The organism is Kosakonia radicincitans DSM 16656 (genome assembly GCF_000280495.2).
GTDB lineage: Bacteria > Pseudomonadota > Gammaproteobacteria > Enterobacterales > Enterobacteriaceae > Kosakonia > Kosakonia radicincitans.
In genome coordinates this window covers 5,401,459-5,459,129 of the sequence record NZ_CP018016.1, presented here as the reverse complement: position 1 = coordinate 5,459,129, position 57,671 = coordinate 5,401,459, and the positions used below count along the sequence as shown (strand labels likewise).

Annotated in this window: 51 protein-coding genes (2 of these 51 only partly in view); 35 read left to right on the top strand and 16 right to left on the bottom strand. The window is 55.3% G+C overall.

Going from position 1 to position 57,671, the window contains the following annotated elements; genetic code table 11:
• From malG to malE, 3 genes are all read right to left on the bottom strand, one after another.
• A protein-coding gene (gene malG, locus Y71_RS26225) for a maltose ABC transporter permease MalG (RefSeq protein WP_007372414.1) crosses the window boundary here: on the bottom strand, positions 1-537 show its 5' portion. The gene continues 354 nt to the left of window position 1, outside the view; the window shows 537 of its 891 coding nt (coding positions 1-537); the start codon lies at positions 535-537; its stop codon lies off the left edge, out of view.
• Between the two features lie 13 nt (positions 538-550).
• Positions 551-2,095, bottom strand: coding sequence for a maltose ABC transporter permease MalF (gene malF, locus Y71_RS26220; protein WP_007372415.1), 1,545 nt, complete (start codon positions 2,093-2,095; stop codon positions 551-553).
• A gap of 189 nt (positions 2,096-2,284) precedes the next feature.
• Positions 2,285-3,475 carry a maltose/maltodextrin ABC transporter substrate-binding protein MalE gene (gene malE, locus Y71_RS26215; RefSeq protein WP_007372416.1) on the bottom strand — a complete coding sequence of 397 codons (1,191 nt, stop codon included), beginning with the start codon at positions 3,473-3,475 and terminating at the stop codon, positions 2,285-2,287.
• Between the two features lie 371 nt (positions 3,476-3,846).
• Here malE and malK point away from each other — a divergent pair, with 371 nt between their 5' ends.
• From malK to ubiA, 5 genes are all read left to right on the top strand, one after another.
• On the top strand, positions 3,847-4,956 hold the full coding sequence (gene malK, locus Y71_RS26210) for a maltose/maltodextrin ABC transporter ATP-binding protein MalK (RefSeq protein WP_007372417.1): 1,110 nt from the start codon (positions 3,847-3,849) through the stop codon (positions 4,954-4,956).
• Between the two features lie 76 nt (positions 4,957-5,032).
• Positions 5,033-6,361, top strand: a complete 1,329-nt coding sequence (locus Y71_RS26205; protein WP_007372418.1) for a maltoporin — start codon at positions 5,033-5,035, stop codon at positions 6,359-6,361.
• Positions 6,362-6,472: 111 nt separating this feature from the next.
• Positions 6,473-7,420 (top strand): maltose operon protein MalM, encoded by a 948-nt coding sequence (gene malM / locus Y71_RS26200; RefSeq protein WP_007372419.1) that lies wholly within the window; start codon positions 6,473-6,475, stop codon positions 7,418-7,420.
• 181 nt (positions 7,421-7,601) lie between these two features.
• Complete coding sequence (gene ubiC / locus Y71_RS26195) at positions 7,602-8,099, top strand: chorismate lyase (protein WP_007372420.1); 498 nt, start codon at positions 7,602-7,604, stop codon at positions 8,097-8,099.
• A gap of 12 nt (positions 8,100-8,111) precedes the next feature.
• A complete protein-coding gene (gene ubiA, locus Y71_RS26190; RefSeq protein ID WP_035889711.1) occupies positions 8,112-8,981 on the top strand; it encodes a 4-hydroxybenzoate octaprenyltransferase in 870 nt (289 codons plus the stop codon).
• 103 nt (positions 8,982-9,084) lie between these two features.
• Here the strand turns inward: ubiA and plsB are convergent, their stop codons facing one another.
• The gene (plsB, locus tag Y71_RS26185) at positions 9,085-11,508 is read right to left on the bottom strand and encodes a glycerol-3-phosphate 1-O-acyltransferase PlsB (protein ID WP_007372422.1); all 2,424 of its coding nucleotides are present in this window, start codon (positions 11,506-11,508) and stop codon (positions 9,085-9,087) included.
• Positions 11,509-11,640: 132 nt separating this feature from the next.
• Between plsB and Y71_RS26180 the strand changes: the two genes are divergently transcribed.
• The 4 genes from Y71_RS26180 to Y71_RS26165 all read left to right on the top strand — a co-directional run bounded on the left by Y71_RS26180 (position 11,641) and on the right by Y71_RS26165 (position 14,518).
• On the top strand, positions 11,641-12,009 hold the full coding sequence (locus Y71_RS26180; protein WP_007372424.1) for a diacylglycerol kinase: 369 nt from the start codon (positions 11,641-11,643) through the stop codon (positions 12,007-12,009).
• A 108-nt stretch (positions 12,010-12,117) separates the two neighbouring features.
• Complete coding sequence (gene lexA / locus Y71_RS26175; RefSeq protein WP_007372425.1) at positions 12,118-12,732, top strand: transcriptional repressor LexA; 615 nt, start codon at positions 12,118-12,120, stop codon at positions 12,730-12,732.
• Between the two features lie 77 nt (positions 12,733-12,809).
• Positions 12,810-14,144 (top strand): MATE family efflux transporter DinF, encoded by a 1,335-nt coding sequence (dinF, locus tag Y71_RS26170; protein ID WP_007372426.1) that lies wholly within the window; start codon positions 12,810-12,812, stop codon positions 14,142-14,144.
• 164 nt (positions 14,145-14,308) lie between these two features.
• A complete protein-coding gene (locus Y71_RS26165; RefSeq protein ID WP_007372427.1) occupies positions 14,309-14,518 on the top strand; it encodes a CsbD family protein in 210 nt (69 codons plus the stop codon).
• A gap of 104 nt (positions 14,519-14,622) precedes the next feature.
• Here the strand turns inward: Y71_RS26165 and zur are convergent, their stop codons facing one another.
• Positions 14,623-15,138, bottom strand: a complete 516-nt coding sequence (gene zur, locus Y71_RS26160; RefSeq protein ID WP_007372428.1) for a zinc uptake transcriptional repressor Zur — start codon at positions 15,136-15,138, stop codon at positions 14,623-14,625.
• Positions 15,139-15,420: 282 nt separating this feature from the next.
• Here zur and Y71_RS26155 point away from each other — a divergent pair, with 282 nt between their 5' ends.
• A complete protein-coding gene (locus Y71_RS26155) occupies positions 15,421-16,737 on the top strand; it encodes a conjugal transfer protein TraF (RefSeq protein WP_007372429.1) in 1,317 nt (438 codons plus the stop codon).
• Between the two features lie 40 nt (positions 16,738-16,777).
• Here Y71_RS26155 and ycaC read toward each other — a convergent pair whose 3' ends face one another.
• Entirely contained in the window at positions 16,778-17,401 is a 624-nt protein-coding gene (gene ycaC / locus Y71_RS26150; protein WP_007372430.1) for an isochorismate family cysteine hydrolase YcaC, read from the bottom strand.
• A 235-nt stretch (positions 17,402-17,636) separates the two neighbouring features.
• On the opposite strand from ycaC, the gene dusA reads away from it, so the two are divergent.
• Together dusA and pspG are read left to right on the top strand one after the other, a co-directional pair.
• Positions 17,637-18,656, top strand: coding sequence for a tRNA dihydrouridine(20/20a) synthase DusA (gene dusA / locus Y71_RS26145; RefSeq protein WP_007372431.1), 1,020 nt, complete (start codon positions 17,637-17,639; stop codon positions 18,654-18,656).
• A 133-nt stretch (positions 18,657-18,789) separates the two neighbouring features.
• Positions 18,790-19,032 (top strand): envelope stress response protein PspG, encoded by a 243-nt coding sequence (gene pspG, locus Y71_RS26140; RefSeq protein ID WP_007372432.1) that lies wholly within the window; start codon positions 18,790-18,792, stop codon positions 19,030-19,032.
• Positions 19,033-19,221: 189 nt separating this feature from the next.
• Here pspG and Y71_RS26135 read toward each other — a convergent pair whose 3' ends face one another.
• Positions 19,222-20,205, bottom strand: a complete 984-nt coding sequence (locus Y71_RS26135; RefSeq protein WP_007372433.1) for a quinone oxidoreductase — start codon at positions 20,203-20,205, stop codon at positions 19,222-19,224.
• A gap of 59 nt (positions 20,206-20,264) precedes the next feature.
• On the opposite strand from Y71_RS26135, the gene dnaB reads away from it, so the two are divergent.
• From dnaB to Y71_RS26105, 6 genes are all read left to right on the top strand, one after another.
• Positions 20,265-21,671 (top strand): replicative DNA helicase, encoded by a 1,407-nt coding sequence (dnaB, locus tag Y71_RS26130; protein ID WP_007372434.1) that lies wholly within the window; start codon positions 20,265-20,267, stop codon positions 21,669-21,671.
• A gap of 142 nt (positions 21,672-21,813) precedes the next feature.
• Complete coding sequence (gene alr, locus Y71_RS26125; protein ID WP_007372436.1) at positions 21,814-22,893, top strand: alanine racemase; 1,080 nt, start codon at positions 21,814-21,816, stop codon at positions 22,891-22,893.
• Positions 22,894-22,998: 105 nt separating this feature from the next.
• Positions 22,999-24,192, top strand: a complete 1,194-nt coding sequence (tyrB, locus tag Y71_RS26120) for an aromatic amino acid transaminase (protein WP_007372437.1) — start codon at positions 22,999-23,001, stop codon at positions 24,190-24,192.
• 194 nt (positions 24,193-24,386) lie between these two features.
• Positions 24,387-25,097 (top strand): acid phosphatase AphA, encoded by a 711-nt coding sequence (gene aphA, locus Y71_RS26115; RefSeq protein ID WP_007372438.1) that lies wholly within the window; start codon positions 24,387-24,389, stop codon positions 25,095-25,097.
• A gap of 69 nt (positions 25,098-25,166) precedes the next feature.
• Positions 25,167-25,583: a secondary thiamine-phosphate synthase enzyme YjbQ gene (locus tag Y71_RS26110; RefSeq protein ID WP_007372439.1), complete on the top strand. Its 417-nt coding sequence runs from the start codon at positions 25,167-25,169 to the stop codon at positions 25,581-25,583.
• Positions 25,584-25,585: 2 nt separating this feature from the next.
• The gene (locus Y71_RS26105; protein ID WP_007372440.1) at positions 25,586-25,954 is read left to right on the top strand and encodes an MmcQ/YjbR family DNA-binding protein; all 369 of its coding nucleotides are present in this window, start codon (positions 25,586-25,588) and stop codon (positions 25,952-25,954) included.
• Between the two features lie 3 nt (positions 25,955-25,957).
• Here Y71_RS26105 and uvrA read toward each other — a convergent pair whose 3' ends face one another.
• Entirely contained in the window at positions 25,958-28,783 is a 2,826-nt protein-coding gene (uvrA, locus tag Y71_RS26100; protein ID WP_007372441.1) for an excinuclease ABC subunit UvrA, read from the bottom strand.
• Between the two features lie 264 nt (positions 28,784-29,047).
• Here uvrA and ssb1 point away from each other — a divergent pair, with 264 nt between their 5' ends.
• Positions 29,048-29,581: a single-stranded DNA-binding protein SSB1 gene (gene ssb1, locus Y71_RS26095; protein ID WP_007372442.1), complete on the top strand. Its 534-nt coding sequence runs from the start codon at positions 29,048-29,050 to the stop codon at positions 29,579-29,581.
• Between the two features lie 60 nt (positions 29,582-29,641).
• On the opposite strand, the gene Y71_RS26090 is transcribed toward ssb1, so the two are convergent.
• The 4 genes from Y71_RS26090 to Y71_RS26075 all read right to left on the bottom strand — a co-directional run bounded on the left by Y71_RS26090 (position 29,642) and on the right by Y71_RS26075 (position 32,573).
• Entirely contained in the window at positions 29,642-30,178 is a 537-nt protein-coding gene (locus tag Y71_RS26090; protein WP_035943476.1) for a chorismate mutase, read from the bottom strand.
• Positions 30,179-30,334: 156 nt separating this feature from the next.
• Entirely contained in the window at positions 30,335-31,108 is a 774-nt protein-coding gene (locus Y71_RS26085; RefSeq protein ID WP_007372444.1) for an amino acid ABC transporter substrate-binding protein, read from the bottom strand.
• A gap of 24 nt (positions 31,109-31,132) precedes the next feature.
• Complete coding sequence (locus tag Y71_RS26080) at positions 31,133-31,900, bottom strand: amino acid ABC transporter ATP-binding protein (protein ID WP_007372445.1); 768 nt, start codon at positions 31,898-31,900, stop codon at positions 31,133-31,135.
• Positions 31,878-32,573 carry an amino acid ABC transporter permease gene (locus Y71_RS26075; protein ID WP_007372446.1) on the bottom strand — a complete coding sequence of 232 codons (696 nt, stop codon included), beginning with the start codon at positions 32,571-32,573 and terminating at the stop codon, positions 31,878-31,880. The genes Y71_RS26080 and Y71_RS26075 overlap by 23 nt, the downstream gene beginning before the upstream one ends.
• Positions 32,574-32,949: 376 nt before the next feature.
• Here Y71_RS26075 and Y71_RS26070 point away from each other — a divergent pair, with 376 nt between their 5' ends.
• From Y71_RS26070 to Y71_RS26025, 11 genes are all read left to right on the top strand, one after another.
• Positions 32,950-33,714, top strand: a complete 765-nt coding sequence (locus tag Y71_RS26070; RefSeq protein ID WP_007372447.1) for an IclR family transcriptional regulator — start codon at positions 32,950-32,952, stop codon at positions 33,712-33,714.
• A gap of 61 nt (positions 33,715-33,775) precedes the next feature.
• Positions 33,776-35,368: an OPT/YSL family transporter gene (locus Y71_RS26065; RefSeq protein WP_035943477.1), complete on the top strand. Its 1,593-nt coding sequence runs from the start codon at positions 33,776-33,778 to the stop codon at positions 35,366-35,368.
• Positions 35,369-35,392: 24 nt separating this feature from the next.
• Positions 35,393-36,331: a DUF1177 domain-containing protein gene (locus tag Y71_RS26060; RefSeq protein WP_007372449.1), complete on the top strand. Its 939-nt coding sequence runs from the start codon at positions 35,393-35,395 to the stop codon at positions 36,329-36,331.
• Position 36,332: 1 nt separating this feature from the next.
• Positions 36,333-37,013, top strand: a complete 681-nt coding sequence (locus tag Y71_RS26055; RefSeq protein ID WP_007372450.1) for an AroM family protein — start codon at positions 36,333-36,335, stop codon at positions 37,011-37,013.
• Between the two features lie 12 nt (positions 37,014-37,025).
• Positions 37,026-37,718, top strand: a complete 693-nt coding sequence (gene pepE, locus Y71_RS26050; RefSeq protein ID WP_007372451.1) for a dipeptidase PepE — start codon at positions 37,026-37,028, stop codon at positions 37,716-37,718.
• A 425-nt stretch (positions 37,719-38,143) separates the two neighbouring features.
• Entirely contained in the window at positions 38,144-40,360 is a 2,217-nt protein-coding gene (locus tag Y71_RS26045; RefSeq protein WP_007372452.1) for a type VI secretion system Vgr family protein, read from the top strand.
• 10 nt (positions 40,361-40,370) lie between these two features.
• Positions 40,371-41,921: a hypothetical protein gene (locus tag Y71_RS26040; protein WP_007372453.1), complete on the top strand. Its 1,551-nt coding sequence runs from the start codon at positions 40,371-40,373 to the stop codon at positions 41,919-41,921.
• The gene (locus Y71_RS30930; RefSeq protein WP_007372454.1) at positions 41,918-42,046 is read left to right on the top strand and encodes a hypothetical protein; all 129 of its coding nucleotides are present in this window, start codon (positions 41,918-41,920) and stop codon (positions 42,044-42,046) included. Before Y71_RS26040 ends, Y71_RS30930 begins: the two co-directional genes overlap by 4 nt.
• Before the next feature lie 9 nt (positions 42,047-42,055).
• A complete protein-coding gene (locus tag Y71_RS26035) occupies positions 42,056-46,117 on the top strand; it encodes an RHS repeat-associated core domain-containing protein (RefSeq protein ID WP_007372455.1) in 4,062 nt (1,353 codons plus the stop codon).
• Between the two features lie 2 nt (positions 46,118-46,119).
• Positions 46,120-46,551, top strand: a complete 432-nt coding sequence (locus Y71_RS30855) for a hypothetical protein (protein WP_007372456.1) — start codon at positions 46,120-46,122, stop codon at positions 46,549-46,551.
• A 260-nt stretch (positions 46,552-46,811) separates the two neighbouring features.
• Positions 46,812-48,674, top strand: coding sequence for a fibronectin type III domain-containing protein (locus Y71_RS26025; protein ID WP_007372457.1), 1,863 nt, complete (start codon positions 46,812-46,814; stop codon positions 48,672-48,674).
• Positions 48,675-48,711: 37 nt separating this feature from the next.
• Here Y71_RS26025 and Y71_RS26020 read toward each other — a convergent pair whose 3' ends face one another.
• From Y71_RS26020 to Y71_RS26010, 3 genes are read right to left on the bottom strand one after another with little or no spacing between them, the layout of a single operon-like run.
• Positions 48,712-49,479: an inositol monophosphatase family protein gene (locus tag Y71_RS26020; protein ID WP_007372458.1), complete on the bottom strand. Its 768-nt coding sequence runs from the start codon at positions 49,477-49,479 to the stop codon at positions 48,712-48,714.
• Between the two features lie 10 nt (positions 49,480-49,489).
• On the bottom strand, positions 49,490-50,512 hold the full coding sequence (locus Y71_RS26015) for a LacI family DNA-binding transcriptional regulator (RefSeq protein ID WP_007372459.1): 1,023 nt from the start codon (positions 50,510-50,512) through the stop codon (positions 49,490-49,492).
• Positions 50,509-51,267 (bottom strand): MBL fold metallo-hydrolase, encoded by a 759-nt coding sequence (locus Y71_RS26010; protein WP_007372460.1) that lies wholly within the window; start codon positions 51,265-51,267, stop codon positions 50,509-50,511. Before Y71_RS26010 ends, Y71_RS26015 begins: the two co-directional genes overlap by 4 nt.
• Before the next feature lie 153 nt (positions 51,268-51,420).
• On the opposite strand from Y71_RS26010, the gene Y71_RS26005 reads away from it, so the two are divergent.
• The 4 genes from Y71_RS26005 (at position 51,421) to Y71_RS25990 (ending at position 55,304) form a co-directional block, all read left to right on the top strand.
• Complete coding sequence (locus Y71_RS26005) at positions 51,421-52,407, top strand: ABC transporter ATP-binding protein (RefSeq protein WP_007372461.1); 987 nt, start codon at positions 51,421-51,423, stop codon at positions 52,405-52,407.
• Between the two features lie 34 nt (positions 52,408-52,441).
• A complete protein-coding gene (locus Y71_RS26000) occupies positions 52,442-53,587 on the top strand; it encodes an ABC transporter substrate-binding protein (RefSeq protein WP_035886891.1) in 1,146 nt (381 codons plus the stop codon).
• 65 nt (positions 53,588-53,652) lie between these two features.
• Complete coding sequence (locus Y71_RS25995) at positions 53,653-54,486, top strand: ABC transporter permease (protein WP_035942758.1); 834 nt, start codon at positions 53,653-53,655, stop codon at positions 54,484-54,486.
• The gene (locus tag Y71_RS25990) at positions 54,483-55,304 is read left to right on the top strand and encodes an ABC transporter permease (RefSeq protein WP_007372464.1); all 822 of its coding nucleotides are present in this window, start codon (positions 54,483-54,485) and stop codon (positions 55,302-55,304) included. Before Y71_RS25995 ends, Y71_RS25990 begins: the two co-directional genes overlap by 4 nt.
• A gap of 342 nt (positions 55,305-55,646) precedes the next feature.
• Here Y71_RS25990 and Y71_RS25985 read toward each other — a convergent pair whose 3' ends face one another.
• A complete protein-coding gene (locus tag Y71_RS25985; RefSeq protein ID WP_007372465.1) occupies positions 55,647-55,928 on the bottom strand; it encodes a YjcB family protein in 282 nt (93 codons plus the stop codon).
• Positions 55,929-56,456: 528 nt separating this feature from the next.
• On the opposite strand from Y71_RS25985, the gene Y71_RS25980 reads away from it, so the two are divergent.
• Positions 56,457-57,671, top strand: partial view of a GGDEF domain-containing protein gene (locus tag Y71_RS25980; protein WP_035887087.1) — the 5' portion only. The gene runs 192 nt beyond the window's last position; the window shows 1,215 of its 1,407 coding nt (coding positions 1-1,215); its start codon is at positions 56,457-56,459; its stop codon lies beyond the right edge, outside the window.

Below are 57,671 nucleotides of genomic sequence, written 5' to 3'. Positions count from 1 at the left end.
GCCCTTAATCGTCCACACATGCAGTGCAATCCCGCCAAGATAAGCAAAGATCACCCCACCGTGCGTATTCAGGCCGATAAACGGCACGTACTGTCCCAGACGATCAAACAACGCATACAGCGCCACCAGCGATAACACCGCCGGGAACATCTGGAAAATCAGCATCCCTTTCAGCAGCGTCGCTTTGCCGGGAAAACGCATACGGGCGAACGCGTATGCGCAGGTAGTGGAGAGCGCGACAATGCCCACGGCAGTAATGGCGGCGATTTTCACCGAGTTCCACAGCCACAGCAGCACCGGGAACGGCGGCGGAGTGACACGCCCGTCGGCATGCTCGACGCTAAAACCCAGCGCCAGTCGCCAGTGCTCCCAGGAGATGTTATCCGGGATCAGGCTGCCGGTAGCGAAGTTACCTTCACGCAGCGAAATGGCGACCACCATCAGCAGCGGGAACATGATGGCGGCAATAAACACCAGCAGTAACGCATGGGTGATAAACAGCCGCAGCTTCTGCGATTTTGCCTGCACCATAGCCATAATGTCGTCCTCCTTAATCGAATTTCATGCGCGTGGCTTTCAGGTTGACGATAGCCAGCGCGCCTACCAGCAGGAAAATCAGCGTGGCGATAGCGGCTGCAAGCCCAAAGTCCTGACCGCCGCCGCCTTCAAAGGCGATGCGGTAGGTGTAGCTCACCAGCAGGTCGGTATAACCCGCCGGAGTGGTGGTGCCGATGCGGTCCGGCCCGCCGTTGGTCAGCAACTGGATCAGCACGAAGTTGTTAAAGTTAAAGGCAAAACTGGCGATCATCAGCGGCGTCAGTGGCTTGATCAACAGCGGGAAAGTGATGCGGAAAAAGTTCTGCAACGGCCCGGCGCCATCCATTGCCGAGGCTTCATACAGATCGTCCGGGATCGCTTTCAGCAGCCCCATGCAAAGGATCATCATGTAGGGATAGCCAAGCCAGGTGTTAACGATCACGATCATCGCGCGGGCAGTGGTCGGATCGCTGAACCAGGCCGGTTTAATGCCGAACAGCGCGCTCAGCATCATGTTGATCTCACCGAAGCTCTGGTTAAACAGCCCTTTAAAGATCAGGATCGAGATAAACGACGGCACCGCGTAAGGCAGAATCAGCAGCACGCGGTAAATCGCTTTGCCTTTCAGCGACTCCCACTGCACAACGCAGGCCAGCACCATGCCGACGGCGACGGTCAGCACCACCGTGAGAATGGAGAAGATCACCGTCCAGATAAAGATCTCGATAAACGGTTTCTGGATACCTTCATCGGTAAAGACGCGGGTGAAGTTATCCCAGCCGATGGTCACCGTATAGCCAGGGCTGAGTTTTTCGCTGCCCCAGCTACCGTCAGCATTAATCGCCTGGTAGAAACCGATGTCGTTATTTGGCCGGTATTTGGCGCCGCTCTGGTTGTTGGTCAGCGTACCGTCCTGCGCGAGCTGGTAGAGCGGGCGAGTGCCGGAAAACTGGCGCAGCGAGCTCATTATCACTTTGCTCTCATCCGGCAGGATGGCGGTAAGCTGGTTCAGCGCCTGACGATTTTGCGTAATGACACGCAAATTAGCGCGTTCACCGGTCGGCAACGCTGGCACCTCTTTCAGAGCCAGTTGCTGTTCACCGCCAGGTTTAAAGGCGTCGGAGAGGTAATTTTTGCCGCTGTCGCCATCGGTGAGCGCCAGCCGCCATTCATCCCCTTCCGGATAAAGACCAAAGTTGTAGGCTTTTCCCGCCTGGAAGGAGCGATCGAGCAGCACCTGCTGCGCGCGTTCCTGCGTTAACTGGTTGGTACTGCTGTAGTTGGTAAAGGCGATGGCGATCGTACAAATCAGCGGGAACAGGACGAACAGCCCCATCCCGGCCATGCCCGGATAAACATAGCGCCAGGCGTAGGTTTTACGGTTGGCGAAAATATACAGGCCCGCCGAACTGAGCACGAGCGTGGTAATGGCGAAAAGGTATTCCCCCTGGGCATACATCATAACGACAAGGTATGCCACCAGCAGCCCGATCAGGGTAATGACGGTCCAGGCAAGCTGTGGGCTTTGCCACCAATGGCGCTTCTTTACAACATCCATGGGGATTTCCTCTCTACGCGGCACTCTTCACGCGGCCTCTTTGTTGGCTACGGTTGGGCACCCCAGTCACTTACTTTTGTAAGCGCCCGGGGATACACAACCTTGCCGCCGCGATGTCGCGCGAATCATGCCGTGTATACAACTGTCCAGGTTGCCTTATCCTTTTCCGGGGATAAGGCATTCACATTTTTACTTGGTAATACGACCCTGCGCGTCTTTCAGTGCAGCATCAACGGTCTGACGATCGCTCACGGCATTGATAACGGCAGTGCGGGTGGCATACCAGAAGGCGGCCATCTGCGGGATGTTCGGCATAATTTCACCGGTTTTTGCGTTAGCCATGGTGGCAGCAATGCGCGGATCTTTCGCTAACTCTTCCTGGTACGATTTCAGCGCTACGGCGCCCAGCGGTTTGTCCTTGTTGACATCCGCCAGACCGGCATCGGTCAGCAGGTAGTTTTCCAGGAACTCTTTTGCCAGTTCTTTGTTCGGGCTGGCGGCGTTAATGCCTGCGCTCAGCACGCCGACGAACGGTTTGGATGGTTTACCGTGGAAGGTTGGCAGCGGTGCGACGCCGTAATTGATCTTGCTCTTATCAATGTTGGCCCATGCCCACGGACCATTGATGGTCAGCGCGGTTTCGCCTTTGTTGAACGCCGCTTCAGCGATGGAGTAATCCGTGTCGGCATTCATGTGTTTATCTTTGATCAGCTTGACGAGGAAGCCGAGGCCCGCTTTCGCGCCTGCATTGTCAACGCCGACATCTTTCACATCGTATTTGCCGTTTTCATACTTGAACGCGTAACCGCCGTCGGCAGCGATCAGCGGCCAGGTGAAGTACGGTTCTTGCAGGTTAAACATCAGCGCGCTCTTACCTTTCGCTTTCAGCTGTTTATCCAGCGCCGGGATCTCTTCCCAGGTTTTTGGCGGGTTCGGTACGAGGTCTTTGTTATAAATCAGCGACAGCGATTCGACAGCAATCGGGTAAGCGATTAATTTGCCGTTGTAGCGCACGGCGTCCCAGGTGAAGGGGAACAGCTTGTCCTGGAAGGCTTTGTCCGGCGTGACTTCTGCCAGCAGGCCAGATTGCGCGTAGCCGCCAAAGCGGTCGTGCGCCCAGAAGATAATGTCCGGGCCATCGCCGGTCGCGGCAACCTGCGGGAATTTCTCTTCCAGCTTGTCCGGATGTTCAACCGTCACTTTGATGCCGGTGTCTTTCTCGAATTTCTTACCCACTTCGGCAAGGCCGTTATAGCCTTTATCGCCATTGATCCAGATAACCAGCTTACCTTCTTCGATTTTGGCGAGGGCAGAGGCGGAGAACATCATCGTCGCCAGTGCGGACAATGCGAGGATGCGTGCGCCTGTTTTGATTTTCATATATCCCGTCCTATTTGGTGATGTGCTCGTGGATACGTGCAAGGTGGTCTGACGGGATTAGTCTCCTTTTTTGACAAGTACTTCTCATCCTCCTTATCCCTACGCCCCTGGGGCGATTTGTGTGATCTGTGTTACATAGATTTTCATTATGTGTGTCAGAGCACATAAAAAAGAGCCGATTTTTGCAGGTTGCGTCACGAAAATGCCTGTCACCCGGCGATACGGGGTGCAGAGCAAACCTTCTCATCCTCCCGCCTCCTCCCCCATAAAAAACCGCAGGGGTGGAGGATTCGCCCGCTGTACTGATGCCCCATAGTCAGCCAACGTTGAATGTTTCTGTTGGTGACAGGTTGTAACGAAGGGAGAAGGGCATGGCGAGCGTACAGCTTCGTAACGTAACGAAAGCCTGGGGCGATGTAGTGGTCTCAAAAGAGATCAATCTCGACATTCACGAAGGTGAATTTGTGGTGTTTGTCGGCCCGTCAGGCTGTGGTAAATCGACGCTGCTGCGCATGATTGCCGGGCTGGAAACCATTACCAGCGGGGAGTTGTTTATCGGCGATACCCGCATGAATGATGTTCCCCCCGCCGAACGCGGCGTCGGGATGGTATTTCAGTCCTACGCGCTTTATCCGCACCTGTCGGTAGCGGAAAACATGTCTTTCGGCCTGAAGTTAGCGGGTGCGAAAAAAGAGATCATTAAATCGCGCGTCACTCAGGTGGCGGAGGTGTTGCAACTGGCGCACTTGCTGGAACGCAAACCGAAAGCGCTCTCTGGCGGCCAGCGCCAGCGCGTGGCGATTGGTCGTACGCTGGTGGCTGAACCCAGCGTCTTCTTACTTGATGAACCCCTTTCCAACCTTGATGCCGCGCTGCGCGTGCAGATGCGTATTGAGATCTCCCGTCTGCATAAACGCCTTGGCCGCACGATGATTTACGTCACCCACGATCAGGTCGAAGCCATGACGCTGGCCGACAAGATTGTGGTGCTGGACGCCGGTCGTGTGGCGCAGGTCGGGAAACCGCTGGAACTCTATCACTACCCGGCTGACCGCTTTGTTGCGGGCTTTATTGGCTCGCCGAAGATGAATTTCCTGCCGGTAAAAGTGACGGCCACCGCCATTGAACAGGTGCAGGTTGAGCTGCCTAACCGCCAGCAGGTTTGGCTGCCGGTGGACAGCGCCAATGTGCAGGTCGGCGCGAATATGTCTTTGGGCATTCGCCCGGAGCATCTACTTCCAAGCGACATCGCTGATGTCACGCTGGAAGGGGAAGTGCAGGTCGTAGAACAGCTTGGTCACGAAACACAAATTCATATCCAGATCCCCGCAATACGCCAGAACCTGGTCTACCGCCAGACTGACGTCGTGCTGGTAGAAGAGGGTGCCACATTCGCTATCGGCTTACCGCCGGAGCGCTGCCATCTGTTCCGTGAAGATGGCACCGCCTGCCGCCGGTTACACAAAGAGCCGGGTGTTTGAGCGTACCCCAAAAAAACTTACACCAACCCTTCCAGGGCCAAGTGTAAACAGAAAAGCAATGATCTCAGGAGATAGAATGATGATTACTCTGCGCAAACTACCCCTGGCTCTCGCCATTACCGCAGGCATTTTGTCTGCGCAGGCGGGCGCCGTCGACTTCAAAGGTTACGCGCGTTCCGGCATCGGCTGGACCGGCAGCGGCGGCGAGCAGCAATGCTTCCAGGCGACCGGTGCAGGTGCTAAATACCGTCTCGGTAACGAATGTGAAACCTACGCAGAATTAAAACTCGGCCAGGAAGTGTGGAAAGAGGGCGATAAGAGCTTCTACTTCGACACGAACGTGGCCTACTCCGTGTCACAGCAAAATGACTGGGAAGCCACCAGCCCGGCTTTCCGTGAAGCGAACGTACAGGGTAAAAACCTGATCGATGCGCTGCCAGGTGCCACCATCTGGGCCGGTAAACGCTTCTACCAGCGTCATGATGTGCACATGATCGACTTCTACTACTGGGATATCTCAGGCCCGGGCGCAGGTCTGGAAAACGTCGATCTTGGCTTCGGTAAACTCTCTCTGGCGGCAACCCGTTCTTCTGAATCTGGCGGCTCTGTTACCTTCAGTAGCCCGGGCGTGTATGACGTGGTTAAAGATACCGCCAACGACGTCTTCGATGTGCGTTTAGCCGGTCTTCAGACCAACCCGGACGGCATGCTGGAACTGGGCTTTGATTACGGTCGTGCAAACAAAACCGACAATTACCGCTATGTGAACGACAACGATTCGAAAGATGGCTGGATGTTCACTGCTGAACATACCCAGAGCATGCTGAAAGGCTACAACAAGTTTGTTCTGCAGTACGCAACCGACGCCATGACCACGCAGGGTAAAGGTATTCCGCAAGGGACTTACCAATCCGGCGACTATGACGATTTCGTCGGTGGTAACAACGACGGTAAGCTGTGGCGCGTGCTGGATCACGGTGCAATCACGCTGAGTGAGAAATGGGACCTGATGTATGTCGGTATGTATCAGAAGCAGGATCTCGATTCTAAACTCGGCACCGACTGGTGGACCGTGGGCGTTCGTCCAATGTACAAATGGACGCCAATCATGAGCACCCTGCTGGAAGTGGGCTACGACAACGTGAAATCCCAGCAGACCGGCGACAGAAACAGCCAGTACAAAATCACCCTTGCACAGCAATGGCAGGCAGGCGACAGCATCTGGTCTCGTCCGGCAATTCGTATTTTCGCTACCTATGCGAAATGGGATGAGAAATGGGGCTACATCAAAAACGGTGATTCTGTAACGCGCTTCGCTGCGGCGAACGACTCTGGTTTCACCACCACCAGCCGTGGCGACAACGATGAGTGGAGCTTCGGCGCACAGATGGAAATCTGGTGGTAATCCACGCTTAACCTGACGTAATGACCAAAAGAGGGGCGCAAGCCCCTCAACCCTTGGGTCAGCGCGCTATTGCCTGGCGTTCGCTGTTCCCGTGCAGAAAAGGTGATAACAATGAAAATGAAAAAAAATCTCGTCGCCCTGTGCCTGACCGCCGGTTTACTGGCGGGCGCTCCCGGGGTTAGCTTCGCTGATGTCAATTTTGTCCCGCAAAACACCACTGCCGCGCCGTCAATTCCGGCATCGGCATTACAGCAACTGACCTGGACGCCGGTCGATCAATCGAAAACTCAATCCACGCAGCTGGCAACCGGCGGTCAACGCCTCGATGTGCCGGGTATTAGCGGCCCGGTTGCGGCGTGGAGCGTACCGGCGAACATCGGCGAACTGACGCTGACGTTAACCAGCGAAGTGGATAAGCAAACCAGCGTATTTGCGCCGAACGTGCTGATTCTTGATCAAAACATGACGCCTTCAGCCTATTTCCCCAGCGAGTACTTTACCTATCAGGAACCCGGTGTGATGAGCGCCGATCGCCTGGAAGGGGTGATGCGCCTGACGCCTGCGTTGGGACAACAAAAAATCTATGTACTTGTTTTTACTACAAACAACGACTTACAGCGCACCACGAAATTAATCGATCCGGCAAAAGCCTATGCCAAAGGCACCGGCAATGCGGTGCCGGATATTCCTGATCCTATTGCGAAGCACGGCACTGACGGGAAACTGACGCTGAAAGTGAAAAACAGCAGCGGTTCCAGCGTGCTGGTCGGCCCGCTGTTTGGCTCTTCTGGCCCAGGCCCGGTCACCGTGGGTAACACTGCGGCGCCGGTCTACAGCGCACAACCTGCGCCGGTAGCGGCTCCGGCTGTTGCTCCTGCGCCAGCCGCGAAAAGCGAGCCAATGCTGAATGATACGGAGAGTTATTTCAATCAGGCCATCAAACAGGCCGCTGCCAAAGGCGATATTGATAAAGCGCTGAAATTGTTGAATGAAGCTGAACGCCTCGGGTCGAAAACCGCCCGTGCCACTTTTATCAGCAGTGTAAAAGGCAAGGGGTAACCCATCCCCGCACTGCCGATATTTTGCAGTAACTGGTGCGTCGCCTGGCGCACCCTTTTTCCGGCGCAGATGCGCGCTGTTGCGCATCTGTTGCGCTGATGAAAACCGTTTGAAGTTTCCCCGCACGAGCCTGCCTGTTCTGCGATACACTATTGCTACGTTATGTACCGGAGAGTAAGGCATGTCACACCCTGCGCTTACGCAATTGCGTGCGCTGCGCTATGTAGACGCAATACCCGAACTGGAACCGCAATTGCTGGACTGGCTGTTGCTGGAAGATTCCATGACCAAACGTTTTGAGCAGCAAGGTAAAAAAGTCAGCGTCACATTGATTCAGGAAGGCTTTGTCACGGTGGACGAGATTGCGCCCGAACGCGCACATTTACCGGAAGAGGCACGTTACTGGTTACGGGAGATTATCCTTTGCGCAGATGGTGAACCCTGGCTTGCCGGGCGCACCGTTGTGCCGGAATCGACCCTGAGCGGCCCGGAAATGGCGCTGCAACGGCTGGGCAATACGCCGCTTGGGCGATATCTCTTTACCTCTTCAACGCTTACGCGTGATTTTATTGATATTGGCCGTTATGAGCAGCTGTGGGGACGGCGTTCCCGCCTGCGTCTGGGGGGGAAACCCTTGATGCTTACAGAACTGTTTTTGCCTGCGTCGCCGCTGTACTAAGAGGAAAATAGAATGGAGTGGAGTCTCACGCAGACTAAGTTGTTAGCCTTTCACAGGCTTATGCGTACGGACAAACCGATTGGCGCGTTGTTGCTGTTGTGGCCAACGCTGTGGGCGTTATGGGTGGCAACGCCTGGCGTGCCGCCGCTGTGGATCTTACTGGTGTTTGTTGCGGGCGTCTGGCTGATGCGCGCGGCGGGCTGCGTGGTGAATGATTACGCGGATCGCAAATTCGACGGGCATGTTAAACGCACGGCGAACCGACCGCTGCCCAGCGGCGCGGTCACGGAAAATGAAGCGCGGGTGTTGTTTGTTGTTCTGGTGCTGCTGGCCTTTGCGCTGGTGCTGACGCTGAATATGATGACCATCCTGCTGTCGGTGGCGGCGCTGGCGCTGGCGTGGGTTTATCCGTTTATGAAGCGCTACACGCATCTGCCGCAGGTGGTGCTCGGCGCGGCATTTGGCTGGTCAATTCCGATGGCGTTTGCAGCTGTAAGCGAATCTGTACCGCTAAGCTGCTGGACCATGTTTTTCGCCAATATTCTGTGGGCGGTGGCCTACGATACCCAGTACGCTATGGTTGATCGCGATGATGATGTGAAGATTGGCATCAAGTCGACGGCGATTTTGTTTGGTCGCTACGACAAGCTAATTATTGGTATTTTGCAGGTTGCCGTGCTGGCGCTGATGGCGTCCATTGGCTGGCTGAACGGGCTGGGCTGGGCGTATTACGCTGCGGTACTGGTGGCGGGCGTGCTGTTTGTTTATCAACAGATATTGATTGCGGGGCGCGAACGCGACGCCTGTTTTAAAGCTTTTATGAATAACAACTACGTGGGGCTGGTGCTGTTTTTAGGGCTGGCTTTTAGTTACCTGCACTGAATCTAAAAACTGCCGGACGCGGCTGCATGTTATCCGGCCTGCGGGGTTCTCTCATCCCACAGGCCGGATAAGCGCAAGCGACATCCGGCGGATACGTCCCGGCTTACACTTCCGCTTGCGTCGCGCTTTCAATCGTCAGACGCACATCCGACGTTATCAAGTCTGCCAGCATCTGGTAAACGCCCAGCGTTCGCGTCGGGTCTGCATCGCCGCTGTCGCTGATATACCCTTCATCACGCAGCGTTAACACCAGCGTGGAGAATACCGCTTTGTCGAAGAATTCCGGCGCGTTGATACCATGCAGCACAGACAGACGTTGCGCCAGCGTGCGGCTCTCTTTTTCCAGCGTGCTGCGGTTCATTGACGGCGTGTTGCCAAGCAGCCAGAAGGTGATGGCATAGCGCTGTAACGTCTCGCGCGCACCGGCGGCCAGCAGTTGCAGCGTCCGCGAATGGGCCGGGTTGATGCTCAGGAGATCGTCTTTGACAGTAATTAAGCCCTGGCGCAGCAGCTCTTGCGTCAGGTTTTCCAGCACTTCCGCCAGCTCGGCTTTTTCCCAGCGCAGGAACAGCTCGGCTTTCAGCAGCGGATAGAGCAGCTCAACGTGGCGCAGAATATCGCTACGGGAGATGGCGCGATGCTGGGTCACGATCGCCGCCATCAGCGACGGCAGCATCAGCATGTGGGCAATGTTGTTGCGGTAATAGGTCATCAATACTGCCTGTTCGCGCGGCAGAATAATGATATCGCCGATGGTGTCTTTCTCGACTTCGAACTTATTCATCTGCAACGCGTGGTCGATAAGCGCGTCCGCGCTGGCGGCAGGCGTTGTTGAATCCGGCGAGTAAGGCACATTGCGCATCAGTTCGAGGTAGCAACTGAGTTGTTCGGTTAACTGCTCGCGCGTCAATGAACGCTGGCGCGATGCCAGCAGCGCCGTACAGCACAGGTTCATGGCGTTGGCCGCACCGGCATTGTTAATGCGAACCATCAAATCGGCGGCAATGTTATTTACCGTCGGCGTCAGCCATGCCGGGCGAATCGCTTCGATGGGATCGATAGATTCGCGCCACTCCGGAACATGGTGATTCAGGTAGTTCATCAGCGGAATGGGTTCACCGAAGTTCACATAACCTTGCCCCAGATTGCGCAGCTTGCTCAGCCCGCGCACCATCTGCACCAGGCTCTCTTTCTCTTTGGTTGCGCCGCGCAGCTCTTTCGCATAGGTGCCCACCTCCATCACATGCTCATAACCGATATAAATCGGTACCAGCGTGATTGGGCGCGTACCGCCGCGCAGCATCGCCTGGATGGTCATCGACAGCGTACCGGTTTTCGGGTCCAGCAAACGGCCGGTACGTGAACGACCACCCTCGACGAAATACTCAACCGAATAACCGCGGCTGAACAGTTCGCCCAGATATTCGCGGAACACAGTGGAGTAGAGTTTGTTGCCTTTAAAGGTACGGCGAATAAAGAAGGCGCCCAGGCGGCGGAAAATCGGCCCGGCGGGCCAGAAGTTCAGGTTGATGCCTGCGGCAATGTGCGGCGGCACCAGCCCCTGGTGATAGAGCACATATGAGAGCAGCAGATAGTCCATATGGCTGCGATGGCAGGGCACATAGACAATCTCATGGCCGTCGTGCGCAAGCTGGCGCACGCGTTCGGCGTTGTGCACGTTGATCCCCTGATAGAGACGGTTCCAGGTAAAGCCGAGGATACGGTCGGTCAGACGGATCATTTCGTACGAGAAGTTGGCGGCAATCTCTTCCATCAGCGCGATAGCGTTTTGCTGCGCTTTGTCGTGAGAGATTTTTTTGCTGCGCGCTTCGTCTTCGACCGCACGGGCAATCGCTTTAGAAGAGAGCAGCTTATTGAACAGATCCTGACGCGCCGGCAGACGCGGCCCAACGGCGGCCAGACGCTGTCGCGCGAAATGCATACGCGCCACACGCGCCAGTTTCTGCGCGATAATTTTATCGGTGCCGTGCTCGGTCGCCATGCGGCGCAGGGAGACGGGCGGCGAGAAGCGCACAAAGCTATCGCGGCCAAGCCAGGAGATCGCGAAGAATTTCTGGATGCCGTTCAGCATGCGCAGCGGCGGATTAATCTCGCCTTTTTCACGCCCCGGAGAGCGGCCAAACATCACCGATACCGGCACCATTTGCACATCCAGATCCGGATGGCTGCGGTGTAAATCCAGGTAGTCGTGGAACAGTTTGATGGACTCTTCTTTTGGCGTGTAATAGGTAAACACGCGCGGCCCGCCATGAATAAACACGAAACGCGGCAGTAATACGCCGTCGATTTCCAGGGGTTCCAGGGGATCGGGCAGTTCGTGCGCCAGACACTGAGCACGCAACGTCATCAAATCTGCCTTAGAGTTATAAGGCAGCACGTACATAATAGGACGTGAAGTATCGAGACCCAGTTCCTGTGCAGGTTCTGCAGGTATCGATTTACTTTTTACCAGTACACTTAATGGTAAATTCAGTAATTTGTAGTAAATTCGTGGCCAACCGGACATAAAAGATGAAAAGCCTCTGGTTAATAATAGTGCCATTGCGCCGCAAGAATATCAGAAAGCGCACGTAATTTCTGTTGTACCTCAGTACGCTGATGTAGACATTGACGTTTATTACATAAAAAGGTTCTTTTCATGGCCAATAATACCACCGGAATTACCCGAATCATTAAAGCAGCAGGTTACTCATGGAAGGGCGTTCGCGCTGCATGGATCAATGAAGCCGCCTTCCGTCAGGAGCTGGTAGCCGTTGTTTTAGCTATCATTATTGCTTGCTGGCTGGACATTGACACGGTCACACGGGTATTGCTGATTAGCTCGGTGTCGCTAGTAATGATTGTTGAAATCCTAAATAGTGCAATTGAAGCTGTCGTAGACCGAATTGGTTCTGAATTTCACGAACTTTCCGGTCGGGCGAAGGATATGGGATCGGCGGCAGTGCTGATGTCGATCCTGCTGGCGCTGTTTACCTGGATCTCGCTTCTTTGGTCGCATTTTCGATAACGCTTCCAGAAATCAATAACTCCCTGGTTTTTTGCTTAAATTTGGTTCCAAAATCGCCTTTGACTGTATATACTCACAGCATAACTGTATATACACCCAGGGGGCGGGATGAAAGCATTAACGGCCAGGCAGCAAGAGGTGTTCGATCTCATCCGCGATCGCATCACCCAAACCGGTATGCCACCAACGCGTGCGGAAATCGCACAGCAATTGGGGTTCCGTTCCCCAAATGCGGCTGAAGAACACCTGAAAGCGCTTGCGCGCAAAGGGGTTATCGAAATCGTCTCCGGCGCATCGCGTGGTTTGCGTCTGCTGCTGGAAGAAGAAGAGGATATCGGTTTACCGCTGATTGGCCGCGTTGCTGCGGGTGAACCGCTGCTGGCGCAACAGCATATCGAGGGTCACTATCAGGTCGATCCCGATCTCTTCAAGCCTCACGCGGATTTCCTGCTGCGCGTCAGCGGTATGTCGATGAAAGACATCGGTATTATGGACGGCGACCTGCTCGCAGTGCATAAAACGCAGGACGTGCGTAACGGCCAGGTGGTCGTCGCACGTATTGATGATGAAGTTACCGTGAAACGTCTGAAAAAACAGGGTAACACCGTCGAACTGCTGCCGGAAAACAGCGAGTTTTCCCCGATCGTCGTCGATCTGCGCGATCAAAACTTCACCATTGAAGGGCTGGCGGTTGGCGTCATCCGTAATGGTACATGGCTCTAACGCCTGTTCTTTTCGCAGCGACACAGAATACCGTGGCGCTGCGTAATACACTTTTCCCCCATTGATTCGACACTGCCATGCCGTTGCTGAATGCATCTGACAGAGCACTGTGGCGGCTTGCGCTGCCCATGATCTTCTCCAATATCACTGTTCCGTTACTGGGACTGGTGGATACCGCCGTGGTCGGGCACCTGGATAGCCCTGTTTACCTCGGCGGCGTGGCGATTGGCGCAACGGCTACCAGCTTTTTGTTTATGCTGCTGCTGTTTTTGCGGATGAGCACAACCGGTCTTACGGCACAGGCGTTTGGCGCGAAAAACGCACCTGCGCTGGCGCGCGCGCTGGTACAACCGCTGCTACTGGCGCTGTTGGCTGGCGGGGGAATTATGTTGCTGCGTACGCCGCTCATCGATCTAGCGCTGCACATCACCGGTGGGAGCGAAGCCGTGCTGGAACAAGCGCGGCGCTTTCTTAATATCCGCTGGCTGAGTGCGCCAGCGTCGTTGGGAAATCTGGTATTACTCGGCTGGTTGCTGGGCGTGCAGTATGCCCGTGCTCCGGTGATCCTGCTGGTGGTAGGGAACCTCCTCAACATTGTTCTCGACCTGTGGCTGGTGATGGGTCTGCACATGAATGTGCAGGGGGCAGCGCTCGCCACCGTTGTGGCTGAGTATGCGACTTTCGCCATCGGTCTGCTGATGGTGCACCGCGTGTTGGTGATGCGCGGCATCACCCTGCCAGCGCTGAAAAATGCCTGGCGCGGCGGTATGCGGCGCTTATTAGCGCTTAACCGCGATATCATGCTGCGCTCGCTGCTCTTGCAGCTCTGCTTTGGCTCAATCACCGTACTGGGCGCGCGTCTTGGTGGCGAGACAGTCGCCGCTAACGCGGTGCTGATGATGTTTCTCACCTTTACAGCGTATGCGCTGGATGGTTTTGCCTACGCGGTCGAAGCGCATTCCGGGCAGGCCTACGGCGCGCGCGACGGCAGTCAATTGATGGAAGTCTGGCGAGCGGCGTGCCGCCAGGCCGGGCTGGTGGCGCTGTTCTTTGCGGCGATTTATGCGCTGGCAGGCGACAACATTATTGCCTTGCTGACTTCGCTTCCTGCCTTGCAGACGCTCGCCGGGCATTACCTATTCTGGCAAGTGATTCTGCCGCTGGTGGGCGTGTGGTGTTACTTGCTGGATGGCATGTTTGTTGGCGCCACGCGCGCAGCGGAGATGCGTAACAGTATGGCGATTGCCGCTGCCGGGTTTGCTGTCACGCTGCTGACGGTTCCGGTGTTGGGGAATCACGGTTTATGGCTATCGCTGACCGTCTTTCTCGCCCTGCGCGGGCTTACGCTTGCCTGGCTGTGGCGTCGCCACTGGCGTAATGGCAGCTGGTTTTCCGACGCGAATCCTTCCTGATATTGCCAGGCTTTTGCCTGTTCCCTCGTCTCGCTTATGCTGTTTTTAATCATCTCGACGGTTAAAGATTCCGAATAAAAATCGATTGCCGGAATCCTTAACTACAATAATCAGTACGTTCAGCAGAACGAATACATATTTAACCGAACGATAAGGAGTCAACGATGAATAAAGACGAAGTCGGCGGTAACTGGAAACAGTTCAAAGGCACTGTTAAAGAAAAATGGGGCAAACTGACCGATGATGATATGACCATCATCGAAGGTAAACGTGACCAGCTGGTAGGTAAAATCCAGGAGCGTTACGGTTATGCCAAAGACCAGGCGGAGAAAGAAGTTACAGATTGGGAAACGCGTAACGACTACCGCTGGTAGCCTGCACATCTCCTCATTGTGCTAACCCTCTAAGGCTACCCTGCCCGAAGGTACAAGGATGTACCACCCCTCCAGCTGTTTTATCTATCGTCCCGCTCAAAAGATTAACGTGGCTTTTTCTTCACCTGCACGGTGTGGTCGTGGTGGCAATGGTCGTGATGACGGCAGGACTCCACTTCGACACAGTCTGCACATAAGCCGTGAGCTTCAATGACATTATGTCGCAGAGCAAAGCCCATCTTTGCCGCCAGCGCATGCATAATATCTTCCACGCCTTCCGCCTGCTCTTCTTTTACCGAACCACAGCGATCGCAGATAAACATCGCGGATGTGTGCGTCGGCTGGTCAAAAAGGTGGCACAGCACGTAGCTGTTTGTTGATTCGACTTTATGTACGAACCCTTGTTCCAGCAGGAAATCAAGAGCGCGATACACCGTCGGCGGCTTGGCCTGCGGTTCGCTTTCACGCAGCAGATCGAGCAGATCGTACGCGCTGATGGCACTTTGTTGCAGGCTGAGTAATCTCAACACTTCAAGACGCTGGGGAGTCAGGCGCACGTTGCGCTGCACGCACAGCTTTTCAGCCTGCGCTAACATCTCTTGCGAAGTGGTCTTATCCATAGGCGCTCTCCGGTTGGGGAAATACAAGCCATACACTTTACCATGTCCTGTCGAAAACGCCGAGATCGTGGCCAGCAATCTCCATTTCTCTGGATCGCTTCCCGAAATGGATTCCGTCATCTATAAATAGTGATGGTCATCACTTAAAACAATAATCTCCGGGTACTTACGGGTATTCCGGCAATTTAGCTTCATTTTCTTACGTTATTCACAGCAATAGTGCATTCCTGTTTGTGCGAATACTTACAGGCTTAAAACTCATCTGGCTACGAGACGCATACTGTGGAAAAAAAACGTAAACTTTCGCTGGTCGCGATCGCTGTCTCCTTTTTTGTGGCAAATCAGGCAGGGGCAGCCAATACCTGGGCAGAAGCACGTAATGATGCAATGGGGGGAACGGGCGTTGCATCTGCGAATTATGGCAGCGGGCCATTAATCAACCCGGCACTGTTAGCAAAAGCAAAACCCGATGATGATATTACCGTCATCCTGCCGAGCGTACAGGCGCAAATTAGCGACAAAGATAATCTGCGCGACGAGATCGACGATATCAATGACAAAATCGATGGCTACAAAGATGTGGTCGATAACCTCACCGCTGCGGAAATTATTGCTAATCCGCTCGGTACGGTAAGGCAATTTCAGAGCGCCGCGGGCGATTTGGCGAATGAGCTGGAGTTTCTGAGAGGGAAAACAGCGCAGGCCAAAGCCGCCGCCGGTATCGCGGTAAGTATCCCCAATGATGTCCTTTCCGTGGCATTTGTGACGAAAGCTTATGCCCATGCGCGCGTCACGTCGTCAATCGATCAGCAGGACATTGACTACCTGCGCAGTATTGAGAACAGCACCGCCGTCGCCGCCGGTGAAGCGCTGAATGCGGTGATATCGCCGAATGGCAGCGAAGAAATCACCAAAAACCTCAACTCAACCGCTTCAGGCCGCGCGGCTATCGTCTCGGATTACGGCATTGCGATGGCTCGCCAGTTTGATGTCGGCGGCGTACCGTTATCCGTTGGCGTGACGCCAAAATTACAGAAAACCTGGGTCTACAACTATACGGCGTCGATTTATGACTACAAAAGTAGTGACTGGAACAGCAGCCGCTACCGTACCGATGATACCGGCTTCAACGTGGATGTCGGCCTGGCCGCGGATTTCGGCGAGAATGTGACGGTCGGTTTGACCGGTACAAACCTGATCTCCCGTGACATTGATACCAAAGACATTCGTATTCGCAACGGCAGAACGGGCGATGTGGTGAGCTATAAAGATACTTACCAGATTAGCCCGGTCGTGACGGCAGGCGCGGCATGGCATAACGACCTGCTGACACTGAGCGCCGACGGTGATTTAACCGAGACTAAAGGCTTTAAGAGCGAGAAAAATTCCCAGTATGTCGGCGTGGGTGCGGAAGTTCGCCCGTTGAGCTGGCTGGCGGTGCGTGCCGGTTACCGCGCGGATGTCAAAGGGGATGATAAAAACGTCTTTACCGGCGGTGTCGGATTTGCGCCGTTTAATCGCGTGCATATCGATCTGATGGGTCTGGTGGGTGAAGATCAAACCTGGGGGGCCGGAGCACAGCTTAGCGTGACTTTCTGATGAGTAACCGGAGGCATTGCGCCTCCGGTTTTATTGGCGCTTATTTACCGGTGAGCTTGTCGTAGCTGGTCATCAGATTACGGTAATCAGGAATATGGTTGGAAAACAGCGTTGCCAGACCTTCAATATCATTACGCCAGTCGCGGTGTAATTCGCAGGCGGCACCAAACCATGTCATCAACTGCACGCCAGCCTGGGACATACGATCCCATGCGGAATGACGTGTAATTTCATTGAATGTTCCTGAAGCGTCGGTAATAACAAACACTTCATAGCCCTCTTCAATGGCGGATAACGCCGGGAAAGCAACGCACACTTCCGTCACCACGCCAGCAATAATCAACTGCTTCTTGCCGGTTGCTTTGACGGCCTTAACGAAATCTTCGTTATCCCAGGCATTGATGTTACCCGGGCGGGCAATATAAGGCGCATCCGGGAACTGCGCTTTAAGTTCCGGTACCAGCGGGCCATTCGGTCCGGTTTCAAAACTCGTGGTCAAAATCGTGGGCAATTTGAAATATTTGGCGAGATCGCTTAACGCCAGAACATTATTTTTGAACTTGTCCGGCTCGATATCTCTTACCAGAGATAACAAACCCGTTTGATGATCAACTAACAGAACGGCTGCATCATTTTTATCAAGACGAACATACGGTTTAGACATAATAACTCCCTGTTTCAGTTGACAATAGCTTTCTGCTATTGGGTTAAGACTCCTTGTGCGTTAGAAAAAATATAGAAAGGGAACCGTGTCTCAACAAGGTGAAAAAATGCCTTCTCCAGTGACTTACAGCGAATGTGATACAATAGAAAATCTTATTGTCTATTGCTTTCGCTCACCGGCGGAATAGCGGTGAGAGCACCTCTTTTTCTGGAAATCAAAGCACGGTAATTCTGAAATGACTAACGCCAGCCAAACCAGCGTAATGCCTGTAAATTCTGACAATCACTGGTATGGGCGATTCAGCGTCGCTCCGATGCTCGACTGGACGGACAGACATTGCCGCTACTTCCTGCGTTTACTGTCGCGCCAGACGCTGCTCTATACCGAAATGGTGACGACGGGCGCCATTATTCATGGCAAAGGTGATTATCTGGCGTACAGCGAGGAAGAGCACCCGGTGGCGCTGCAACTGGGCGGCAGCGATCCGGCACAGCTTGCGCACTGTGCGAAGCTTGCGCAAGCGCGCGGTTACGATGAGATCAACCTTAACGTCGGTTGTCCGTCCGATCGCGTACAGAACGGGCGTTTTGGCGCCTGCCTGATGGGCGAAGCGCAACTGGTGGCGGACTGCGTGAAAGCGATGCGCGACGTGGTTTCTATTCCGGTGACGGTGAAAACCCGTATTGGCATCGACGATCAGGATAGCTACGAATTCCTCTGCGATTTTATTGGTACCGTTGCTGGTAAAGGCGAGTGTGAAAGCTTCACCATTCATGCCCGTAAAGCCTGGCTCTCTGGTCTGAGTCCAAAAGAGAACCGCGAGATCCCGCCGCTGGATTACCCGCGCGTCTATCAACTTAAACGCGATTTCCCGCACCTGAAGATGGCGATCAATGGCGGTATAAAATCGCTGGAAGAGGCCAAAGCCCATTTGCAGCATATGGATGGGGTCATGGTCGGGCGCGAAGCCTATCAGAATCCGGGAATTCTGGCCGCTGTCGATCGGGAGATTTACGGTGCCGATGTTGTGGATGCCGATCCTGTCGCCGTGGTTCGCGCAATGTATCCCTACATTGAACGCGAACTGAGCCAGGGCGCTTATCTTGGTCATATCACGCGTCATATGCTCGGGTTATTCCAGGGCGTGCCGGGCGCGCGTCAGTGGCGTCGTTATCTGAGCGAAAATGCGCACAAAGCAGGCGCTGATATCGCGGTAGTGGAGCACGCGCTAAACCTGGTGGCATCGAAGCGTTAAAATTTCACTAAAAGATGGTCAAATTCACTAAGCCCTGCACTGCGTTGCAGGGTTTTTTATTTTAAAATCAAAAGGTTATTTTTGGCATGCTTCTTGTAATGTAAAAGGCATTACCGATTCTCTGGAGAAGATCATGCTGGAACTACTGTTTATTATTGGCTTTTTTGTCATGTTGCTGGTGACCGGCGTTTCACTGCTCGGCATTATCGCCGCGCTGCTGGTTGCCGCCGCAGTGATGTTTTTGGGCGGACTTTTTGCTTTGATGATCAAACTGTTGCCCTGGCTGCTGCTGGCCGTGGCGGTAGTCTGGGTGATTCGTACTATCAAAGAGCCGAAGGTTCCACGTTATCAACGCAATAACCGCTGGCGTTACTAAAGTATTGAGTGGTTCGTCACAACCCTGAGACATTTCCAGCAGCATTGCTTAGAACCGAATAGGATTTAGATATCAAATCTGTCACTATCGCGGCGTTAACGAATTCATCGCGCTGTACCCTACAATGCAGCCGAACTAAAAAAAGAAAGGGCTTCCTGCGGGAAGCCCTAATTCTTTCTGAGACTTATCTCACGGGATCAGCAGGCTTGAGCCTTGCGTGGCCCGGCTCTCCAGCGCTTCATGCGCCCGTTGCGCATCCTTCAGCGCGAACTTCTGGTTGTCGGCCACATCCACTTTAATTACCCCGCTGGCGATCAGCGAGAACAGCTCATTGCTGGCTTCCTGTAACTCTTCGCGGGTGGTGATATAGCCGTTCAGGGAAGGGCGGGTGGCATAAAGAGAGCCCTTCTGGTTGAGAATGCCCAGGTTCACGCCAGTAACTGGCCCGGAGGAGTTGCCAAAACTGACCATCAGCCCACGGCGATGCAGGCAGTCGAGGGAAATTTCCCAGGTATCTTTACCCACCGAGTCATACACCACGCTGACCTTTTTACCGTCGGTCAGCGCCTTAACGCGTTCAACCACATTCTCTTCGCTGTAGTTGATCACCTGCCAGGCGCCGGCCTGTAATGCACGCTGCGCTTTTTGCGCCGAACCTACGGTGCCGATAAGCTTCGCGCCCAGCGCTTTCGCCCACTGGCAGGCAATCAGCCCGACGCCGCCCGCCGCTGCGTGGAATAAAAAGATCTCATTGGGTTTGATGTCGTAGGTTTTGCGCAGCAGATAGAACACCGTCAGCCCCTTCAGGAACGAGGCGGCGGCTTGTTCAAAGGAGATGGCGTTTGGCAGGACGGCCACTTTGTCTGCCAGAACGTTATGCACCGAACTGTACGCGCCAAGCCCGGATTGCGCATATACCACGCGATCGCCGACCTTAATATGCGTGACGTTACTGCCGACTTTACTCACCACGCCAGCGGCTTCGGTTCCCAGCCCGCTTGGCAGCGCGGGAGGCGGGTATAAGCCGCTGCGAATGTAGGTGTCGATGTAGTTGATGCCAACGGCTTTATTTTCCACCTGCACCTCGTTTTCTGCCGGAGCGGCGGGGGTAAATTCCACCGCGCTGAGCACGTCGGGGCCGCCATGCTTGTGAAATTCTATTCGTGTCGCCATGCTTCCTCCTGATGTGATAATCTTTCGAACCATTCATAACCCGGATAGCTCCATTCACTATGGCAGGAAATAAACCCTTCAACAAACAGACTGAAACCCCTGACAGACAGGTCGAGGGAATGAAAGTGCCTCCACATTCCATCGAAGCGGAGCAGTCGGTGTTGGGCGGTTTAATGCTGGATAATGAGCGCTGGGACGACGTCGCCGAGCGCGTCGTGGCCGAAGACTTTTATACCCGTCCGCACCGTCATATTTTTACCGAGATGCATCGCTTGCAGGAGATGGGGAAACCTATCGACCTGATCACCCTGGCTGAATCGCTGGAACTGCAAGGGCAACTGGATATTGTCGGCGGCTTTGCCTATCTGGCTGAGTTATCAAAAAACACGCCAAGTGCGGCGAATATCAGCGCTTATGCCGATATCGTGCGTGAACGTGCCGTGGTTCGCGAGATGATCGCGGTAGCCAATGAAATCGCTAACGCCGGTTTCGATCCGCAGGGGCGCACCAGCGAAGATCTGCTCGATCTGGCGGAATCGCGGGTGTTTAAGATCGCCGAAAGCCGCGCCAATAAAGACGAAGGTCCGAAAAATATCGCCGATGTGCTTGAGGCAACTGTCTCGCGCATCGAACAGCTTTTCCAGCAGCCGCATGATGGTGTCACGGGCGTGAACACCGGCTATGAAGATCTCAATAAAAAGACGGCAGGTTTGCAGCCGTCAGATCTGATTATTGTTGCTGCCCGTCCGTCGATGGGTAAAACAACATTTGCCATGAATCTCGTCGAAAATGCGGCAATGTTGCAGGATAAACCGGTTCTTATCTTCAGTCTTGAGATGCCATCAGAACAGATTATGATGCGTTCTCTGGCGTCGCTGTCGCGCGTGGACCAGACGCGCATCCGTACCGGCCAGCTTGACGATGAAGACTGGGCGCGCATCTCCGGCACCATGGGGATCCTGCTGGAAAAACGCAATATCTACATTGATGACTCCTCCGGCCTGACGCCGACAGAAGTGCGTTCGCGCGCGCGGCGTATTGCCCGCGAGCACGGCGGGATTGGCCTGATTATGATCGACTACCTTCAGTTGATGCGTGTACCGTCGCTTTCCGACAACCGTACGCTGGAGATAGCCGAAATCTCCCGCTCGCTGAAAGCGCTGGCAAAAGAGTTGCAGGTGCCGGTGGTGGCGCTGTCGCAGCTTAACCGTTCCCTGGAGCAGCGCGCCGATAAACGCCCGGTCAACTCCGACCTGCGTGAATCCGGTTCTATCGAGCAGGACGCCGACTTAATCATGTTTATCTATCGTGACGAGGTTTATCACGAAAACAGCGATTTAAAAGGCATTGCAGAAATCATTATTGGTAAGCAGCGTAACGGGCCGATCGGTACGGTACGTCTGACCTTTAACGGGCAGTGGTCACGTTTTGATAATTATGCAGGGCCACAATACGACGATGAATAAATTTTCGTCATCCTTCGCGCCGCAGGTGCGTTGACGGCGCCCGCCCACCCCGGTCACTTAGTTTACTAAGCCCCGGGGATTCCCGGGTTTGTCGCCTTCCTGCAACACGAATGATGCAGAAAATTGTTTTTTGAGGAAAAACATGCAAGCGGCAACCGTAGTAGTTAACCGCCGCGCTCTGCGACACAATCTGCAACGTCTGCGCGAGCTGGCTCCTGCCAGCCGACTGGTTGCAGTCGTGAAAGCGAACGCCTATGGACACGGTCTCGTGGAGACCGCGCGAACGCTCCCCGATGCCGACGCTTTTGGCGTTGCCCGTCTCGAAGAAGCCCTGCAACTGCGCGCAGGGAGAATCACACAACCGATTCTGTTGCTGGAAGGTTTTTTCGCCGCCAGCGATCTGCCCGTACTGGCAGAGCACCAGCTTGAAACGGTGATCCATAGCCCCTGGCAACTGGATGAGCTGGAAACGGCCACGCTGCCCGCGCCGGTAACGGTGTGGATGAAACTGGATACCGGCATGCACCGTCTTGGCGTGCATCCTCATGAAGCTGAGGCGTTTTACGCGCGTCTTTCCGGCTGCAAAAATGTACGTCAACCAGTGAATTTTGCCAGCCACTTTGCCCGCGCCGATGAGCCGGAGTGCGGCGTAACAGAACGCCAGCTGGATATTTTCACCACTTTTACTGAAGGCAAACCGGGCCTGCGTTCGATAGCCGCTTCTGGCGGCACCTTGCTGTGGCCGCAGTCGCACTTTGACGCTGTGCGCCCCGGCATCATTCTCTATGGCGTTTCGCCGCTGGAGAACAGACCGTGGGGCGCGGATTTCGGCTTTCAGCCGGTGATGACGCTGACTTCCACGCTGATTGCCGTGCGCGACCACAAATCAGGAGACGCAGTCGGTTATGGCGGAACCTGGGAAAGCACTCGCGACACCCGCTTAGGCGTAGTGGCGATGGGATATGGCGACGGTTATCCGCGTGCTGCGCCTTCCGGAACGCCCGTGCTGGTCAACGGACGCGAAGTGCCGATCGTTGGCCGCGTGGCAATGGACATGATTTGTGTCGATCTCGGCCCGGATGCGCGTGAGCGCGTCGGTGATAGCGTGGTGCTGTGGGGTGAGGGTTTGCCCGTCGAGCGTATTGCCGCTATCACAAAAGTGAGTGCTTACGAACTTATTACGCGCCTGACCGCCAGGGCGTCGCTGCAGTACCTCGACTAAACGTTTTGCGCTTTCCTGCACGGGAAAGCGCTGCCCCTCTCGATCTTCCCCGGCTTCCGGTTTATTGTGTTGTTCTTGCCGACTGTAAACCTGGAGAATACACGCGTGTTTCAAAAAGTTGACGCCTATGCTGGCGACCCGATTCTCTCGCTCATGGAGCGTTTTAAAGAAGATGCGAGAAGCGACAAAGTTAACCTCAGCATCGGGTTGTATTACAACGAAGATGGCATCATTCCGCGCCTGCAGGCGGTGGCTGAAGCCGAAACGCGCCTGAATGCGCAACCGCACGGTGCATCGCTCTATCTGCCGATGGAAGGGCTGAACAGCTACCGTCACTCCATTGCGCCGCTGCTGTTTGGCGCCGACCACCCGGTGCTGGCGCAAAACCGCGTGGCAACTATCCAGACGCTGGGCGGCTCCGGCGCGCTGAAAGTCGGCGCGGATTTCCTGAAACGCTACTTCCCCAACTCCGGCGTCTGGGTCAGCGATCCAACCTGGGAAAACCACATCGCCATTTTTGAAGGCGCTGGATTCGAAGTAAGCACTTACCCCTGGTATGACGATGAAACCAACGGTGTACGTTTCCCGGCACTGCTGGAAAAACTGAATACCCTGCCGGAACAAAGCATCGTGTTACTGCATCCGTGCTGCCATAACCCGACCGGTGCGGATCTGACTAACGCCCAGTGGGACGAGGTGGTCGGCGTGCTGAAAGCGCGCAATTTGATTCCGTTCCTCGACATCGCTTACCAGGGCTTTGGCGCAGGTATGGAAGAAGACGCTTACGCTATTCGCGCGATTGCCAGCGCCGGGATGCCTGCGCTGGTCAGCAACTCGTTCTCCAAAATTTTCTCCCTGTATGGCGAGCGTGTCGGCGGCCTTTCCGTGGTCTGTGAAGACAGCGAAGCCGCAGGCCGAGTGCTGGGACAACTGAAGGCCACCGTCCGTCGCAACTACTCCAGCCCGCCAAGTTTTGGCGCGCAGCTGGTGGCGACCGTGCTCGGTGACGCGGCGTTACGGGCGCTCTGGCTGAAGGAAGTGGAAACGATGCGCACGCGCATTCAGGCAATGCGCCAGCAACTGGTGCAGGTGCTGCGCGAAGCCGTACCGGGCGGGAATTTCGACTACCTGCTTAAACAGCGCGGCATGTTCAGCTACACCGGCCTGAGCGCGGCGCAGGTCGATCGTCTGCGCGAGGAGTTTGGCGTTTACCTGATTGCCAGCGGTCGTATGTGTGTTGCGGGTCTGAACAGCCGCAACGTGCAACGCGTGGCGCAAGCATTCGCCGCAGTAATGTAAGCACTCGCTCACTTTTTAGTTTTCCCCGACCTTCTGCCAACGGGCGGAAGGTCATTATCCCCCCGTGTTCTCTCATTATCGGCGTAATTAGCAGAAAATCCTTTGTTTCATCTGCCGCTGGGGTTAAGGTCGGATAACATTTCGACCATTCGCACCATTTATGAATATAACGAACTGATAATTTAGGGATAAAGATGCGAACGATCACTCGTCTTTTCGGCGCCGCCTGTTTATGGCTGGCGTCCGGTAGCCTTGCGGTTTACGCCTCTGCGCCTTCTCCGGTTGCGGATGGCACCAACATCATCAAGCTGGCAGAACAGGCGCCTGTTCACTGGGTTTCCGTGGCGCAAATTGAAAGCTCGCTGGTGGAGCGTCCGCCAATGGCGGTCGGGTTTGATATCGACGATACGGTACTCTTCTCCAGCCCCGGTTTCTGGCGCGGTAAGAAAACCTGGTCTCCGGAGAGTGATGATTACCTGCACAACCCGGCGTTCTGGGAAAAAATGAATAACGGCTGGGATGCATTCAGCATTCCCAAAGAGGTGGCGCGTCAGTTAATTGCCATGCATGTGAAACGCGGCGACAGCATTTTTTTTATTACCGGCCGCAGCCAGACAAAAACGGAAACCGTGACGAAAACGTTGCAGGAGGATTTTCTGATCCCGGCAGCGAATATGAATCCGGTGATTTTTGCCGGCGACCAGCCAGGGCAGAACACCAAAATTCAGTGGCTGAAGGAGAAGCAGATCCGCATTTTCTACGGCGACTCGGACAGCGATATCGCCGCCGCGCGTGCGAGCGAAGCCCGGCCAATCCGCATTCTGCGCGCCGCGAATTCCACCTATAAGCCATTGCCGCAAGCAGGTGCTATGGGCGAAGAGGTGATTGTCGACTCGGAGTTTTAAGCGCCGGATTTGCCCTTTTGCCGATTTGCAGCACACTTAAAAACGGCCTCTTTGCAGAAGGAACAGTCGATGTGGTATCAACAGACGCTCACGCTTGGCGCGAAATCGCGCGGGTTTCACCTGGTCACTGATGAAGTGCTGGATCAAATTCGCGAACTTTCCCGTGTGCAGGTGGGTTTATTGCATCTGTTGCTGATGCACACGTCAGCTTCCCTTACCCTGAATGAAAATTGTGACTCCACGGTGCGCGACGATATGGAGCGCCACTTTTTAAATGCAGTGCCGGACAACGCACCGTATAAGCACGACTACGAGGGGCCGGATGATATGCCCTCGCATATCAAATCCTCAACACTGGGTGTTTCACTGCTGCTACCGGTCAGGAATGGGCGCGTGCAGTTAGGAACGTGGCAGGGGATCTGGCTGGGAGAGCATCGTATCCACGGCGGGTCGCGCACGATTATCGCGACACTACAAGGGGAATAAAGATGACAATTTCGGAGTTGCTGCAATATTGCATGTCCAGGCCTGGCGCGGAACAGAGTGTGCACAGCGACTGGAAAGCCACGCAAATCAAGGTCTCAGATGTGCTGTTTGCGATGGTGAAAGAGGTGGACGGTCGCCCGGCGGCGTCGCTGAAAACCAGCCCGGAACTGGCGGAGCTGCTGCGTCAGCAGCATGAAGATGTGCGCCCAAGCCGACATCTGAATAAAGCGCACTGGAGCACGGTATATCTCGACGGTTCGCTGCCGGATTCGCAGATTTACTATCTGGTGGATGCTTCGTATCAGCAGGCGATGGAGCTGGTACCGGAAAATATCCGGCACCAGCTTTATGAAGGATCAACCCGCTCGTAGCCGCTATTTCAGCATCGGTTTAAGGAATCGCGCCGTGTGCGAGGCTTCGCATTCGGCGACGGTTTCCGGCGTACCGGCAACGAGGATTTCACCGCCGCCGCTGCCGCCTTCCGGGCCGAGATCGACAATCCAGTCCGCCGTTTTAATCACGTCCAGGTTGTGCTCAATCACCACGATGGTATTACCCTGATCGCGCAACTGATGCAGCACGTCCAGCAACTGCTGGATATCGGCAAAGTGCAGGCCGGTCGTCGGTTCATCAAGAATATAGAGCGTTTGCCCGGTGCCGCGTTTCGACAGCTCACGCGCCAGCTTCACGCGCTGCGCCTCGCCGCCGGAGAGCGTGGTGGCCGACTGTCCCAGACGAATATAGGTCAGCCCGACATCCATCAGCGTTTGTAACTTGCGGGCCAGCGCCGGAACGGCATCAAAGAATTCACGGGCTTCTTCGATGGTCATATCCAGCACTTCGTGGATGGTTTTGCCCTTATATTTGATCTCCAGCGTTTCGCGGTTATAGCGTTTGCCTTTGCACTGATCGCACGGCACATAAATATCCGGCAGGAAGTGCATCTCCACCTTGATAACGCCGTCGCCCTGACAGGCTTCGCAGCGGCCGCCGCGCACGTTAAAGCTGAAGCGTCCTGGCGTGTAACCGCGCGAGCGTGATTCCGGCACCCCGGCGAACAGCTCGCGCACTGGCGTAAAGACGCCCGTGTACGTTGCCGGGTTGGAGCGCGGCGTACGGCCAATCGGGCTCTGGTCGATGTCGATCACCTTATCGAAATGTTCCAGCCCCTGAATATCGCGGTACGGCGCGGGTTCCGCGATAGTGGCGCCGTTGAGCTGGCGCTGGGCGATCGGGAACAGCGTATCGTTGATCAGCGTCGATTTCCCTGAACCGGAAACGCCGGTGATACAGGTGAACAGGCCCACCGGCAGCGTCAGGGTGACGTTTTTCAGGTTGTTGCCGCGTGCGCCGGTCAGCTTGAGCATTTTTTCCGGATCGGCGTTCACGCGCTGTTTCGGCAGCTCAATTTTACGCTTGCCGCTCATATACTGGCCGGTCAGTGATTCCGGCACCGCCATAATATCCTTGAGCGTCCCTTCCGCGACGACCTGCCCGCCGTGCACGCCCGCGCCAGGACCGATATCAATCACGTGGTCGGCCGCGCGGATGGCATCCTCGTCGTGTTCGACGACAATCACCGTGTTCCCCAGATTACGCAGGTGGATCAGCGTACCGAGCAGGCGCTCGTTGTCGCGCTGGTGCAGACCGATGGACGGCTCATCCAGCACGTACATAACGCCCACCAGACCGGCACCAATCTGGCTCGCCAGACGAATACGCTGCGCTTCGCCGCCGGAGAGGGTTTCCGCCGAGCGGGAAAGCGTCAGGTAGTTCAGGCCGACGTTAACGAGAAACTTCAGACGGTCGCCAATCTCTTTCAGCACTTTTTCGGCAATTTTCGCCCGCTGACCGGAAAGCTTCAGGTTATTGAAGAAGTCCATCGCATGGCCAATGCTCATGTCGGAGATGGTCGGCAACGGCGTATTTTCAACGAACACATGACGCGCTTCGCGGCGCAGACGCGTCCCTTCACAGGAGGCGCAGGGGCGGTTGCTGATGAATTTCGCCAGCTCTTCGCGTACCGCGCTGGATTCCGTCTCTTTGTAGCGGCGCTCCATATTATGCAGCACGCCTTCGAACGGATGACGACGCACGGAGGTGTCGCCGCGATCGTTCATATATTTGAATTCAATTGACTCTTTACCGGAACCGAACAGCACCACTTTTCGCACGCTGTCGCTCAGGCTTTCCCACGGCGCTTCCACATCGAATTTGTAGTGATCCGCCAGCGATTTCAGCATCTGGAAATAATAGAAGTTACGGCGATCCCAGCCGCGGATTGCGCCGCCAGCCAGCGACAGTTCCGGGTTCTGGATCACGCGGTCCGGGTCAAAATATTGCTGTACGCCGAGGCCGTCGCAGGTCGGGCATGCGCCCGCCGGGTTATTAAACGAGAACAGGCGTGGTTCCAGTTCGCGCATGCTGTAGCCGCAAATCGGGCAGGCAAAGTTGGCGGAGAACAGGAGCTCTTCCGCGTTGGTATCGTCCATGTCGGCGACCACTGCGGTGCCGCCGGAGAGTTCCAGCGCGGTTTCAAACGATTCCGCCAGGCGCTGCGCCAGATCGCTGCGTACTTTAAAGCGGTCAATCACCACTTCAATGGTGTGTTTCTTTTGCAGTTCCAGCTTCGGTGGATCGGAAAGATCGCATACTTCGCCGTCGATACGCGCGCGGATATAGCCCTGGCTTGCCAGATTCTCCAGCGTTTTGGTGTGCTCGCCTTTACGCTCTTTAATCACCGGTGCCAGCAGCATCAGGCGCTTGCCTTCCGGCTGCGACAGCACGTTATCCACCATCTGGCTGACGGTTTGCGCCGCCAGCGGTACATCGTGATCCGGACAGCGCGGCTCGCCAACGCGGGCGTAAAGCAGACGCAAATAGTCGTGGATCTCGGTAATTGTCCCGACGGTGGAACGCGGGTTGTGCGAGGTTGATTTCTGCTCAATCGAGATCGCCGGCGACAGACCTTCAATATGGTCAACGTCCGGTTTTTCCATCAGCGATAAAAACTGACGGGCATAGGCGGAAAGCGATTCAACGTAGCGGCGCTGTCCTTCGGCGTAAAGCGTGTCGAAAGCCAGTGAGGACTTACCAGAACCCGACAGCCCGGTGACGACAATCAGTTTGTCGCGCGGGATGACGAGGTTGATGTTTTTGAGATTATGGGTGCGGGCGCCCCGTACTTCTATCTTATCCAATCCATTCACCTTTTACCCGGAGGAACACGTTTTGCCCGGTGTGTTTGAAGGACAACCGGCGATCACAAACGGCTAATTATGACACAATTTAACCTGTTTGAATATACAGTATTGGAATGCAAATCATGATTCGATGTGCAACAATGCGCCGTGAGTGCGATATCTCCGGAACATGCTTCGCAGCTATCAAATTGCTACATGGAAATGGTACACTTGCGCGTTTACACTACTAAGAAACGTATTAACGTATCAGGAGACTCGAACATGGCCAGCAGAGGCGTAAACAAGGTGATTCTCGTCGGTAATCTGGGCCAGGACCCGGAAGTACGCTATATGCCGAGTGGTGGCGCAGTTGCCAACATTACGCTGGCTACTTCCGAATCCTGGCGTGACAAGCAGACCGGCGAAATGAAAGAGCAGACAGAATGGCACCGCGTTGTGCTGTTCGGCAAGCTGGCGGAAGTGGCCGGTGAGTATCTGCGTAAAGGCTCTCAGGTTTATATCGAAGGCCAGCTGCGTACCCGCAAATGGACCGATCAGTCCGGTCAGGAAAAATACACCACGGAAGTGGTGGTGAACGTGGGCGGCACCATGCAGATGCTGGGCGGCCGTCAGGGCGGCGGCGCACCGGCAGGCGGGGCAGGCGGTGGCCAGCAGCAGGGCGGTTGGGGTCAGCCTCAGCAGCCGCAGGGCGGCAACCAGTTCAGCGGCGGCGCGCAGTCTCGTCCGCAGCAGTCTTCCGCTCCGGCACCGTCTAACGAACCGCCGATGGATTTCGACGACGATATCCCGTTCTGAGTTCGCTTTTCAAAGCAAGTTAATCAGAACGAAAAGCCCTGCTTCGGCAGGGCTTTTTACTTAATCTTTCAACGAAATCCTTTTCATTGTTTCCCAGATCCTCTGCTTATCCTGCTCGTGTAAATTCTTCTGCTGCAATACGTGCATAAATGCCTTCCGGTCCTGTTCCGTCAGGGGTTGCCCGGACTTTAATCGTGCTGCCACACTTTGCAGAATACGGGCGCTAAGTTGGCCGATTTGCGTCCGGACGTCCTGAAGCGGGCGAGGCTGCCAGTCAGTTTCCGGCGCGGCCAGCCAGTCGGCGCGATAGCGGTACTGAATCGCCTTGGCGGCGTCCATCTGCGCCTGAATAAATGGCCTTACGCTCTCGCCTTTTAATCCCAGCGAATCAGCATCAGCAAGGGTACTCTCCAGCACCTTCTCCTCTTGCTGTAGATCTTCAATCGCCTGGTGATGCTGTGCTTTATAACCGGCAACATCTTTCATCCAGGACAAACGTTCATTGATCAAATTGCCAATCGAAGGCGCTGAAGCGGCTGTAGCAGAGAACGTTGCGGCAGCGAGAAGCAACACGGCTGTATAGAGCTTGTACGGCATCATAAATCTCCGACATCGATAAACAGGAAGCCTCTGGCGGCGTTGAAGAAACGTTTCGCAGAAAGCGTAACTGGCGCATTTTACAGCCATGTGATGATAAAAAAACCGTAAACCCGAGCCGGGCTTACGGTTCTCTTTTACAGCAGGGGTAAAAAATTACTTCGACACGTCCGCACCGAAGTATTTCTGGGAAATACGTTCGTAGGTGCCGTCGGCCTTGATCTCTTCCAGCGCTTTATCAATCGCCGCTTTCAACTGCGGGTTGTTTTTGCGCAGCAGCACGCCGGATTTCTCTGCATTCTCTTCTGTGGCGATGATTTTCACCGGCGCAGACGGTTTATGTTTTTTGAAGTCGAGGAACGACAGGTTGTCGTTGATGGTGGCATCGGCACGGCCCTGCACCACCAGATCGATAGACTGGTTAAAGCCGTCGGTCGGGACAATTTCCGCACCGTATTTACGCGCGATCTGGGCGTAGTTACTGGTCAGTGAATGGGCTGATTTTTTGCCTTTCAGATCGGCAAAACTTTTAATGCTGCTATTTTTGTCATTGACGATCAGTACCGCTTTAGACGCAATGTACGGCTCGGAGAAGTCGAATTTCTTCTCGCGTTCCGGCGTAATACCCACCTGGTTGATCACCACGTCATAACGGTTCGCGTCGATACCGGCGATCAGGCCGTCCCATTTACCTTCAACGAACTGCGGGTTCACTTTCAGGCGTTTGGCGATTTCACGGCCAATTTCTACGTCAAAACCTTCCAGCGTGCCGGAAGCATTGTGGAAAGTGAACGGCGGATAGGTGCCTTCAGTCCCGATTTTCAGTACACCAGCGGACTGAATCTTTGCCAAATCATCCTGCGCCAGCGCTGCGTGGGCAAAACCAAGCTGCATAATCCCGGCTACGACTAATGTTGCGAGTGCTTTCATCTGCATTACCCTATGTTGTTTTAATTAACTCGCCCCGAGTTCCGGGAGCGCTGTGCTTAAAGAGGCGATAAACTCCGCGGTACGGGGTTTCTTCGCATGTAAAAACAAATCGTTAGCGGAGCCGGACTCGACAATTTCCCCGGCTTCCAGAAACACCACCTGGCTGGCGATATTCGCCGCCAGACGCAAATCATGGGTCGCCATGATCATCGTGGTGCCTTCCAGCGCCAGCTGGCGCAGTACGGACACCACTTCGCCGGAGAGCTCAGGATCGAGTGCGGAAGTGGGTTCATCGCACAGCAGAACCGCCGGTGACGGCGCCAGCGCACGGGCAATCGCCACGCGTTGTTGCTGGCCGCCAGAGAGCGTATTCGGCAGGGCATCGCGTTTGTGCAGCATGCCGACTTTATCCAGCAGCTCTTCACCACGGCGGCGAGCGCGTTCGCGATCCCATTTATGCACCGTAACCAGCCCTTCGGTGATGTTGTCGAGGGCGGTCATGTGCGGAAACAGTGCGAAGTTCTGGAACACCATGCCGGTCTGACGGCTGATGCGACGAATATCCTGGCCTTTGATCCGCGCACCTGGCGCGAATGTGATGCGCTCTTTGCCGATGGTCAGCTCCCCGGACTGAGGAATTTCCAGCAAATTAATGCAACGCAATAAGGTGCTTTTCCCGCTGCCTGAAGGACCAATCAGCGTGGTTACCGTGCCTTCTTCAATCGTTAAATTGATGTCCTTCAGCACCCGGTTGCCGTCGAAACTTTTTTCAATGCTGGAGAGCGTTATCATTGACCTGGCCTTTTACTGTCGTACCCGCTAATTTCCGCTCCAGCTTCTCTTGCAAATGCGATAACACAGAACTGAAGAACAGATAAATAATCGCCGCTTCGCTGTACAGAATCAGCGGTTCATAGGTCACCGCTGCAATTTGCTGCGCGGCAAGAAACATCTCCGGTACGGTGATCACCGACGCCAGCGAAGTATCTTTTACCAGAGAAATAAAGGTGTTAGAGAGCGGCGGCACGGCGATGCGCGCAGCCTGCGGCAGAATAATACGACGCAGAGACTGCGCCCAGGTCATGCTGATGGAGTGGGCGGCTTCCCATTGCCCTTTCGGCACAGCCAGCAGCGTTGCTCTGATCACTTCGGAGGTATACGCGCCAATATTGACGGTAAAGCCAATCACCGCCGCAGGGAAGGCATCAATGGTGATCCCGGCGCTCGGCAACGCGTAGAAAATCAAAAATAGCTGCACCAGCAACGGCGTACCGCGAATCAGCCAGACGTAAAACCGCACCACCGGCTTTAAAAAAGCCGGGCCGTACAGGCGCAAAAGCGCAACCACAAAACCGAGCGACAGCCCAAGAATAAAGGAGATCAGCGTTAAGGGAATGGTGAATTTTAGCCCTGCGGAAAGCATCGGCCAGAAAGAATCAATCGCTAAGGGTAACCATGTTGGCACTGCACACCTTCCGGACGGAACATTTTGCCAGAAATTGCTGGCGGAATATTTTATTAGCCCGGCTTAATTATTTGAGGGCTGGATTAGTGCGAATTATATTCTTTGCGCCGTGTGCGAAAACAAATATATACGAATAACGTTATACGAAAAAAAGCTAAGCCATTCTTTTTTGATACAAGCCCGCCGTCATCACCTGCCGCTTTATTGCACTATTTGCGTGATATGTCGCCATTCATGCACCTTTTTTGATCGTTACTTTAGTGCGTGAATTCTGATCGATTTTATGCGTTTTCTGTAAATTCAGTTTGTTACACGCTGGCACCCTTCTTGCAGTTCCATTTAGTGAAACTTCAGTCCCATTTTATGAGACCGCACTATGTCCATTTTAGAAACCACGGCCAGCATTCTGAAATTGATGGTGGATCTGCAAAGCGGTATCCGCGTCAGTGATGTGATTACCCACCTCGGCATGCCCAAAAGTACCGCTTCGCGCGTGATGAGCCAGCTTGAGTTCTGGGGCTATCTGGAAAAAGACGAAAACCAGGGCACCTTTCTGCCTGGTCCGTTGATTATGTCGGCTTCGCATCTCGTCAGCCGCCAGATCACCCTGAGCGATCACGTTGATGCGGCGCTGCGCAACCTGTGCGAACGCACGGGATACACTGGCTATATCTCGATGCTCGATAACCAGGAAATCCTTGTGCTGCGGGTGATCCACGGCCGTCAGGCGCTGCCGGTTGTTACCTGGCCGGGTTCGCGCTCGCCGGCATGGGGAACTTCGACCGGCCGCGCGCTGCTGGCGCGTCTTTCCGATACACAACTCCATGATTTTTTTGCCAGCCCGCTGGTGGTATCGCAGCTTAGCGGTACACAGCAAGACGTCAGCATGCTGGTTGCTGCCGTGGCCCGTACCCGCGATGCCGGTTACGCAACGGCCGTTAATGAATCGGTTGCCGACACGGCTTCCGTTAGTTGCGCAGTAGGCGACCCGGCCACTCACGAAGCCGTGGCGTTCTGCCTCTCCTTCCCTCAACACCTTGCTACCCCTGAAGAGTTGCAACGGATCGCGACATTACTGAAAGAAGCCGCCCTCACCATCGCCGGAAAAACCGGTGACACGCTGGTGACCAGCTCGCTTTGATTTTTCCTTTTTTGCCAATACCAGGAGAATAACCGTGAGTCAGACTGTCTCATCCGAAACGCTGCCGGAACAGAGCGAGAGCCATCCACGCGCTTTTGCCCCGGCCACATTACTGTTGCTGCTGGTGCTCAGCATCTTCGGCGCAGTTATTGGCGTGCAACTGCTAACCACGCTGGGGGTAACGCCGAATACAGCGATCATCGGCGCGATGGCGGCGATGATCATCGCCCGCATTCCACTCCAGTGCTTCGCCCGTTTCCGCTCCATCCATATTCAAAACCTGGCGCAAAGCGCGACGTCGGCGGCCACCTTTGGCGCGGCGAACTCGCTGCTGCTGCCCATTTCTATTCCGTGGCTGTTTGGTCATAACGAAATGGTGATGCCGATGTTTATCGGCGTGGCGCTGGCGATGTTGCTGGATGGCTGGCTGCTCTATCGCCTGTTTAATACGCGCATCTTCCCGGCCGAAGGCGCCTGGCCGCCGGGAATTGCGGCGGCAGAGTCGATTAAAGCGGGCGATCAGGGCGGCAAACAGGCGGCGCTGCTCGGCACCGGCATGGTGATCGGCGCTGTCGGCTCGTGGTTCAAATTCCCGATGGCGGCGCTGGGTACGGCGTTTATCGGCAATATCTGGGCGCTGAGCATGCTCGGCGTTGGTTTCCTGCTGCGCGGTTATTCCGGGCCGCTATTCGGCATTGATATCAACAAACTCTACATCCCGCACGGCGTGATGGCGGGGGCGGGCGTGGTGGCGTTGTTCCAGATTATCCGCCTGATCCGCCAGAGCAACAGCCAGAAAGCAGCGCCGCATACCGCCGACGACGCGCTGCCGCAGGCGCAAAATGCGCAGATTGGCAAAACCATCCGCTTAGGCGCGCTCGGCTTTATGGCGATTTCAGTACTGATTGCGCTCGGCAGTGGTCTGTATGCCCATCTCTCCCTGCCGTGGCTGGTGGCGTTTATGGTCTACGCCGCTTTCGCTGCCTTTCTGCATGAAATGATCGTGGGCCTTGCCGCCATGCACTCCGGCTGGTTCCCGGCCTTTGCCGTGGCGCTGATCACTTTGCTTATCGGTATTTTGATTGGCTTCCCGCCACAAGCGCTGGCGATGCTGTGTGGTTTCTCTGCCGCCACCGGCCCGGCGTTTGCCGATATGGGCTACGACCTTAAGGCCGGATGGATCCTGCGCGGTAAAGGCGAACACACCCGCTTTGAGCTGGAGGGCCGCCGTCAGCAACTGCTGGCCGCCATGCTGGCCTTTGTCGTCGCCATGCCGGTGGTGCTGTTTATTTTCCGCGACTACTTCTCGCAGGGGCTGGTGCCGCCGGTGGCAAAAGTGTATGTCGCCGCCATTAACGCCGGGGTGTCGTTTGATATCGCCAAATCGCTGCTCATTTGGGCCATTCCTGGCGCCATCATCCAGTTGATCGGCGGCCCCGGCCGTCAGATGGGCGTGCTGCTGGCTACAGGGTTGCTGATCAATAACCCGCTGGCAGGTTGGGCGGTAATGATCGGTATTGTCATCCGCGCGGTGGTGCTACGCATTGGCGGCGAGCCGATGCGTAACAAAATCGAGGTGCTGGCGGCGGGTTTGATCGCCGGAGACGCCCTGTTCAGCTTCTTTAATTCCGTCCTGCCGGGCGGCAAAAAGTAATCACGCAATTCCAGAGAAAATATAATGAGCTTACAACAAACGTTACAGGTCTTTGAGTTACTCGACAGCGCGTATGCCAGCGGCGATAAGGTGAAAACTCTGCTGGCGGGTTACAGCAACATCGAGGTGAGCGTGAAAGCGGTCAGTGGCCCGAAAGGCAGCACCGACTTCGTTAAAATCGTTATTCCAGGTACGGAAGGAAAACGTCGCGGCGGCAGCGCGCCGACGCTGGGGATTGTCGGACGTCTGGGCGGTATTGGTGCGCGTCCGGGGCGAATTGGGCTGGTCTCCGACGCCGACGGTGCCGTGGCGGCGATTGCCAGCGCGCTCAAACTGGCGGAGATGCAGCGCCAGGGCGATAGCCTGCCAGGCGATGTGATTGTCACCACCCATATCTGCCCGGATGCGCCAACACGCCCACACGAACCGGTTGATTTTATGGATTCGCCGGTCGAAACCGAAGACATGAACGAGCAGGAAGTCTCCGACGAAATGGATGCGGTGCTGTCGATTGATACCACCAAAGGCAACCGCATCATCAACCATAAAGGCTTTGCCATTTCGCCGACGGTCAAAGCGGGTTACATCCTGCGCGTGGCGGAAGATCTGCTGCGCGTCATGGAAATGACCACCGGGCAACTGCCGGTCACTTTCCCTATCACCACCCAGGACATCACGCCGTACGGTAATGGGGTTTACCACCTGAACAGCATTCTGCAACCGTCGATTGCTACCGCCGCGCCCGTGGTTGGCGTGGCGATTACGGCGGTAAGCACCGTGCCGGGCTGCGGCACCGGGGCGAGCCACGAAACGGATATCGCGCTGGCCTGTAAATTTGCCGTAGAAGTGGCGAAAGAGTTCACCCGCGGCACCTGCCAGTTCTTTGATAAAGCAGAATACCAGCGCCTGCTCGATCTGTACGGTTCGCTGGCGCATCTGCAAAAACGTCAGCCGGGAGAGTGAAATGGCGATCCGTAAAATCGGTACGCTGACCATCGGCCAGGCACCGCGCAGCGACATCACCCCAATCCTCGATGCGGCGTTACCCGCGCAGGTAAGTTACCTGCACGCCGGAGTGCTGGATGGGCTGGATGATGCCGCCATCGCGGCGCGTTTTGCGCCAAAACCTGGTGATGCATTGCTGACTTCGCGCCTGCTGGACGGGCGAGCGGTAGTGATGGGCAAACCAGCGGTCGGCGAAGCGCTGCAACAGAAGATCGACTGGCTGGAAGCGCAGGGCTGCGAGATCATCGCTATTCTTTGTACCGGCGAGTTTCACGGTTTGAGCAGTAAAAAAGCGTGGTTGATCGAGCCGGATCGGATCCTGCCGCCGACGCTGAATGCACTGGTCGGAACGCGTCGCGCCGGGATCCTGGTGCCGCTGGAAGCGCAGATCGCCAGCGAGCTGGAGAAGTGGCGCGGTGCTGCGCAAATGCCGGTGTTTGCCGTTGCCTCGCCCTATACCGCCAGCGAAGACGAGATTGCCGCCGCCGCCCGCTCGCTGCAAGCGCAGGGGGCGGAAGTGATTCTGACCGACTGCATGGGCTACACCGCCTGGCATCAGGCGATCTGCGCCCGCCACGTCCCGCTGCCCGTTGTATTATCGAATAAGCTGTTAGCCGATCTGCTACGCAATTTGCTGTAAAAGGAGAGGGTTATGGATTTGCTGTTACTGAGCAATTCGGTGCTGCCCGGCACCGAATATCTGGAATATGCGCTGCCGCTGCTGAAAGCGCAGCTTGGCGGGCGTCGCAAGGTGGTGTTTATTCCCTTCGCGGGCGTGACGCAAAGCTTTGATGCCTATACGGATAAAGTCCGTCTGGCGCTGGCGGAGCTGGATCTGTCGATCACCGGCATTCACACCGTGGACGACGCGCCTGCGGCGATTGCCGCCGCAGAGATTGTGATGGTTGGCGGCGGCAACACGTTTAACCTGCTGAAAAATTGCCGCGAGCGCGGGTTGATCGAACCGATCCGCCAGGCCGTGAACAACGGTGCGCTGTATGTTGGCTGGAGCGCCGGGGCGAATCTGGCCTGTCCGACGATCCGCACCACCAACGACATGCCGATTATCGATCCGGGCGGTCTGGATGCGCTCAATCTGCTGCCGTTGCAGATCAACCCGCACTTTACCAACGCGCTACCCGCCGGGCATCAGGGCGAAACGCGCGAGCAGCGCATTCGCGAACTGCTGGTGGTGGCGCCGGAACTGGAAGTGATCGGTTTACCGGAAGGAAGCTGGATCGCGGTACAGGACGGCCACGCGCAGCTCGGCGGCGACAAACCGGCCCTGTTGTTTAAAGCCAGCCAACCGGCTATTACGCTGGCCGCCGGTCACCACTTTTTCTGAAATCGACAATGGCCCGCTGGTGGGCCATCTCTTTATTTTCCGGCATATAATTAAACTTTCCTAAAATAACCTACGTAATTATTTAATTGTTAGTGTTGAGAATAATATTGCCATCTCAAAATATATGATACGCGATTAATATGTTGGCTGAATCGCATAACCCAATAACCCTAAATAAATTGCGTAAATAAACCCTGGTCTTAATTTTCAACGTGTTATCATAAATTGATGAAAATGGGATGATTCTTAACTACCAATTGGTGCAAGTTTCAACTATATCCAGTTAATATCGCCCGTAATAAATCATTATCGGTTAGCAGGGAATAATACCCGCACCGCAAAACTCTATTTAATAATTGCCTGCGCTGAAGGCGTGGAAACACCTCTTCGCCCGGAATATTCGCCTCTGCAATAAAGGAACATGTATGGTTAACCGGATAACCGTTCTGTCATCCTCCGGAAGTGATTCGCTCTTATTCTGGACGTTTAAAGGGGAAGAACAGCTCTCCACGCCCTTTCGCTTTCAGGTCGATCTGCTGAGCAAAGATTTCACCCTCGATCGGCAAAAACTGCTGGGCCAGGAGATGACGGTGATGATCCCAACGCAGTTGGGAACGACGCGCTATCTGAGCGGTAAAGTCACGGCGATCTCTGCGCGCTCGGAAGAGCTGGATGGCACGCGCTATGCGGTGTATCAGGCGACCCTTGAGCCGGATTTCTGGCCGATGATGCGCGATCGCAATTTCCGTATTTTCCAGCAGCAGCGCGTACCGGACATCGTCAGCACTCTGTTTTCCGAATACCAGGTAAAAATTGAAAACAAACTGACGCGCAGCTATCGCCAGTGGGATTACTGCGTGCAGTACGCCGAGAGCAGCTTTCATTTTATCAGCCGTTTGCTGGAGCTTGAGGGCATCAGCTACCTGTTCCGCCACGGCAAAGAGGGACACACGCTGGTACTGATGGATGATTACGCGCAAGCAGAGGCGTTTCCCGGCTATGAAGTGATCCCGTGGCATGCGCAGAGTGGCGGCGGTGCGGTGAATGAAGAGGGCGTTAGCCAGTTACTGGCGCGGCATATCGTTACGCCTGGCCTCTACAGCACCGACGATTACGACTTCCGCAAGCCCCATGCCTGGATGTTGCAAACCCTGCAAAACCCCGTTTCGCCAACGCCCGGAAAAATCGATGTCTATGACTGGCCAGGCCGCTTTGTCGAGCATGGCGACGGCGAATCTTATGCACGTATTCGCCAGCAATCCTGGCAGGCGGAACAGCAGCAAATGCAGGGCAGCGCGACGGCGACCGGTATTGCGCCGGGGCATACCTTTACGCTTATCCGATCCCCTAACGATGCCGACAACGCGCAGTGGCTGGTGGTAGGTGCTCGCTATGATTTTGCCGAAAATCAGTATGCTTCCGGCGATGTTGGCGAGACGCAGCAGCGCATCGACTTTACTGTCATTCCGGCCTCTACGCCGTTCCGCCCGGCCGCCGTCACCGACTGGCCGCGCACCTACGGGCCGCAAACGGCAAGAGTCGTGGGGCCTGCGGGTGAGTCGATCTGGACGGACAAATATGGCCGCGTCAAAGTGAAATTCCACTGGGATCGGCAAAGCCAGGGCGACGAGAACAGTTCCTGCTGGGTACGCGTTTCCAGCGCCTGGGCCGGGCAGGGTTACGGCGGGGTGCAGATCCCGCGCGTTGGTGATGAAGTGGTGGTCGATTTTATTAACGGCGAGCCGGACAGACCCATCATCATTGGCCGCGTCTACAACGAAGCCAGCATGCCGCCGTGGGCGCTGCCAGCGGCGGCCACGCAGATGGGTTTTATGAGCCGTTCCAAAGATGGATCGCCGGATAATGCCAACGCCCTGCGCTTTGAGGATAAACCGGGCGCTGAGCAGCTCTGGCTGCATGCCGAACGCAATATGGATACGGAAGTCGAAAACGACGAAACCCATGACGTTGGCAGCAACCGCACCAAAACCGTCGGCAAAGACGAAACCAGCCACATCAAGCAGAACCGGACGCGCACCGTCGATGGCAATGAAACCATCACCGTGGGCCAGGATCGCAGCAAAACCATCAACGGTAATGAAACCACCACGGTGCAGCAAAACCGTACCGAGAGCGTAAAGGGGAACGAAACCCTGAGTGTGGAACAAAACCGCGATGAAACCATTACCGGCAACCACACCACCACGGTGAAAAGCAACAATACCGGCACTGTTGAAGGTAATCAGACGCTGACGGTGATCCAGGATCGCACCCGCAGCGTGCAGGGCAATGAGACGGTTAGCGTCCAGCAAAACCGCACTGTGCAGGTGACCGGCAACCAGACGCTGGAAGTGACCGGTAACCGCACTGTCACCGTCAGCAGCAATGAGACGCGCACGGTGACGCAAAAACAGGACGTCAGCATCGGTGCCGGACGCACGTTGAGCATTACCGGCGGCGATACCCGGTTCACCCAGGGCAGTGTGGCTGACAGCGCGACGGACACCTTCCGCATCAACGTAGGTGAGAGCGGCATTCTGATTGGCAACGGCAACGTGGAGATCACCGCTGGCGGATCGACCATCACCATTAATGCCGCCGGGGTGATGGTCAATGGCAAGAAAATTGAGCTGAACGCCTGATGGGGATGCCATGAACGCCAGCAAAAACCCCAGTGAAAAGTTGATGAGCGAGCTGGAATTAAGCTGGCTGGATGCCAGCGAAGATACCGCCGCACGACTGTTTATCTGGCGTGTTCCGGCAAATGGCGAATCGCTGCTGGATGCTTTTTTCGCGCTGCAACAGCATCCGCAGGGGCGCTCATTGCCCGATCTATTCCTCAGCTTTAACACGCCTTTTGAAACCGGATACAGCTACAGCGAGGCGCTGGGCCGCGAATTCGTTGAGCAGTATGAAGCGACGCCCGATGCCGCTTTCTGGGATGCCGAACCCTGGTTACCCTGCTACAGCGCCGGGCAGTTACGCAGCCTGTTGCAGAACTTCGCCGAACAGTTTACCGACGATCTGCGTTATCTGGTGCTGGTGCTGAAACCTTCCGCTGTCAGCGATGAGAGCGCGATGCTGCGCTGGCTCCATCTCTGGCTGGAACAGGGCGCTGACGCGCCGCGCCTGTTATTGATCGACACCGTTGAACAGCCGATCTGGCAGTCGCTGTATACCGCGAATTCGCGCCATGTCCGGCTGATTGAGGATCGGATTGATGGCATGAAGGTCATGCACCAGACCGCGCAGCTGCAGACCGACGCCGATGCCGACCGTTTGCTGTTCCGCCGTTATCTGGCCGATGCCATGTTGCTGCTGGAAAAAGGCAGCGCCGCGCAGGTAGCGGCGCGCGGCAGCCTGGCGCTGGCCATTGCGCAACGTCGCGGCTGGGCGGATCAGCAGGCGATGATGCATAACCTGATCGCGGGCGGCTGGCTCAAAGGCCGCGATCACGCGCAGGCGGTGGAACATTACCGCCAGGCGCAAAGCATCTCCGGCGAGGTGCCCGATCAGGCGGTAAAAGGGCAGTTGCGCACGCAAAGCACCTTTGGCGAGGCGGGCGCCTGGTTCTCCAGTAAAGACTATCTTCAGGCGGCGAAAATCTATCGTCAGGCAGCGATTGAGGCGCAGGCCATCCCGCATCCGCTCTTTGCGATGGAGGGCTGGCGGATGTGCGGTTTTTGCCTCTGGCTGTGCGGGCATCGCCCGGCGGCAATGGAAGAGTACGCCCGCGCCATCCAGGCGGCGGAACCTGTCCCGATCACGGAACGCGGGCAGACCACCTTGCCGCTGGTGTTCCAGGATTTGCTGCGTATGCATGACAAGCGGCGAACCGAAGCCCTGGAAGCCTGCGCCACGCGTTGGCAGGCGGAAAAACAGAAACTTATTGCGCAGGTGGAAGCGCAACTGCCGTCCGCGCCAGCAGTGGAACAGGTTCGGCAGGCCGACAGCCGTTTGCAATTACAACTTGAAGCGACCTTTACGCTGATCCGTGAAGAGCGTGAAAACCTGATCCGCCGCGGCGATGAGAGCTTTCGCCGCGTTATCCGGCTGGCGCGTGAGAAACTGCATCCGCATTGGAACGGCCTGCCGGAAATCGCCCATCCTTTTGATGCGCCGCCCGGCGAGTGGCAACGCCTTCCCGCGTGGGGAGAGAGCGACGCATCGTTAACTGATACTGCAGGAAGCAACCCGCTATGAAAAATCGCATCATCATTATTGTGGTCGTCACCGTGCTGGCGCTGCTCTTTTTAAGCCTTTCTGAGAGCGACCTGGCGACCGAAGTTCGTACTTTCCTGCGCGCGCTGTTGCGTGCCATGTTCTGAGGTTAAGCGATGCACTCCGGCGCGCACTTCGATCCACAGCTCGGGCTGGATATTCATACCTACCCGTGGCCGCTGCCAACGCCGCACATCGGCATCGTTTTTGATGTCTTCGACTATCTGCCGCTGATTGGCACCACGGTTCACGTTAACAGCATCAAACGCGCCAGTGCCGGAACGGGCGGGATGGCGGTGCATATTCCGGTGGGCGGCGCGTGGATCCCGCCGCTGCGCGCGCCGGGCGGCCCGCAGATTGAAGATGAGCTGTTTATGGGCAGCAAAACCGTTTCGGTGGATGGCGAGCCGTTTTCCCGCATTGGCATGCCGGTGCTGAGCTGCAACATTATTGGCCTGATCCCGCCGTTTCGCCTCAAACGCGCTACCAAACCGAAACCGCTTTCGCTGACGCTGCCGCTAACGTTTAACCTCGCGCTGCCCAACAATGTGATTGTCGGCGGGCCGCCCACCATCAACCTGATGGCGCTGCTGATGCGCGCCGGGTTAAGCGGCCTGGGAAAAGGGTTTAAAAAACTGAAAAAAACGCCGCAGTGGCGGCTGTTTATGCGCCGTTTCCGCAAGCTGCGGCAAAAACTGTTTCGCAATATGGACCCCGGCTTCCTGAAATGCCGGGTGCTGCGCGCGGAGCCGGTGGATATCCGCGACGGCAGTGTCAGCCTGGAGCAAATGGATTTTCTGCTGCCGGGCAGGTTGCCGCTGGAGTGGACGCGCAGCTATACCTCGTCCGACACGGAAATCGCAGGGATGTGTGGTTACGGCTGGTCCACCCCGGCGGATACCCGCCTTGAGGTGCTCGCCGATGAAGGCGTTGCCCTGCTGACGCAGGCGGAAGGGATGACGCTGTTTGCCGCGCTGCCGCAGGCCGATGGCCGCGAACAGGCGATTACCGGCCTGCCGGACGGGAGCCGCCTGTGGCGCGAAACGCGCGATGGTGAAGTGTGGTGGCGAATCGAGCAGGAGAGCGGCCCGGAGCTGCATTTCAGCGGTAAACAGGGCGTGTTGCCGGTACGCAGGCTGGCGGATCGTAACGGTAATGGCTGGGCGTTTGACTGGAACGGCGATGAATTGCAGTCCATTCGCGAGTTCAGCCACGCGGGAGCGACCGGGCGTGAAATCCTCGTCACCTGGCAAAACGATCGGCTACTGGCGCTGCGTTTGCGCAATACGCTGGATGGCGAGATAACTCCGCTTACGCGCTATGAATATGATGCGGATAACCAGCTTAGCGCCGAAATTGATGCGCTGTCGCACCCGCGCCACTTCTTCTGGCAGCAGCGCTATCTGATAAGCCATGTGGATCGCAACGGCCAGGAGTTCCATTACCAGTACGATGATGCCTGGCGGGTGATTCATGCCTGGGGCGATGGCGGTGTTTGGGATTATCGCTTTGCCTGGCACGAACTGCTTAATGAAGTGGAAATAAGCGATTCGGCGGGCAATATCTCGCGCATTACCTTTGATGAAAACGGTTTGCCGATCGCGGAAATCGATCCCACCGGCGGCAATACGCTGTTTCGCTATGACGATTTTGGCCGCACGGCGGAGTTGGTGGAGCCGGATGGCAGCACCTGGCGCTGGGAGTATGACGAGCGCGGGCAGATGGTTGCCGAACACCTGCCTGATGGCAGCGTCGTACAGGCGAGCTATGACGACTGGGGCGATCTGATTGCGGTAACGGATGAGCAGGGAGCCAACTGGCGCACGCAGTTCGATAGCTGCGGTAATCTGGTGGCAGAAATTGACCCAACGGGCGTCACATCGCGTTATCACTATGATGCGTTCGGCCAACTGACCGCCGCCGAGATTCCTGGCTCTCCGCCAACCCATTATCACTATGACCGATTTGGTTTTTTAAGCGCTGAGCACGTTGCTGGCGGCGGCGTGACTCGCTTTCGCTACTCGGTGCGCGGTACGTTGCAGGAGCGCATTGATGCCGATGGCGGTGTCACCCGTTTCCACTGGGATATGAAAGACCGGCTGGTCGCTACGGTTGATCCGGCGGGAGGCGAAGTGCGCGTCAGCTATGACCGGGAAGACGAGCCGCTGCAATTTACCGACGAGCAGGGGCGCATAACGCGGTTTCGCTATACCGGCACCGGAATGCTTGCTTCCTGCGAAACGCCGGACGGCGCAACGCTGGGCTATCAGTACGACGCTGAAGATCGCCTGCTGGCGGTGATCAACCAGAACGGGCAGCGCTGGCAGTTCACCCGCGATGCGCTGGGCCGGGTCACGGCGGAGAGCGATTACTGGGGGCAGATAACGCGCTATGGCTGGGATAAAGCCAGCCGCTTGATTCACCGCGAAGATCCGCTCGGGCGTGAAGTTCGTTACGGCTACGACCGTGCCGGGAGGCTTTGCGAGCGGCGCAGCGGCGACACGTTACAGGCGACGTTTCATTACGATCCCTGCGGGCGCATGGTGCTGTGCGAAAACCCGTGGCGGCGGTTGGTCTGGCGTTATGACCGCGCCGGGCGATTACTGTGCGAGGAGCAGGACGGCTTCCAGTTGCGTTACGGCTATGACCAACGCGGGCTGCTGATCTCGCGCGAGAGCGACGGCGGCCACCGGGTACGTTATGGCATGGATGAGCATGACAGGCTGAGCGAGGTGCAACTGAACGACGATGCGCCAATACGTTTCACTTACGATGCTTGTGGGCGCAGAGCCAGCGAGCAGCTCTCTGACGACGTTGAGCGCTGTTATCGCTACGATCGCCTTGGCCGCTTAACGTCGCAGCAGGTGCTGCAAAACGATTTACCGCTGTTCGCCAGCGGTTTTGCTTACGATCGCACAGGCAACCTGACGCTGCGTGAAGACAGCCAGTGGGGCAGCGATCGGTATGCCTACGATCCAGTAGGACGTCTGGCGGCGCATACCGCACCGGACGGTGTGCTGCGCCAGTTTATCCATGACGCAGCGGGTAACGCGTTGCAGACGCAGATCCGCGATGTGAACGACAGCGCAGGCGGCTGGTTCCGCGAAGGCCTCCACCAGGGGACGCGCTATGTGTTTGACCGCGCTGGCGAACTGCGCCAGCGCCGTAGTGTGCAGCATGAGGGCGAAAAAGAGGACTTCAGCTGGGATGAAAACCGCCAGTTGATCGCCGTACGTAAGGGTAACGAGCAGGTGCGTTATGGTTATGACGGCCTGGGACGGCGTGTTTTCAAACAAACCGCCAGTGAAACGCGCTGGTTCTACTGGCAGGAGGATGCGCTGGCGGGCGAGACAGTCACCGCCACCCCGCAGCCGCTGGCGGCGCTGAGCATCTTCGATACCGGCGGGCGACTGAAGCGGCAAAAAGCGCAGGCGCAACTGTTCAGCAACCTGCGCGAGTACATCTACTACCCTGGCGGTTTCCGGCCGCTGGCGCTATTAACGCAGGAAAACGGGCAGAAGCAGAGCTGGCACTATCACTGCGATCCGAACGGTGCGCCGGTGCGCCTGACCTCGCCCGGCGGGGAGGTTGTCTGGTCGGAAAGAAGCGGCGCATGGGGCGAAAAAGGCGAGGTTTATGCCAGCCGCATCGATAACCCGCTGCGTTTCCAGGGGCACTATTTTGATGGCGAAACCGGTCTGCATTACAACCGCTATCGCTATTACGATCCGGCGATTGCTGCCTATATTAGCCAGGATCCGCTTGGGCTTGCCGGAGGACTCAATGTCTATGACTATGTGATTGCCCCGCAGACGTGGATCGATCCTCTCGGCTTAAAATGCTGGAATACCGCGCGGCGCGATTACTGGAAAGCTGAAGCCAAAGCCGCGCCGAAAGGCATGTACTCTTCAGTGAATATGTTGCGTATGCGATTGGGGTTAGCGCCGCGCATTCGGGTGGAGGAGTACCACTTTAAGACCCGGCGTATCAGAACACGGAATGTGTCGCTGGAACTGAACCACCGCATCTGGCCGCAGCGGTCGGGCAAAAACGTCGATCTTCCCTATAACCTGGAGAAGGTGACGCCCTGGGAGCATGCCGCGAAGGATCCTTACAGGCATACTGGCTCCCGATTGATTAAAATTGTTCAGGATGTTGGCAACTATACGGGACGCTAAATATGACACTTAACGAATTCATGCACACTGAAAGCTACGCGAACTATCTGGATGCGCTGGATCTGGCGCTGCCGGAAAAAATTGACCGCGTGACGCCGGTTCATGATTTTATTATTGAGGTGGATAATGAATCTTTACAGCATGCCGCTGTTAGCTTTGATGAACTGGATGCATTAATAAAAAATGATCGTGAAAAAACAATTGCCTGGATCGTTAAGAAGAATGAAAAATATTTAGAAACCGGCGGCGAAGATAACATTGTCAATAAAGCGCCGCAGATTAATTTCCCGATTGGCCATTTGATTGAGTATCGCCTGCTCGAACGGAACCCCGAGGGTCTGGTTGATTACATTAAAGCGATAGGTATTCCAGGCGCGAAGAAATATGCAAAAGAGCTCAGTACGCTCTACGCAGAAATACAGGAAAGTAAATAATATTTCTCCGCTCAATATTTTTTTTGTGTCTGGCCTGATATTTTTTTAATATCGGGCCGCTGCTATTATAGTGTTTCTCTGTTATGAATTAATCACTGAATATCCGCGTAGAGAATTCTCAACCGAAAGGGAAAGATCCCGCATTGCGAATATCCGTTTCCTATAATTAAAAGTCCGAAATAAAATGTAATATGTCGGCGTTGTTTAGAGGTACGTTAACCAGTAGCAAAAAACTGATTATTAATAGATGAGGAATTAGAATGAAAGGGATTTTTAAGCGCAATCGAATTTGTGCTGGCCTTGCATTAGCTGGCATGGTTGGTTTTAGTGGTCACCTTTTTGCTGCAACGGATTATGCGGATACAATGCCTTCTATCGAAGGTAAAAAAGTGCTGGTTGGTTACTGGCACAACTGGGATCAGGGTTTCTCTGGCGATTACGCTCAGGGCTACCCGTTAAAAATGGCGCTGAAAGATACGCCGAAAGAGTATAACGTCGTGATGGCGGCCTTTATGAAATCCACTGGCGGTGCTGCGATGCCGACCTTCGTTCCTTATTACGGCACCGATCAGAGCTTCCGCGAGGAAATTGCCGCGCTGAACGAACGTGGTCAGGCGGTTCTGCTGTCGCTGGGCGGCGCAGATGCCCATATTGAACTGCATGAAGCCAATGGCGACACCGAAAATCTGGCTAATGAAATTATTCGTCTGGTCGACGTTTATGGCTTCGATGGTCTGGATCTGGACCTTGAGCAGAGCGCCATTAAACTGGCGGATAACGAAACCGTTATTCCTGCTGCGCTGAAAAAAGTTCGCGAACATTATGAACAGCAGGGCAAGCACTTTATTATCAGTATGGCGCCGGAAATTCCGTATCTGACCAAAGCTAACCCGCAGTATCAAAATTATATTGAACGTCTCGATGAATATTATGACTTCATCGCGCCGCAATATTACAACCAGGGCGCATTCGGCATTGGTTTCCAGCCAGACGATACCAGCACCGATGGCTGGTGGGTAAACTATGCGCAGAATGACGACGCTAAAAAATATGAATTCCTTTACCACTTCAGTAAAGAAATTATCACCAATAAACATGGTTTGTCCGCAGTTAAAATTCCGTCCAGCAAACTGGTTATTGGCCTGCCAAGTAATACTTCTGCTGCGGCAACCGGTTTTGTAAAAACGCCGGAAGATGTTTATCGCGTATTCGCGGATATGGAAAAAGAAGGTCTGCCGTTAAGAGGCTTGATGACCTGGTCTATCAACTGGGACGAAGGCGATAACGTTAATCACCAATCCTTTAACGGCCAGTTCCGTAAAGCGTATACCAACCTGATCCATGATGGCGGCGAAATGCCGGCACCGGAAGAAGATACGACAGCACCGAGCGTACCGTCTGACGTACAGGGCACCAGCACGGCGACTTCTGTTCAACTGAACTGGAAAGCCTCTACCGATGACACCGGCGTTCATCACTACAGCGTATTCCGTAACCAGCAGAAAGTGGCTGACGTCAACACCACCACCTTTGTGGACAACAATCTGCAAGCGGAAACGGAATACCAGTACACCATCGTGGCTGTCGATGCGGCAAACAACGCTTCTGCCGCCAGCGCAGTTTTCAAAGTGAAAACGCAGGCTGCACCGGCTGTTGATACCGAAGCGCCGTCCATCCCGACCAGCATGGGTACTGTTGAAGTCACTGACTCTACCATCGCTCTGCAATGGAAAGCGGCAACCGATAACGTCCATGTGACCGGTTACCAGCTGTTCCGTGATGGTAAGCTGATCGCTTCACCGACCACGTCTGCTTATGTGGATAAAGGCCTGCAGCCGGAAACTATCTATCAATATCAGGTGCTCTCTCTTGACGCTGCGGGTAACAAATCCGGGATGTCTGAGAAGCTGGATGTGACCACCAACGAAAAAGTTGAGTCCGCTTACCCGGCTTATCAGGAAAACTTCCCTTATGCCGCGGGTGATATTGTGACCGGTACTGACGGCAACGCTTACCAGTGCAAACCGTGGCCGTACACCAGCTGGTGTTCCGGTGCGGCCTTCGCCTACGCTCCGGGTACCGGTAGCGCCTGGGATATGGCCTGGGATAAAGTTTCCAAATAATGATGTTACGCCCCCGCTTGCCGGGGGCTTTTTCGTTTTAACCGTTGGGCAGCAGAACCGGCTGCAGACGTTTCCACACCGCCGGGCTTGCCGCCCAGGCATTGTTGCCCTGTGTCAGGCCATCACTGGCGAGAAAATCGTTGTGCATGCCTCCCGCTTCCTTAATCAACGCCAGACCGGCCAGCGCATCCCAGCTATGCAGATGGGCTTCAAAATAGCCATGCACCTGGCCTGCTGCGACGTGCGCCAGCATCAGCGCACCTGCGCCAAAACGGCGGTGCTCAATGCCATGTTCAAACAGGGTTTCAATGGTCTGCGTATAGTCGCGCGGCGGAGTACGGCTTGAGCGCCCCAGCCCCAGAACTACCGCTTCCGGCGACGGCTCGCGAATCGTCAATTTCTGCTCGTTTAAGTACGCGCCTTTGCCCGTTTGCGCGAAGAAGAACTCGTTGCGATCGGGGGCATAAATGATGCCCAGCTCGATGTTGTGCGCGCGAACATAGGCGACGGAGATGCACCAGTAATCCATGCCGAGGATAAAGTTGGTGGTACCGTCAATCGGATCGATAACCCAGATGCCGTCGCTTCCCGGCTCCAGCCCGCGTTCTTCGCCGAGCAGGCCATCCTGCGGGCGCTGCGTTTTCAACCAGGCGCGCAGCTCGTTTTCCACATACACATCCGCCTGGGAGACAAAATCCTGGCGGCCTTTCTGCTCAATCGTTAGCCCGTTATCGCGAAGTTGCTTCGCTTGCTGGCCGAGACGACGAATCAACGCGCAGAGCGCGTGGGTAAACTCTTCTGTCATAGCGGAACTCTTAGCCAATGCGTGGCGATGTTTGTCGGTGAATCAATTCCACCTTAACCCACTCAACGCGGGAAGGCTGTAAGGGATTTTTGGCCCGCTCCAGCAGGCGCGTTAACGCCCGGCGCGAGATCTCCGCCACATCCTGATGCAGCGTAGTGAGCTGGTAGCTGAACTGGCCGCTTTGCGGCGTATTATCAAAGCCTATCAAATGGAAGTCGTGCGGCGCGAACTTACCGCGCTGGCGCATGCCGTCGAGAAAACCGCAGGCCAGCTGCGCATTGGCGCAGAAGATCCCTTCCGGTAATTCGTCTTCATCATTGAGCGCAGCCTGCCATCCGCCGTCGTAACCCTCTTCGCTGGCGCTTATCCAGCGCAGATGCCGCTGTGTATCAACGCCGAGTTGTTGCAGCGCCTGATCAAAGGCCTCGCCGCGCATCACGCCCGCCCACGTGGAGCCACGGTTGATCAGCCAGCCGAAACGGCGACAACCTGCCTGAACCAACTGTTCGGCGGCCAGTTGCGCGCCGCGCTGGTTATCCGAGCAGACAAAATCGACAAACGGAATATCGGGATGGCGATTGATGCCGACCACCGGAATTTGCTGGCTGACGCACTCGTTGACAATAGCTTCCGGCGGTTTGCCGGAGGTAACAATCACGCCGGAGACGCGAAACTGAGTGAAACGACGCAGCGTGGTGACCAGATCCTGCTCGCCGGTAATTTCGGTGACCAGCGCCTGGTAGCCACGCCGCTGGATCTCGTGCAGTAACCCCTCCAGCAGGCTGCTGCGAAACGGATCGCCAATGCGCGCCACAATCACGCCAATCAGATGGCTGCGCTGGCGGTTCAGCCCCTGCGCGAGAAAATTGACCTGATAACCCAGCTCCTGCGCGGCACGCAATACTTTCTCTTTGGTTGCCGGGGAGATGCTGCCGTTGCTGCTTAATGCGCGCGATACCACCGCGCGGGAGACACCCGCCCGTTTCGCCACGTCTTCCGCCGTAACGGCCTGTTTGCGGATTGCCTGACTCAAATGCTCCCCTCCGCGCGGCGCGTAATCTCAATGCGCATGCCATCTTCGCTGACAAACAGCCCCTGATGCGTAAGGCAGGCCTGCGCCAGCGCCGGGCGCGCGGCGTCATTGCAGTGATACAGCCCCAGCGTCGGTAAACGCAGTTGGGTAAACAGCGCCTGGCAGCCGGGAAAATCGCCGTGTGAGGCGTCGCTGGCCAGCGGCGTCATGGAGGCGCACTCCTGAAACGCCAGATCCGCGTGGTGCATCAACGCGATACTCTCCGGCGTCGGGCGTCCGTCGCCGCTGTAGAACAGCGCCACGCCGTCTGCTTCAATGCGCACCGCAAGATTGGGAATTTCATGATGCGTGAACGCCGTACTCACGTGCCAGCTGTGCCAGCGCCACTGCGGTTCGCTGTCGCGCCAGTCGATGTCGAAACAGAGCGTGGTATCCGGCCAGTTGGCAAGGCTTGCCAACTGCATCAGTACCGGACGCTGTTCGCGCTGCGACCAGATAACCAGCGGTTTGCTGCGCTGAAAGCTTTTCCAGTAATTCAGCAGCGCCGTCAGCCCGGTGCAGTGATCCGGGTGAACATGGGTGAAGTAAATCGCGTCGATAGCATTCACATCAAGGCCACGCTGCCACAGCGCGCGGGGGATCGTGGGGCCGCAATCAATCAACCACTGTCGGTTTTCACGGTCGATCACGCGCAGTGCGGAGGTATTTTGTTGCAGCGAGAAGGCGCTGCCGCAACCCAGAACATCTATTTCCATTTCGCTCCACCAAAATTATCGCGGACTTAATCAAACTGTCACAAATAGACGACAAAGTAGGCTCACATAATGTCGCTGCAAGGTTGCATTTTTTTTACAAATAAATGAACACGTGTTCATCGTTGAAAAAGATGTCGAATAAAAGGATCGCCCATGAGTTATTTGCAAATTAATAAGCTGAAGATTGGCTACGGCAATAACATCGTTCTCCACGATATTCATTTAGCGGTGGAAAAGGGCGAGATGATCGCGCTGCTCGGGCCTTCTGGATGCGGAAAAACCACGCTGCTCAATGCGTTATGCGGTTTTGTTCCCGTGCGATCAGGGGCGATTGCCATCAACGGCCGGGATATTACGCACAGCACGCCGGAGCAGCGAAATATCACCATGGTTTTTCAGAGTTATGCGTTGTGGCCGCACTTTACCGTCGCACAAAATATTGGCTATGGCTTAAAAGTGCGTCGCGTGAAAAAAGAAGCGATTCAACAACGGGTGCAGGAATTATTAAAAATCGTCAACCTTGAAGGTTATGCGGATATAAAAGTGACCGCACTTTCCGGCGGCCAGCGTCAGCGCGTGGCGCTGGCACGCGCGCTGGCGATTGAACCGGACGTGCTGGTGCTGGATGAGCCGCTATCTAACCTCGATGCCAAAGTGCGCCTCAATGTGCGCCATGAAATTAAAGCGCTGCAAAAGAAGCTTGGCTTTACCTCGCTTATCGTCACCCACGATCAGCAGGAAGCGCTGGTGATGGCCGATCGCATTGCGGTGCTGAATAACGGGCGTATTGAGCAAATCGGTACGCCGGAAGATATCTACCATCGCCCGGCAACGCCGTTCGTGGCGGATTTTATGGGTGCGGATAACTGCCTGGCAAGCGCCGATGACGGGGGCAAAACCCTCTATTTTCGCAGCGCGGATGTCACCATTCACGCCGCATTGACGCCCCCGGCGCCGCAGGAGTTAGTGCTGGAGGGCGTGATTGAGGAGAGCGCGTTTCTCGGCCACCAGTACCGCCACAGCGTGCGCTGCGATGGACAGCTTTTGCTCGCCGATTCACCGCAGTTCTGGCCGGCGCAAACGCCCGTGGTGCTGCATGTTCCGCAACCGGCGCTGCATCTTTTTGAACAACCTTTGTAATGCCAACCGACACACTTTTTCCTGGGGATACATCATGTCCGTAAAAACGAAACTTGCTGTCACAGCCGCACTCTGTTTGGGGTCTCTGCACGCCGCGAACGCCGAAACGGTTCTCAATGTTGCAACGGCGGGCGACCAAAATATGGTGGATTATGTCAAAACCTGGCTGGGGCCGAAATTTGAAGCCGCGCATCCGGGTGTAAAAGTGCAGGTGATCGGCACCGGGCCGGGCGATGCCGGGTCGAATAAAATCATTGAAAAACTGACGGCGCAGCAGCAGAGCGGCGCGAAAAGCTGGGATATCGACGTTGCCGTGGTGCATCAGAATGCCGGTGGACAACTGGTTGAAAAAGGGTTGCTGGATAAATACCGCCCGGCTGTCAGCACTGGCGCGATGGTGACGGCGGAAAACGCGAAAAACGCACTGGGCGTTAATGTTGATGGCTACGTCATGCCGATGTTCTTAAGCCAGACGGCAATTGCCTATAACAGCGATCTTGTCAAAACGCCGCCGAAATCCTACGACGAACTGGTGCAGTGGTCAGAGAAAAACCCGAAAGCCTTTGGTTATAACGGCATTAAAAACGGTATGTCCGGCGTGAGCTTTGTTGTGGGCTGGATGTATGCCTATGGCACCAGCGCGGATCGCCTTACTGCACAGCCATACGATAAAGGTGTGGAAAAAGAGTGGACCCAGGCTTACGCCAAACTGAAAGAATTCAACAAGAACGTCACTTTTACGCCCGGTAACGCCGGGACGCTGGATATGCTGAGCCGTGGTGAAATCTCCATGGGGCCGGTGTGGGTCGATATGTTCTATAGCTGGAAAGATCAGGGCAAGCTGCCGCCGTCGATCAAACTGGCGTTGATTGCTCCGGGTATGCCAGGACAGCCGATGTACTACGTGGTGCCGGCGCATGCCGCTCAGGCCAAACTGGCGCAGGAATTTATTGCGCTGGCGACCAGCCCGGAAGTGCAGGCGCAGGGGATTGTGAAGCAGTTCAACTGGTATCCAGGGATTGACGCGAAATACGTCAAAGAGAAGCTGGATGACGCCACCTGGCAGAAGCTGTTCGCGGAAATTTCACCGCAAGATTTAGCGAAATACGGCAAAAACTTCCCGATTACCCACTACTTTGACGACATCAAAGAGGGTTACGAGAGCCAGGTTTCGAACTGATGGATGTGGGTGTCCGGACGTTGTTGGTCCGGGCATCTTTTTTACGGCGATAACTCAGGTTTACCATGCGACACGCAATGAAATATTTACTGCTGGTGGCTCCGGCGACGCTGATGATAGCGGTGTTTTTCCTCTGGCCGCTGGGCTTTTCGCTGATCTCCGCCTTTACCCGCGAGACAGGGCAACTGACGCTGGCGCACTTTGATAAAGTGTTGGCGCTTTACTCGAATGACATTCTGTTTACCGTGATTATTGTGCTGACGTCACTGGCGATCCTCGCGCTGCTGTCGATCAGCATTGCGGCGATCATTGTGCTGTCGCCGTTTCGCGGCATCGTCAAAACGCTGGCCTTTTTGTACCGCCTGCCGCTGTTTATTCCCTTTATTGTGACCGCGCAAATGATGCGCACTTTTCTGGCGAAAAACGGCCTGATGAATAATGTGCTGGTCGCCGCCGGGGTGATGACGCCGATGGAAACCACGTCGATGCTCGGCTGGAGCGGTATCATTATTACGTTTGTCTGGAAACAGATGGCTTTCACTACGCTGCTGATTTGCGGCGCGATGTCGGCGGTCGATCCGGCCCATATTCTGGCAGCGAAAAACCTGGGTGCTTCCCGCTTGCGCATTCTGTTCGACATTATTTTGCCGCAGGTGCTGCCGACGATTGGCGTAGCGATGGTGCTGTCGACCGTTACGATGATGTCGGTTCTTTCTGTGCCGCTGATGATCGGCACCGGTACGCCGACGATGATGACGGTGGATATGGCGTTTCGCGTCAACTCTTACGGTGATTACCCGGTCGCCAACGCGATGGGTGTCATTTCGTATCTGATTTGCGCGCTGCTTTCCTGGTTCTATTTACGCCACAGCCTGCAGGCGAAAGGAGCACAGCCATGAATACCTTCCGACAAAAACTGCGCGGCAGTTTTCTGCTGCAAACGCTGCTGCTGACATTTCTGGTGCTGGCGCTGTTCGGCCCGCTGCTGAATCTGCTGATCTGGACGGTGGCGGAGAGCTGGTTCTTTCCGCATACGCTGCCGAGCCAGTGGGGGCTGAAATACTGGAGCCAGGTGTTTAGCCCATATAGTGACGTTTCGGGTTCGCTGTCGGTAAGCGTGTTGATTGCCGTGCTGGCAGTGCTGGTTTGCCTGATCATCTCTGTACCGGCTGGTTATGCGCTTGCCCAGCGCGGTATGCCGTGTCGTGCGTTCTTTATGCTGCTGTTTCTGATCCCGCAGGCGTTTCCCAATCTGACGGTGTATATGAACGTGGCGCGGCTGTTTTATCAGTGGGGACTTAATGGCACGATTGCCGGCGTGGTACTGGTGCACAGCGTGCATGGGCTGATGTATTCCATCTGGATAAGCGTCGCGGCGTTTTCGTCGCTCGATCCGCTGCTGGCGCGCGCATCGCGCAATCTGGGCGCCGGGCCGGTGTATACGTTTTTCCATATTATTCTGCCGCAGGCCGCGCCAGGGCTGATTGCCGCCAGCATCTTTGTGTTTCTGGAATCGCTGGATGAGTTCACCGCCACCTTCTTCGTCGGCGCACCGGATATCACCACGCTGCCTATTTTGCTTTATACCGCCAGTATGTCGGGCAACTACCAGGTGTCGTCGATCACCGCGCTGATCCTGCTGGTGCCGTCGGTGCTGTTTATGCTGGTGATCCACAAGTTTATGCGCCCCGAGATGCTGTCGAAGCTGGGGAAATAAGCGGGCAGGAGACAATAAAAATGACGGGCTCCGTAAGGCAACCTGTCACTTCAGATACCGTCAAAAATAGCGACCATCGCACGGCGAATAACGTCGCGCCGGGCGTTATTTACTGAGGTTTTTTTCCATTCGACGATACAGAACAGCAGCGTGCTGATGGAGAAAGTGATGCCTCAGTAGCGCAGCGGCAGCGGGTTTAATTAGCCCGCATATATTATTTTCTGGATGGAAGATATCATTCCCATGCGAACGAAATCACAAAAGGAAATTTTTTTTCGGCAGGCAGGGGATATTCAGGGCTAAGTGGAGACACAAAAAAAAGCGCCCGCAGGCGCTTTTTTATCAGGTAATGACCATCGGCCAGTCTGGCGGGGCTTTACTTGAGACGTCCGCCATGACCTGCACCACGTTGTGCCAGATGTTGGTGAGATCCATCACTGTAATGCCCAGCAGACCGGTCGCGAACCAGCATGCCGCTGCTAAACCCATGCCGCTGCTGATCACTGCCAGACCGATATAATCAGCCCGACGGAAGCGAATATTCAGCGTGCTGGCCATAAACATCAACACTGCGCTCAATAACTGCCAGCGCAACAGAACTACGCTGGTGGTAAAGGTAGCCATGAAACCATCCTCAGAAAGAATCGAATACCGGGCGGACCAGGCGTTACGCGCGAGTGGCAAAGATGACGCAGAAGTCCGCAGAAGTAGCACAACAATGTGAAACGGGCTGGCCGTTTCAAGAATGTGTGAACTGTATCACATTTGATGATTTATTCACCAGTGGGAAAAGCATTTTTTGCGGGGTATTCCTACTAATTTTGGTGGGTTTGGCCGCGTTTTTTTCACCAGGATATATTGCTTAGCACTTGCGAGAATTAACCCTGGTATTATTCATGTATTAAAGTGATATTTAGCACCCTAATTGCCACAATATTTACAGTCCGCGGAACATATATTATGCTTGTGTGGTTAGCTTTATTTACCTGTTGATGATTATTCAGGCATCTGATCTCTATCGATATATTCTTTCTTGTCACGGTTTATGCGCAGTGCGCGTTTACGTTATGTGACAACTGTGGGCGAGTGTTTTTTCTTCCTGATTAAATCATGGCAGGTCGGTTTGGTGTTAATAACCTGCGAAAAGAAAAAATGAAAACAGAGAATTTAGCCGTTTCTTTAGGAGACGGTGCTGCGGCATTGACGCTTCTGGCGAAGTTGATGCCGTGGCTCGCTGCGCAACGCTCTATGGAAGATATATTGTCGGTCATCAACGCGTCCCTGGGCGCGCATCTTGCCTGGGTGGTGATCGAGCAGGACGACGCATGGCAGATAGCCTGCAGCGGAGAGATGGAGTGTACGATCCGCGATGCGCAGACCCTGCTGGAACAGTTGCAACTGCGCCGTAATCAGCGTGCCTGGCGCGTTATATGCTGGCGACGGCATGTTGGAAAATTATTATTTCCGACACAGTCATTCTCCACCAATAAATTGCAAAGCGGTATATTATGTAAGCTGAATTATAAAGATGCGAGTATCAAAGGTTATTTCTTTTTAGCGTTTGCCTATCCTTTGCCGTCACTGTCAATAATCAAGAACGTGGTTATTATTCTGGTGGAGAAGCTTAAAGATTATATGGAGGAAATTCTTGTCAGAGAACGTGCCGCTAAAGAAATGCAGCGCGTCGTAACACAATATAAAGCACTGTTCGATCGTGCCCCGGTTTTAATGAATTCTTTCGATAAATCGAATCGTTGTATTTTATGGAATGGCGAGTGTGAACGTTTATTTGGCTGGAGCATTAATGAGCTTAATCAGCAGCCCGATCCATTAGCACTCTTTTTCCCCGATCCGGAGATGCGCCAGCAAATTCGCTCTTCGATTAATACTTCGCCCGCCGTCGATATGCATGAGTGGCATCCGATACGGCGCGATGGTCAGATGCTGACCGTGCTTTGGTCAAATATTTTGCTGCCGGATCGCTCGATCCTGAGTATTGGCCTGGATATCACCGAGCGTAAAAAAGTGGAGCGGCAGCTGGAGAAAAAAGCGACGATTGACGATCTGACCGGCTGCTATAATCGTTTTTCTATGCTACGGAAGTTAAAGGAGGCGCTGGTACAGTGCAAACCTGAGGATTCTCGTAGCCATTTCAGTCTGTTAATGCTGGATCTGGATCACTTCAAAAATATCAACGATCGCTGGGGACATCTGACGGGCGACGCAGCGCTGGTGCATTTTTGTGACCAGATTCGTGAGCATAGCGATCCCTCTTATCTCTTTGGCCGTTTGGGGGGTGAGGAATTTCTGATTTTGATGCCGCACATCGATCGTAAAAATGCGCTGCGTTTTAGCCAAAAAATTCGT

Coding starts and splice junctions, on each gene's coding strand:
- pspG (WP_007372432.1), top strand. CDS start 18,790: ATGCTGGAACTACTGTTTATTATTGGCTTTTTTGTCATGTTGCTGGTG.
- aphA (WP_007372438.1), top strand. CDS start 24,387: ATGCGAACGATCACTCGTCTTTTCGGCGCCGCCTGTTTATGGCTGGCG.
- zur (WP_007372428.1), bottom strand. CDS start 15,138: ATGGATAAGACCACTTCGCAAGAGATGTTAGCGCAGGCTGAAAAGCTG.
- ssb1 (WP_007372442.1), top strand. CDS start 29,048: ATGGCCAGCAGAGGCGTAAACAAGGTGATTCTCGTCGGTAATCTGGGC.
- malM (WP_007372419.1), top strand. CDS start 6,473: ATGAAAATGAAAAAAAATCTCGTCGCCCTGTGCCTGACCGCCGGTTTA.
- Y71_RS26055 (WP_007372450.1), top strand. CDS start 36,333: ATGGCGATCCGTAAAATCGGTACGCTGACCATCGGCCAGGCACCGCGC.
- Y71_RS30930 (WP_007372454.1), top strand. CDS start 41,918: ATGAAAAATCGCATCATCATTATTGTGGTCGTCACCGTGCTGGCGCTG.
- malE (WP_007372416.1), bottom strand. CDS start 3,475: ATGAAAATCAAAACAGGCGCACGCATCCTCGCATTGTCCGCACTGGCG.
- ubiC (WP_007372420.1), top strand. CDS start 7,602: ATGTCACACCCTGCGCTTACGCAATTGCGTGCGCTGCGCTATGTAGAC.
- Y71_RS30855 (WP_007372456.1), top strand. CDS start 46,120: ATGACACTTAACGAATTCATGCACACTGAAAGCTACGCGAACTATCTG.
- Y71_RS26105 (WP_007372440.1), top strand. CDS start 25,586: ATGACAATTTCGGAGTTGCTGCAATATTGCATGTCCAGGCCTGGCGCG.
- Y71_RS26060 (WP_007372449.1), top strand. CDS start 35,393: ATGAGCTTACAACAAACGTTACAGGTCTTTGAGTTACTCGACAGCGCG.
- Y71_RS26070 (WP_007372447.1), top strand. CDS start 32,950: ATGTCCATTTTAGAAACCACGGCCAGCATTCTGAAATTGATGGTGGAT.
- Y71_RS26045 (WP_007372452.1), top strand. CDS start 38,144: ATGGTTAACCGGATAACCGTTCTGTCATCCTCCGGAAGTGATTCGCTC.
- Y71_RS26010 (WP_007372460.1), bottom strand. CDS start 51,267: ATGGAAATAGATGTTCTGGGTTGCGGCAGCGCCTTCTCGCTGCAACAA.
- Y71_RS26090 (WP_035943476.1), bottom strand. CDS start 30,178: ATGCCGTACAAGCTCTATACAGCCGTGTTGCTTCTCGCTGCCGCAACG.
- Y71_RS25990 (WP_007372464.1), top strand. CDS start 54,483: ATGAATACCTTCCGACAAAAACTGCGCGGCAGTTTTCTGCTGCAAACG.
- malF (WP_007372415.1), bottom strand. CDS start 2,095: ATGGATGTTGTAAAGAAGCGCCATTGGTGGCAAAGCCCACAGCTTGCC.
- ubiA (WP_035889711.1), top strand. CDS start 8,112: ATGGAGTGGAGTCTCACGCAGACTAAGTTGTTAGCCTTTCACAGGCTT.
- ycaC (WP_007372430.1), bottom strand. CDS start 17,401: ATGTCTAAACCGTATGTTCGTCTTGATAAAAATGATGCAGCCGTTCTG.
- Y71_RS26005 (WP_007372461.1), top strand. CDS start 51,421: ATGAGTTATTTGCAAATTAATAAGCTGAAGATTGGCTACGGCAATAAC.
- Y71_RS26040 (WP_007372453.1), top strand. CDS start 40,371: ATGAACGCCAGCAAAAACCCCAGTGAAAAGTTGATGAGCGAGCTGGAA.
- Y71_RS25985 (WP_007372465.1), bottom strand. CDS start 55,928: ATGGCTACCTTTACCACCAGCGTAGTTCTGTTGCGCTGGCAGTTATTG.
- lexA (WP_007372425.1), top strand. CDS start 12,118: ATGAAAGCATTAACGGCCAGGCAGCAAGAGGTGTTCGATCTCATCCGC.
- Y71_RS26080 (WP_007372445.1), bottom strand. CDS start 31,900: ATGATAACGCTCTCCAGCATTGAAAAAAGTTTCGACGGCAACCGGGTG.
- dinF (WP_007372426.1), top strand. CDS start 12,810: ATGCCGTTGCTGAATGCATCTGACAGAGCACTGTGGCGGCTTGCGCTG.
- Y71_RS25995 (WP_035942758.1), top strand. CDS start 53,653: ATGCGACACGCAATGAAATATTTACTGCTGGTGGCTCCGGCGACGCTG.
- Y71_RS26180 (WP_007372424.1), top strand. CDS start 11,641: ATGGCCAATAATACCACCGGAATTACCCGAATCATTAAAGCAGCAGGT.
- alr (WP_007372436.1), top strand. CDS start 21,814: ATGCAAGCGGCAACCGTAGTAGTTAACCGCCGCGCTCTGCGACACAAT.
- Y71_RS26165 (WP_007372427.1), top strand. CDS start 14,309: ATGAATAAAGACGAAGTCGGCGGTAACTGGAAACAGTTCAAAGGCACT.
- dusA (WP_007372431.1), top strand. CDS start 17,637: ATGACTAACGCCAGCCAAACCAGCGTAATGCCTGTAAATTCTGACAAT.
- Y71_RS26035 (WP_007372455.1), top strand. CDS start 42,056: ATGCACTCCGGCGCGCACTTCGATCCACAGCTCGGGCTGGATATTCAT.
- Y71_RS26020 (WP_007372458.1), bottom strand. CDS start 49,479: ATGACAGAAGAGTTTACCCACGCGCTCTGCGCGTTGATTCGTCGTCTC.
- pepE (WP_007372451.1), top strand. CDS start 37,026: ATGGATTTGCTGTTACTGAGCAATTCGGTGCTGCCCGGCACCGAATAT.
- Y71_RS26000 (WP_035886891.1), top strand. CDS start 52,442: ATGTCCGTAAAAACGAAACTTGCTGTCACAGCCGCACTCTGTTTGGGG.
- Y71_RS26025 (WP_007372457.1), top strand. CDS start 46,812: ATGAAAGGGATTTTTAAGCGCAATCGAATTTGTGCTGGCCTTGCATTA.
- dnaB (WP_007372434.1), top strand. CDS start 20,265: ATGGCAGGAAATAAACCCTTCAACAAACAGACTGAAACCCCTGACAGA.
- malK (WP_007372417.1), top strand. CDS start 3,847: ATGGCGAGCGTACAGCTTCGTAACGTAACGAAAGCCTGGGGCGATGTA.
- Y71_RS26085 (WP_007372444.1), bottom strand. CDS start 31,108: ATGAAAGCACTCGCAACATTAGTCGTAGCCGGGATTATGCAGCTTGGT.
- Y71_RS26135 (WP_007372433.1), bottom strand. CDS start 20,205: ATGGCGACACGAATAGAATTTCACAAGCATGGCGGCCCCGACGTGCTC.
- plsB (WP_007372422.1), bottom strand. CDS start 11,508: ATGTCCGGTTGGCCACGAATTTACTACAAATTACTGAATTTACCATTA.
- Y71_RS26110 (WP_007372439.1), top strand. CDS start 25,167: ATGTGGTATCAACAGACGCTCACGCTTGGCGCGAAATCGCGCGGGTTT.
- Y71_RS26205 (WP_007372418.1), top strand. CDS start 5,033: ATGATGATTACTCTGCGCAAACTACCCCTGGCTCTCGCCATTACCGCA.